The organism is Flavobacterium sp. (assembly GCF_044357305.1).
Lineage (GTDB): Bacteria > Bacteroidota > Bacteroidia > Flavobacteriales > Flavobacteriaceae > Flavobacterium.
The window spans coordinates 1-57671 of record NZ_JBIKPS010000009.1; the positions used below are offsets into that span (position 1 = coordinate 1).

Annotated in this window: 50 protein-coding genes and 2 tRNA genes; 21 read left to right on the plus strand and 31 right to left on the minus strand. The window is 33.4% G+C overall.

Annotated elements, in window-relative coordinates:
* Nucleotides 1-2 precede the first annotated feature (2 nt).
* The 3 genes from ACIQ2J_RS07670 to ACIQ2J_RS07680 form a co-directional block, all read right to left on the minus strand.
* On the minus strand, nucleotides 3-485 hold the full coding sequence (locus ACIQ2J_RS07670) for a JAB domain-containing protein (protein ID WP_396168220.1): 483 nt from the start codon (nucleotides 483-485) through the stop codon (nucleotides 3-5).
* The gene (locus ACIQ2J_RS07675; protein WP_396168223.1) at nucleotides 463-1323 is read right to left on the minus strand and encodes an AAA family ATPase; all 861 of its coding nucleotides are present in this window, start codon (nucleotides 1321-1323) and stop codon (nucleotides 463-465) included. The genes ACIQ2J_RS07670 and ACIQ2J_RS07675 overlap by 23 nt, the downstream gene beginning before the upstream one ends.
* Before the next feature lie 212 nt (nucleotides 1324-1535).
* Nucleotides 1536-2144, minus strand: coding sequence for a hypothetical protein (locus ACIQ2J_RS07680; protein WP_396168225.1), 609 nt, complete (start codon nucleotides 2142-2144; stop codon nucleotides 1536-1538).
* Nucleotides 2145-2266: 122 nt separating this feature from the next.
* Between ACIQ2J_RS07680 and ACIQ2J_RS07685 the strand changes: the two genes are divergently transcribed.
* Nucleotides 2267-2776, plus strand: a complete 510-nt coding sequence (locus tag ACIQ2J_RS07685) for a hypothetical protein (RefSeq protein WP_396168229.1) — start codon at nucleotides 2267-2269, stop codon at nucleotides 2774-2776.
* A 13-nt stretch (nucleotides 2777-2789) separates the two neighbouring features.
* Here the strand turns inward: ACIQ2J_RS07685 and ACIQ2J_RS07690 are convergent, their stop codons facing one another.
* Nucleotides 2790-3998, minus strand: a complete 1209-nt coding sequence (locus ACIQ2J_RS07690; RefSeq protein WP_396168231.1) for a phage integrase SAM-like domain-containing protein — start codon at nucleotides 3996-3998, stop codon at nucleotides 2790-2792.
* Nucleotides 3999-4259: 261 nt separating this feature from the next.
* Between ACIQ2J_RS07690 and ACIQ2J_RS07695 the strand changes: the two genes are divergently transcribed.
* Nucleotides 4260-4333: transfer RNA gene (locus ACIQ2J_RS07695), tRNA-Ile, on the plus strand.
* 265 nt (nucleotides 4334-4598) lie between these two features.
* Here the strand turns inward: ACIQ2J_RS07695 and ACIQ2J_RS07700 are convergent.
* Nucleotides 4599-6200: a family 16 glycosylhydrolase gene (locus ACIQ2J_RS07700; RefSeq protein WP_396168233.1), complete on the minus strand. Its 1602-nt coding sequence runs from the start codon at nucleotides 6198-6200 to the stop codon at nucleotides 4599-4601.
* A gap of 552 nt (nucleotides 6201-6752) precedes the next feature.
* On the opposite strand from ACIQ2J_RS07700, the gene ACIQ2J_RS07705 reads away from it, so the two are divergent.
* The 4 genes from ACIQ2J_RS07705 to ACIQ2J_RS07720 all read left to right on the plus strand — a co-directional run bounded on the left by ACIQ2J_RS07705 (nucleotide 6753) and on the right by ACIQ2J_RS07720 (nucleotide 13438).
* Nucleotides 6753-10541: an Eco57I restriction-modification methylase domain-containing protein gene (locus ACIQ2J_RS07705; RefSeq protein WP_396168236.1), complete on the plus strand. Its 3789-nt coding sequence runs from the start codon at nucleotides 6753-6755 to the stop codon at nucleotides 10539-10541.
* A 1-nt stretch (nucleotide 10542) separates the two neighbouring features.
* Nucleotides 10543-11016, plus strand: coding sequence for a hypothetical protein (locus tag ACIQ2J_RS07710; protein WP_396168238.1), 474 nt, complete (start codon nucleotides 10543-10545; stop codon nucleotides 11014-11016).
* 28 nt (nucleotides 11017-11044) lie between these two features.
* Nucleotides 11045-11926: an Abi family protein gene (locus tag ACIQ2J_RS07715; protein ID WP_396168240.1), complete on the plus strand. Its 882-nt coding sequence runs from the start codon at nucleotides 11045-11047 to the stop codon at nucleotides 11924-11926.
* A gap of 765 nt (nucleotides 11927-12691) precedes the next feature.
* Complete coding sequence (locus ACIQ2J_RS07720) at nucleotides 12692-13438, plus strand: DUF6261 family protein (protein WP_396168243.1); 747 nt, start codon at nucleotides 12692-12694, stop codon at nucleotides 13436-13438.
* 46 nt (nucleotides 13439-13484) lie between these two features.
* Here ACIQ2J_RS07720 and ACIQ2J_RS07725 read toward each other — a convergent pair whose 3' ends face one another.
* Complete coding sequence (locus tag ACIQ2J_RS07725; RefSeq protein ID WP_396168245.1) at nucleotides 13485-13907, minus strand: Rieske (2Fe-2S) protein; 423 nt, start codon at nucleotides 13905-13907, stop codon at nucleotides 13485-13487.
* A 243-nt stretch (nucleotides 13908-14150) separates the two neighbouring features.
* On the opposite strand from ACIQ2J_RS07725, the gene greA reads away from it, so the two are divergent.
* The 3 genes from greA to ACIQ2J_RS07740 all read left to right on the plus strand — a co-directional run bounded on the left by greA (nucleotide 14151) and on the right by ACIQ2J_RS07740 (nucleotide 16234).
* Nucleotides 14151-14627 carry a transcription elongation factor GreA gene (greA, locus tag ACIQ2J_RS07730; protein WP_396168247.1) on the plus strand — a complete coding sequence of 159 codons (477 nt, stop codon included), beginning with the start codon at nucleotides 14151-14153 and terminating at the stop codon, nucleotides 14625-14627.
* Between the two features lie 2 nt (nucleotides 14628-14629).
* Nucleotides 14630-15019: an HIT family protein gene (locus tag ACIQ2J_RS07735; RefSeq protein ID WP_396168249.1), complete on the plus strand. Its 390-nt coding sequence runs from the start codon at nucleotides 14630-14632 to the stop codon at nucleotides 15017-15019.
* 78 nt (nucleotides 15020-15097) lie between these two features.
* Entirely contained in the window at nucleotides 15098-16234 is a 1137-nt protein-coding gene (locus tag ACIQ2J_RS07740) for a transglutaminase domain-containing protein (protein WP_396168251.1), read from the plus strand.
* Between the two features lie 26 nt (nucleotides 16235-16260).
* On the opposite strand, the gene ACIQ2J_RS07745 is transcribed toward ACIQ2J_RS07740, so the two are convergent.
* The gene (locus ACIQ2J_RS07745) at nucleotides 16261-16413 is read right to left on the minus strand and encodes a hypothetical protein (protein WP_396168253.1); all 153 of its coding nucleotides are present in this window, start codon (nucleotides 16411-16413) and stop codon (nucleotides 16261-16263) included.
* A 216-nt stretch (nucleotides 16414-16629) separates the two neighbouring features.
* Nucleotides 16630-17772, minus strand: coding sequence for a sensor histidine kinase (locus ACIQ2J_RS07750; protein ID WP_396168255.1), 1143 nt, complete (start codon nucleotides 17770-17772; stop codon nucleotides 16630-16632).
* 310 nt (nucleotides 17773-18082) lie between these two features.
* Between ACIQ2J_RS07750 and ACIQ2J_RS07755 the strand changes: the two genes are divergently transcribed.
* From ACIQ2J_RS07755 to aat, 3 genes are all read left to right on the plus strand, one after another.
* Complete coding sequence (locus tag ACIQ2J_RS07755) at nucleotides 18083-18958, plus strand: flavin reductase family protein (RefSeq protein WP_396168257.1); 876 nt, start codon at nucleotides 18083-18085, stop codon at nucleotides 18956-18958.
* A 12-nt stretch (nucleotides 18959-18970) separates the two neighbouring features.
* Nucleotides 18971-19348: a DUF3127 domain-containing protein gene (locus ACIQ2J_RS07760; protein ID WP_396168259.1), complete on the plus strand. Its 378-nt coding sequence runs from the start codon at nucleotides 18971-18973 to the stop codon at nucleotides 19346-19348.
* Nucleotides 19349-19579: 231 nt separating this feature from the next.
* Nucleotides 19580-20221: a leucyl/phenylalanyl-tRNA--protein transferase gene (aat, locus tag ACIQ2J_RS07765; protein ID WP_396168261.1), complete on the plus strand. Its 642-nt coding sequence runs from the start codon at nucleotides 19580-19582 to the stop codon at nucleotides 20219-20221.
* Between the two features lie 10 nt (nucleotides 20222-20231).
* Here the strand turns inward: aat and ACIQ2J_RS07770 are convergent, their stop codons facing one another.
* Nucleotides 20232-20792, minus strand: a complete 561-nt coding sequence (locus tag ACIQ2J_RS07770; RefSeq protein WP_396168264.1) for a DNA-3-methyladenine glycosylase I — start codon at nucleotides 20790-20792, stop codon at nucleotides 20232-20234.
* Nucleotides 20793-21113: 321 nt separating this feature from the next.
* On the opposite strand from ACIQ2J_RS07770, the gene ACIQ2J_RS07775 reads away from it, so the two are divergent.
* Complete coding sequence (locus ACIQ2J_RS07775; RefSeq protein ID WP_396168266.1) at nucleotides 21114-23228, plus strand: M3 family metallopeptidase; 2115 nt, start codon at nucleotides 21114-21116, stop codon at nucleotides 23226-23228.
* 545 nt (nucleotides 23229-23773) lie between these two features.
* Here the strand turns inward: ACIQ2J_RS07775 and tsf are convergent.
* From tsf to rplM, 4 genes are all read right to left on the minus strand, one after another.
* The gene (gene tsf / locus ACIQ2J_RS07780) at nucleotides 23774-24598 is read right to left on the minus strand and encodes a translation elongation factor Ts (RefSeq protein WP_396168268.1); all 825 of its coding nucleotides are present in this window, start codon (nucleotides 24596-24598) and stop codon (nucleotides 23774-23776) included.
* Nucleotides 24599-24733: 135 nt separating this feature from the next.
* Nucleotides 24734-25606 (minus strand): 30S ribosomal protein S2, encoded by an 873-nt coding sequence (gene rpsB, locus ACIQ2J_RS07785; protein WP_396168271.1) that lies wholly within the window; start codon nucleotides 25604-25606, stop codon nucleotides 24734-24736.
* A 221-nt stretch (nucleotides 25607-25827) separates the two neighbouring features.
* Complete coding sequence (rpsI, locus tag ACIQ2J_RS07790; protein WP_396168273.1) at nucleotides 25828-26214, minus strand: 30S ribosomal protein S9; 387 nt, start codon at nucleotides 26212-26214, stop codon at nucleotides 25828-25830.
* Nucleotides 26214-26669, minus strand: coding sequence for a 50S ribosomal protein L13 (rplM, locus tag ACIQ2J_RS07795; RefSeq protein ID WP_395063557.1), 456 nt, complete (start codon nucleotides 26667-26669; stop codon nucleotides 26214-26216). Before rplM ends, rpsI begins: the two co-directional genes overlap by 1 nt.
* A 275-nt stretch (nucleotides 26670-26944) precedes the next feature.
* On the opposite strand from rplM, the gene ACIQ2J_RS07800 reads away from it, so the two are divergent.
* Nucleotides 26945-27967: a LacI family DNA-binding transcriptional regulator gene (locus ACIQ2J_RS07800; RefSeq protein WP_396168276.1), complete on the plus strand. Its 1023-nt coding sequence runs from the start codon at nucleotides 26945-26947 to the stop codon at nucleotides 27965-27967.
* Here ACIQ2J_RS07800 and ACIQ2J_RS07805 read toward each other — a convergent pair.
* The 4 genes from ACIQ2J_RS07805 to polA form a co-directional block, all read right to left on the minus strand.
* Nucleotides 27954-28691: a nicotinamide mononucleotide transporter family protein gene (locus tag ACIQ2J_RS07805; RefSeq protein ID WP_396168279.1), complete on the minus strand. Its 738-nt coding sequence runs from the start codon at nucleotides 28689-28691 to the stop codon at nucleotides 27954-27956. The two genes, ACIQ2J_RS07800 and ACIQ2J_RS07805, sit on opposite strands and share 14 nt — an antisense overlap.
* 204 nt (nucleotides 28692-28895) lie before the next feature.
* Complete coding sequence (locus ACIQ2J_RS07810) at nucleotides 28896-29159, minus strand: DUF2442 domain-containing protein (RefSeq protein ID WP_396168281.1); 264 nt, start codon at nucleotides 29157-29159, stop codon at nucleotides 28896-28898.
* Nucleotides 29160-29164: 5 nt separating this feature from the next.
* A complete protein-coding gene (locus ACIQ2J_RS07815) occupies nucleotides 29165-29434 on the minus strand; it encodes a DUF4160 domain-containing protein (protein ID WP_396168284.1) in 270 nt (89 codons plus the stop codon).
* Between the two features lie 60 nt (nucleotides 29435-29494).
* Nucleotides 29495-32365: a DNA polymerase I gene (polA, locus tag ACIQ2J_RS07820; protein ID WP_396168286.1), complete on the minus strand. Its 2871-nt coding sequence runs from the start codon at nucleotides 32363-32365 to the stop codon at nucleotides 29495-29497.
* Nucleotides 32366-32562: 197 nt separating this feature from the next.
* Here polA and ACIQ2J_RS07825 point away from each other — a divergent pair, with 197 nt between their 5' ends.
* Together ACIQ2J_RS07825 and ACIQ2J_RS07830 are read left to right on the plus strand one after the other, a co-directional pair.
* Nucleotides 32563-33798, plus strand: a complete 1236-nt coding sequence (locus tag ACIQ2J_RS07825) for a metallophosphoesterase (RefSeq protein WP_396168289.1) — start codon at nucleotides 32563-32565, stop codon at nucleotides 33796-33798.
* Between the two features lie 73 nt (nucleotides 33799-33871).
* Nucleotides 33872-34168, plus strand: coding sequence for a thioredoxin family protein (locus ACIQ2J_RS07830; protein ID WP_396168291.1), 297 nt, complete (start codon nucleotides 33872-33874; stop codon nucleotides 34166-34168).
* Nucleotides 34169-34195: 27 nt separating this feature from the next.
* Here ACIQ2J_RS07830 and ACIQ2J_RS07835 read toward each other — a convergent pair whose 3' ends face one another.
* Both ACIQ2J_RS07835 and ACIQ2J_RS07840 read right to left on the minus strand, forming a co-directional pair.
* Complete coding sequence (locus tag ACIQ2J_RS07835) at nucleotides 34196-34834, minus strand: polysaccharide deacetylase family protein (RefSeq protein ID WP_396168293.1); 639 nt, start codon at nucleotides 34832-34834, stop codon at nucleotides 34196-34198.
* Between the two features lie 71 nt (nucleotides 34835-34905).
* Nucleotides 34906-38106, minus strand: coding sequence for a protein O-mannosyl-transferase family (locus tag ACIQ2J_RS07840; RefSeq protein WP_396168295.1), 3201 nt, complete (start codon nucleotides 38104-38106; stop codon nucleotides 34906-34908).
* A gap of 270 nt (nucleotides 38107-38376) precedes the next feature.
* On the opposite strand from ACIQ2J_RS07840, the gene ACIQ2J_RS07845 reads away from it, so the two are divergent.
* Nucleotides 38377-38447 (plus strand) — tRNA-Gln (locus ACIQ2J_RS07845).
* Between the two features lie 112 nt (nucleotides 38448-38559).
* Here the strand turns inward: ACIQ2J_RS07845 and ACIQ2J_RS07850 are convergent.
* Nucleotides 38560-39384 (minus strand): universal stress protein, encoded by an 825-nt coding sequence (locus tag ACIQ2J_RS07850; protein ID WP_396168297.1) that lies wholly within the window; start codon nucleotides 39382-39384, stop codon nucleotides 38560-38562.
* 170 nt (nucleotides 39385-39554) lie between these two features.
* On the opposite strand from ACIQ2J_RS07850, the gene rimP reads away from it, so the two are divergent.
* The 3 genes from rimP to infB are packed head-to-tail and all read left to right on the plus strand — an operon-like array spanning nucleotide 39555 to nucleotide 44148.
* Nucleotides 39555-40022, plus strand: coding sequence for a ribosome assembly cofactor RimP (gene rimP / locus ACIQ2J_RS07855; protein WP_396168299.1), 468 nt, complete (start codon nucleotides 39555-39557; stop codon nucleotides 40020-40022).
* 11 nt (nucleotides 40023-40033) lie between these two features.
* Entirely contained in the window at nucleotides 40034-41275 is a 1242-nt protein-coding gene (gene nusA / locus ACIQ2J_RS07860; RefSeq protein WP_396168302.1) for a transcription termination factor NusA, read from the plus strand.
* A 38-nt stretch (nucleotides 41276-41313) separates the two neighbouring features.
* The gene (infB, locus tag ACIQ2J_RS07865; RefSeq protein WP_396168304.1) at nucleotides 41314-44148 is read left to right on the plus strand and encodes a translation initiation factor IF-2; all 2835 of its coding nucleotides are present in this window, start codon (nucleotides 41314-41316) and stop codon (nucleotides 44146-44148) included.
* A gap of 194 nt (nucleotides 44149-44342) precedes the next feature.
* Here the strand turns inward: infB and ACIQ2J_RS07870 are convergent, their stop codons facing one another.
* On the minus strand, nucleotides 44343-45218 hold the full coding sequence (locus tag ACIQ2J_RS07870) for a hypothetical protein (protein ID WP_396168306.1): 876 nt from the start codon (nucleotides 45216-45218) through the stop codon (nucleotides 44343-44345).
* A gap of 109 nt (nucleotides 45219-45327) precedes the next feature.
* Between ACIQ2J_RS07870 and ACIQ2J_RS07875 the strand changes: the two genes are divergently transcribed.
* The gene (locus tag ACIQ2J_RS07875) at nucleotides 45328-46305 is read left to right on the plus strand and encodes a polyprenyl synthetase family protein (protein ID WP_396168309.1); all 978 of its coding nucleotides are present in this window, start codon (nucleotides 45328-45330) and stop codon (nucleotides 46303-46305) included.
* Between the two features lie 447 nt (nucleotides 46306-46752).
* On the opposite strand, the gene ACIQ2J_RS07880 is transcribed toward ACIQ2J_RS07875, so the two are convergent.
* The 10 genes from ACIQ2J_RS07880 to ACIQ2J_RS07925 all read right to left on the minus strand — a co-directional run bounded on the left by ACIQ2J_RS07880 (nucleotide 46753) and on the right by ACIQ2J_RS07925 (nucleotide 57626).
* Nucleotides 46753-48141, minus strand: coding sequence for a TolC family protein (locus tag ACIQ2J_RS07880; protein ID WP_396168311.1), 1389 nt, complete (start codon nucleotides 48139-48141; stop codon nucleotides 46753-46755).
* Nucleotides 48141-49487 carry an HlyD family secretion protein gene (locus tag ACIQ2J_RS07885; RefSeq protein WP_396168312.1) on the minus strand — a complete coding sequence of 449 codons (1347 nt, stop codon included), beginning with the start codon at nucleotides 49485-49487 and terminating at the stop codon, nucleotides 48141-48143. Before ACIQ2J_RS07885 ends, ACIQ2J_RS07880 begins: the two co-directional genes overlap by 1 nt.
* A gap of 5 nt (nucleotides 49488-49492) precedes the next feature.
* Nucleotides 49493-51157, minus strand: coding sequence for a peptidase domain-containing ABC transporter (locus tag ACIQ2J_RS07890; protein ID WP_396168314.1), 1665 nt, complete (start codon nucleotides 51155-51157; stop codon nucleotides 49493-49495).
* Nucleotides 51158-51163: 6 nt separating this feature from the next.
* Nucleotides 51164-51835 (minus strand): TetR/AcrR family transcriptional regulator, encoded by a 672-nt coding sequence (locus ACIQ2J_RS07895; protein WP_396168317.1) that lies wholly within the window; start codon nucleotides 51833-51835, stop codon nucleotides 51164-51166.
* A 286-nt stretch (nucleotides 51836-52121) separates the two neighbouring features.
* Nucleotides 52122-52325 carry a hypothetical protein gene (locus tag ACIQ2J_RS07900; protein WP_396168319.1) on the minus strand — a complete coding sequence of 68 codons (204 nt, stop codon included), beginning with the start codon at nucleotides 52323-52325 and terminating at the stop codon, nucleotides 52122-52124.
* Nucleotides 52326-52533: 208 nt separating this feature from the next.
* Entirely contained in the window at nucleotides 52534-53142 is a 609-nt protein-coding gene (locus tag ACIQ2J_RS07905) for an N-acetyltransferase (RefSeq protein ID WP_396168321.1), read from the minus strand.
* A gap of 7 nt (nucleotides 53143-53149) precedes the next feature.
* On the minus strand, nucleotides 53150-53305 hold the full coding sequence (locus ACIQ2J_RS07910) for a hypothetical protein (protein WP_396168323.1): 156 nt from the start codon (nucleotides 53303-53305) through the stop codon (nucleotides 53150-53152).
* A gap of 902 nt (nucleotides 53306-54207) precedes the next feature.
* Nucleotides 54208-55893 (minus strand): T9SS type A sorting domain-containing protein, encoded by a 1686-nt coding sequence (locus ACIQ2J_RS07915; RefSeq protein WP_396168325.1) that lies wholly within the window; start codon nucleotides 55891-55893, stop codon nucleotides 54208-54210.
* 5 nt (nucleotides 55894-55898) lie between these two features.
* Nucleotides 55899-57239 (minus strand): hypothetical protein, encoded by a 1341-nt coding sequence (locus tag ACIQ2J_RS07920; RefSeq protein WP_396168328.1) that lies wholly within the window; start codon nucleotides 57237-57239, stop codon nucleotides 55899-55901.
* A gap of 66 nt (nucleotides 57240-57305) precedes the next feature.
* Complete coding sequence (locus ACIQ2J_RS07925) at nucleotides 57306-57626, minus strand: hypothetical protein (protein WP_396168331.1); 321 nt, start codon at nucleotides 57624-57626, stop codon at nucleotides 57306-57308.
* Nucleotides 57627-57671: the final 45 nt, after the last annotated feature.

A 57671-nucleotide genomic window follows, 5' to 3' on the forward strand; every position in this document is an offset into this window, starting at 1 on the left:
GTTTAGAAGATGCCTCCATCCTTTAGAGAGAGGTATTCATCAAATGGAGAGATAATAATATGATCAAGAAGCTTGATGTCTATTAAATTAAGCGCTTTGTCTAATTTCTTGGTTAATTCTTTATCCTTTTCAGATGCAATCATTATCCCAGTGGGATGATTATGAGATATTACAACTCCTGTAGCCATTAGCTTTAATGCTGATGCAAGTATGTAACGAATATCAATTATTGCGCTTGTCAATGATCCAGAAGACAAGTTACAGCTTCCTATGACTGTATTAGAGTTGTTAAGATACAAAACTACTACTTGCTCCTGTAATCCAATCTTTTTCATATCAAATACTTGTTTGACTACCTTATAAGTATCATAAGCACTTTTTACTTGAGGTCTGTTTTTAAGATTTGATAGATACTTATACCCTATTGTGAATTCACCAAGAGTTGATAAATTCATGGTATTACTAATATTGCTTGCCAACTCCATTGCTTGATGTATTAGATTTTCTTAAATAGGTTGCACGTTCCTGTAATTCTGTATCATACTTCCTTACTTCAGGATTAGTCTGATATAAAAGAGTAAGTTCTTCTATTGAGTTACAGGAATTTATTTGTTTTACAGCTTCAGATAATTCTTTTGTTTCAGAGTTTCCGTTACAGCACCAATCTAATATTTTACTGCCTGTTGAAGAATCAATCTTAAAGGGCATACGTGGATTGAACAGCTGAGTTCTATCCTTTGTACAAGTTGCGTTATTGTAAATGTCAAGTTCAAAGAAAAGAGTGAAGTCATATTCAAGACCATCGCGCTGAACGCCTTTCATACCTACCTTTTCAGGTACATTTTTACCATTCTTTTCTACAATAACATAGTCTTGCTTACTTCTTACCGTTGCAACAATATGACAATTAGAAGCAAGTATCTTTTGTACAAGAGCATTGTGTCTTGGTGTCAATTTTGCCCAGTTAGTAAAACTGTTACCTGCAAGTTGAGAATGCATATCTAGTATGCCGCCATCACCTTCCCATTCATGAGAGAGTGAATCAATAGCAATAACTTCCATCCCTGCTTTCTCACAAGTGTCAATTGCTTCAATGTATCTTTCAGGAGTATACGGTGCTGTGAGATTAAGCACATTATACTCTCCCAAATGAGAATACAGACTTGCAGATTGATGCTCAGAATCTATCACAGCAATCTTTTTCCAGTCTTTACAAAGACCATAAGCTAATAATAAGGAAGAGTAACTTTTGCCACTTCCACTTGTTCCTTGTAGTGCTACTCTTATGCGAGCACTACTTCTGTTTGTTTTTTTAAGTTCCATAAAACTAAAATTAAAGATTAATATTAGATTTTGTGGGGGAGGGAACGTGGTTTGTTTTGGAAGTGGGGTGGTTTATGTGGGGGGTTCTTGCACTTAAACTCTCAAAGTTTAAATCATAGCCATATAGTATGGTTTTTGTATTAAATTTTTGGAGTTTATAGTAAGGTTATAATTGTAATTGCTGTTTTATTAGACCTCACTTTCTTGCTCTCCTACTTTACACCTTTTAAGTTATATATTGTAGGGAAGAGCTCTTCATGTGTATCCTTTTTTTTCTTAAGCGCATATTTGCTATATTCATTAAGCAATTTATTTTTCTTTTCCACATTAATACCTGATACTAATATTGGATTTAGCATGTATAATCTTTTTTTTACATTAGTTATCACTTTTTTTGCTGCAAGTTTTTTTATAGTTTCTTTAATAACCCCTATAGTAGGAATTTCTAATTCTGTTGTTTCACAAAACTTCAGATACTGGTTTATTATACTACTATCCCAATTTATAAGTAAGTTTTCACTATTAGTTTGAAATGTCATTAAAAATAGCAATAGATTTTTATTATGACCATTTAAATGTACAAGGAAACATATTGACTCTAGAGATAATCTTATGCTTTTGCTAGATAAATTTAGACTGTCATATACGGGAATTATTACGCCTCCTACATCATTATAATTCTTAATGACTTTGTAGTTTAAATTTTTATTTGTGGTTTTAGTATCATATTTAGTATCATTAATACTATCATTAATTTCTTTTTGATAAGCATTAATTTTTTCAACCATATACTTAGATGTTTTCAATAAACTTACTTTCATGTGTACAACAATAAAAATTTAAACAATTATATTTACCTACAAATTTAAAATTTTTATTTAACAATAACAAGTGTTTGCACAGTTATTTAGCTATATTTGCATTAGCTTTAAAATGAAAAATAATGAAAAAAACTACCACTAAAAATAGAAAACTAACCTTAAAAGCAGAAGTTAAAATTGGAGGCAAATCTACCCTGCATCTTGTTTCATTTGTTGATGAAGGTTATGTATGTTTGTTTAATGCTCAACATATTTTTCTAGAATTAGAAAAATTTCAAAAGTGCTTTTTTGACTTTTTATGTGAAAAAATGAATATTGATAATACTATTCATATTGATGGGGATTTAAAAGCGGAGTTCTTAACATTTTTAAATAAAATAACTGGAGGTAAAAAAAAGATTACAACTAGAACAATTAGTAATTATGTAAATATTTTGATTGAAAAAAAGTTATTAATTGAATCACCAAGACTAACAATGTTATATATTGTAAATCCAAAATATGTATATAAGGGAACTAAAACAAACAGAATTAAAATATTGAGGACCTTGTTAAAGGATCCAAACAAATATGGATCTGATAATAATGCGCTTTTAGATCTTCCAAAAGCAATAATCATTTCCTCAAAATAAGGGAAAGTAATTTCTATATTCTCATGATTTTTTTTATCACATTTTCATTCAGATTATCCACAATTTCATTATCAAACATTTCAAGGTAAATTCCAGTAACCGCATTTCCATATTCATGACCTAGAGCTTCTGCTATTAGATCTTTGCTGTAACCTAGTTGCTTTGCAATGTTGGCATAAGAGTATCTAAATACATAAGTTGTTATTGGCGTTTCAATTTCAAGTATTTTACTAATCTTTTTTAGCTTCTTATTTAGTTTTTTTCTAAAATCCGCATACAGTTTTGCATCAGCAAGTGTTGGTTTTTCATAATGCACCATAAGATTACCAAATAGATACTCTGTATTGTCTGTAAATTCAGTAATGAGTTCCTGCATGTGAGGTAAAATCTTAATACTATACATTTTTCCAGTCTTTGCTCTTTTGTAAATAATCCTATCATTATGGATATTGCATTTTTTTAGTAAAAGCAAATCTGTTAAGTTGATACCACGTAACATAAATATCAATTTTCCAATACACCATGATTTGTAAAGTCTGTCCTCAGCATTAATTACATGGGCAAAGTAATTTTGCATTTCAGTTATAGAAATAGTTCTAGGAGTAGTTTTCTCTTTTTTGATTTTATACTTTCTGAAAGGATACCATTCAAGTGAAGCAACATTATACAATATTGCACGGTTGCAAATTGCTCTAAAAGTTCTCATATACACTGCAATTCCATTTACAGAAACACCTCTTTTTAATAGTGTAGTTTCTATAATAATTAAATCCTTGTAACTGACTTGAGTAAACATGCAATTGCAATCTATAATTTTAGATATTACAGATAGTGTTGTGATATATGATCTTGCAGTTCCAGTCTTGTTACTGTCTAAAAGTTGTTGTATTACTTCTTTCCAAAACTCCTCTATTGTGGTCAATTCTGCAGGTTTTTGTAATACATACCTTTTAAGTATATTAATGTCAAATGCTGTGTTACGGTTTTCTTGTAGAAACTCTCTAATCCTTTTGGAGTACTTTTCTTTTTGTTCCTCAATATTGAAATTTGCATCCAAATTACTAACTATTAGTTGTTTCTTTTCATCAAATAGATTTTTACAAACACAATAGTTGGTTTTGATGTCAAAGTATCTATCCTTGTGTCTTATTCTCAATACTACAGGAAAAGTTTCATCTTTCTTTGCTCTACGCTGGTCTAGTACAATTTTAATAGTTGCCATAATTAAAAATTTGTAGCAACAGAGATTAAAAAAGTGTACACGGTATTTGCACTATTTTTGCACTTTTTAGTCATTTTATAACTATTTGTACAACTTATGCAAATTTGATGAAAGTTGAAATGATGGTATTTTTACACATAAAAGAGTTAAATTTATCTGCTTTAAACCTCTATTAATCACTTGTAAACACAGTATGTGAAAGGAATTTTAAAAAACACTTGCAATAAATTAAAAATAGTAGTAATATTGCACCTCTTAACCGGTCCTATAGCTCAGTTGGTTAGAGCACCTGACTCATAATCAGGTGGTCCCTGGTTCGAGCCCAGGTGGGACCACTAGTAAAAGCAAAGGTTTCAAGATTTATTTCTTGGAACCTTTTTTAATTTGAAAGATTTCAGCAAGATTTTTATTCCAACTTTCGTTATAATTATATCAAATAGTATTCTTCTTTTCTTTATATATGTAATCCGGTTAACCTAATGATTTATACGAAATAAGAATTCTTTTTATCAACGTTTAAACCTCCTCTTCTTGAAGAAAGGTACCAATTGGATGGGTTAAAACAGCTGTAAAATATATTCAAATCAGTAAGGTAAAAGTTTATTTCTTCAGGAACTTATGCGTGTTTTTTTCCTTTCCGCTTGCTATTTGAATAAAGTACATACCTTGAGGAAAAGCGGAAACATCTACCATTGTTTGCTTCTTATTTAAAATTATAGAATTGAGTTCTTGACCCAAAATAGAGTAAATTGTGGCTCGATTTCCGATTTGATTCTCTGAAATTATTAGATTTAGTTGGTCAGTAACTGGATTTGGAAATACCACCAAATCAGTTTCATTAGTTATACTACTATTTCCTAAATTGGCTTGCTGGTACACCCTAACATAATCAATTTCCATAGTAGATTGCACAAAGTTTGCAGGTGCATTTGACAGCATTGCTATATTTAGTAAAATATATTGTTCAGCGTCAAAAGGCCAAGTAAATTGGTTTTTAATTAATGGTTGGTAGTTGAGATGGTTAATACCATCTACACTTAATGTTATTCTTTCATTATTCCATTCCAGCGCATAAGTATGAAAAGCACTAGTTACACCCTCTTTATTTTGGTAATTAGACGTGTATTCATCTACCGACAAATTGCCATTTATTGGATGGTGCACTGCGCTTGATATTACATTGGACCCCCAGTATTCCATAATGTCTATTTCGCCACAGGCAGGCCATGTAACAGCACCATATCCATTTAACTGCCAATAGGCTCCTAACTCGTTAATGTTTTTGCCCAACATCCAAATAGCAGGCAAAGTACCTTCCCCTTCCGATAATTTTGCACGTACTTCTACGCGACCATATTTGAAAGCAAATTTCGAATTCAATCGTGCAGAAGTAAATTGTTTGGTGACTCCTTGATTGGTATAGGCTTCCCTTTTTGCAACAATCTTTAAAGTACCATTACTAACATTCGAATTTTCAACACGGTTGGTATAATGTTGTTGTTCATTGCCAAACCAACTAGTACCCATTGGAAATTGAGTCTGTTGGAACCAGTTTAAATAATTGATGGACCCATTCCCATCAAATTCATCCGACCAAACTAAATTATCATAAATAGTATTATTTGTTACGATGTATTGAAAATCATCCATATAAGAAACTACTTGACTGGTATTGTTTTCTCCGTTTATTTGAAGTAGAACTCTATTGAAATCCGACCTTGTTAACGGATTTGGAGAAGCAGCACTAAAATTGACAAAATTATCAGAAGCAAAATTAAAAGTAATTGTTTGCCATTGGTTCAATACAATGGGTTTAATAATTTCGCATTGCGTTGACCAAGGTTCGGTCAACAAACTATTTTGAAGTTTCAATGAAATTTGATTGGTTTGGTTGCCAGTAAGTCCATTAGAAGGAACATATAGTTTTAAGGAAAAGGTACTATTGTTATTTAAATTAAAATTTCCCACCCCATTAAAAGCAACGTAGGCGTAAAGTGCCCCAGTATCGGAATATTTTAATACTGTTCCCGAATTATTTATAACCGATGGATACGGATTTGGAAAATGATTGTCCATTCCGCAATCACCGCCATACCAACTTAAAATGGTTCCATTCCCTTCAAAGTCATCCGTTAAAGTTTGAAGTTGCGAATAAAATAAAGTGGATGAAAACAAGAATATAAGGGCTAGAAATTTCTGCATAATAAATACTTTTCAAATAAATAAGGCACAAATATAATTATAGTGTTTCATTTAAAATAAAAATTGTAGGTTTCAATTTTTCGAATTTTCATTATTTGTAAAATACTACAAATTAGTCTAGCGTTGCTTGAAATACAGTTTGCGCATTCCTACTAGTAGAAACAAGCAAAAGAAATACGAATTCCTAAAGCAAGATAGTTTTTAACTTGACCTTAGTTGTCAACTTTTTTTTAGTAATTTGTTTCCCGAAGGAATGAAACATCATTTTAAAACATTGTTGTCCGATAAAACGAACTATTTGCTTTGTTAAGTCTTACAAATAGTACGAAATTTTAGACTCAACTTAATTTTTAATATATTCTCGCTAAGATACAAAGTCGCAAAGAACTCAGATATAAACTGCGACTTCGCGCCTTTGCGAGAAAAAACATATAATGTTTTTAGCAATAAATATTTTAATCGGACAATAATGATTTTAAAATGATAATAAAATGTAACAAGAAGATAAAATAGGTAGATAATTCCTATTTTTATCGTTTAATAAAACGTATTATGCCACTATTTCAAAAATCCGTTATTTCTAAGTATCTAAAAGCCCAAAATAAGGAACAACTTCTTTCTAAATGGAACAGTTATAGTAACCATTTTCTTAACCCAAGAGTGCAAGAAGAAATAAAAGCACTCAAAGAAGAGCAATACCAAGGAGAGTTTTTGGAAGATTTATTTGTAAAAATATTAGGGTACACTAAACCTGCTTCTTCTTCTCAAACCAAATTCAATCTTACCACCGAATATAAAAATGTAAAAGACAGCAAGAAAGCTGACGGAGCTATTATTTTTGACGATAAAGTAAAAGCAGTTATCGAACTTAAAGGAACCAATACTACCGATTTAGGCAAAATTGAAGTGCAAGCCTTTGGGTATAAAAACAACCAACCCGATTGTGTATATGTCATTACTTCTAACTTTGAAAAACTCCGTTTTTATATAGACAATGCTATTGAGCATATTGAATTCAACCTATTTACACTTACCGAAGAAGAGTTTCAACTGCTGTATTTGTGTTTAGGATACGACAATTTATCGCAAAATGTGGGTAAGAAAATTAAAGACGAATCCCTTAGTGAAGAAGATGTAATCACCAAAAAATTATACAGAGATTATTCTTTGTTCAAAAGAGAACTGCACCAAAATTTAGTGCTGTTAAATCCCGATTTTGAACCCTTAGAATTATTCAAAAAATCACAGAAACTATTAGATCGGTTTTTGTTTTTATTCTTTGGAGAAGACCGACATTTATTACCGCCAAACTCTGTGAGGTTGATTCTTACTCAATGGAATCAATTAAGAGAATTAGACGAATACAGCCCGCTTTATGACCGTTTCAAGAAATACTTTGGATATCTAAACACGGGTTACAAAGGTGTTCAACACAATGTTTTTGCTTATAATGGAGGACTTTTTAAGCCGGATGAGGTTTTAGATACCATTAAAATTGAGGATGATTTATTATACAAACACACGCTGAAACTTTCTGAATACGACTTTGCCAGTGAGGTAGATGTAAACATATTAGGACATATTTTTGAAAACTCTCTCAATGAGTTGGATGAAATAAAAGCCCAACTAGAAGGGCAGGAAATTGACAAATCGAAAACCAAAAGAAAAAAAGACGGTGTTTTTTATACCCCTAAATACATTACCAAATACATAGTAGAAAATACCGTTGGAAAATTATGTGAAGAGCAGAAAGTTGCCCTTGAAATTGTTGAAGAGGACTATTTTACCGATAAAAAAAGACAAAAGAAAACCATTCAAGGTTTAGTTGAAAAGCTGGATACCTATAGAAAATGGTTGTTGCAATTAACTATTTGCGACCCTGCCTGTGGCTCTGGTGCTTTCTTGAACCAAGCTCTTGATTTTTTAATTGAAGAACACCAATACATTGATGAATTGCAAGCCAAATTGTTTGGCGATGCTTTGGTGATGAGTGATATGGAAAATAGCATCTTAGAAAACAACCTCTTTGGTGTAGATTTAAATGAGGAAAGTGTAGAAATTGCCAAACTATCTTTGTGGTTACGAACAGCACAACCTAATAGAAAACTAAATGACCTTAACGGCAACATAAAATGTGGCAACTCTTTAATTGATGATGTTGCAGTAGCAGGAGATAAAGCCTTTAATTGGCAACAAGCTTTCCCGAAAGTATTTAAGGAAAAACAGAAAAAACCGTGGCATATTACCACTGCAATTCACGATAGTCGCACCTCACAGCGAATGATAGATTATAAAGTTCGAGAAAAGCGAGCCATGGGAACAATGCCAGAGCCACAAATAAATTATCTTACAGATACTGACGAAATGGTCATTGCAGAAACTGTTTTTGTTTTAGTAAAAGAGCAAAATTTAAACATTTTGGCATTCAATGTTTGTAAAGATCATATACATATTGTTTTGGTATGTGAAGAGGAGGATGTCAATGAAATAGTAAGAAAAATAAAAGGGCGAACAGCTCGCGAAGTCAATCTGAACAATGGGATTCATCCCCTTGTAAAAGAGAAAGGAGAAAAAAGTATTCCTTTATGGACCCAAAAATTTGGTTGTAAAGAAATTGTTGACGAAAACCAATTGGTAAACACCATTAATTACATTAAAACAAATCGAGCAAAACACCAATTGCCGGACAACAGTATCAAGGGGTTTAAACCCCTTGTCGAAAGCATAGCTTGTAGTTATGAACACGCTTTTCGAGAAGAATACAAAGGTGGCTTTGATGTAGTAATTGGAAATCCGCCTTATGTTCAAATTCAAAGTATGGGAACCATTTCCAATGATTTAGAAAAAAGAAAATTTCAATCATTTGAAAAAACTGGAGATTTATATTGTCTTTTTTATGAATTGGGAAATATTATATTAAAAGATAATGGGTTGCTAGGTTTTATCACTTCTAATAAATGGTTAAGAGCCAACTATGGTAAGTCACTAAGAAACTATTTAATTGAGAATACCCAACCTTCAGAACTTTTAGATTTGGGTTCTGGTATTTTTGATAGTGCAACGGTAGATTCAAATATCTTAATTTTCAAAAAAACTTTAAATAATAAAAAATCATTTATTGGTTTAGATATTTCAAAAGAAAAAACTTTTGTTGATTTTACTATTTTTGAAAATAAAAAAGTTGAAATATGCCCGAAGGAAAATGAAATTTGGACTATCTCAAATAAAATAGAATTTCAAATAAAAAGCAAAATAGAAACTGTTGGAACTCAACTAAAAGAATGGAATATTAAAATAAATTATGGAATTAAAACAGGTTTTAATGAGGCGTTTATTATTGATGAAGATATTAAGAGAAATATATTAAAACAGTGTCCCAAGTGTATTGAAATATTTAAACCAATATTGAAAGGAAGGGATATTTGTAGATATTATGCTAATTATAACAATTTATGGTTGATTTATATCCCTTGGAATTTTCCTAATACTTTTGAAAATATTAAAAAATCCTTCATAGAAAATGAAATTGACCTGAAAGAAAAATACCCCTCTGTGTACGAACATTTAAATAAACATAAGGAAGGTCTATTAAATAGGAATAAAGCGGAAACGAACATAAGATATGAATGGTATGCTTTACAAAGATGGGGTGCAAATTATTTTAATGAATTTGATAAAGAAAAAATAATTTATCAAGAAATGGTTCAGGAATCTTCATTTTCATATCATGAAAAAGGTACTATGTTTTGTCTTGACACAGGTAGAATTATTACAGGAGAAAATTTAAAATATATTCTATGTGTATTAAATACCAAACTATTCTTTTATTCAGTTAAGAATTTTTATGGTGGGGGTGGTTTGGGAGAAAGTGGAGTAAGAATGAAGCATACATTTTTTGAAAACTTTCCTTTGGTAAAAACAAATGATGAACCATTTATAGAAAAAGCAGATTTAATGCTTTCATTAAATACAGAACTACAAGAGCAATCCCAAAAATTCCAAAGAACCATCCAAAGAAAGTTTTTCACTGCAACTGTTTCTGTTTCAACAATGGGCTTAAGCCCATTGCCTGATGTAAAAGTAAATACAGACACTTTGCCCAAAAAACTACAAGATTGGTATAAACTGCCTTATGCAGAGTTCATCAAAGAGTTGGCTAAAAAGAAAGTAAAACTGTCCTTATCTCAAGAAGCTGAATGGGAAGATTACTTTATGCAGGAATCCAAAAAAGCATTGGAGCTTAAAGCAACTATTGATGCCACAGACAAAGCCATAGATGCTATGGTGTATGCGTTGTATGGGTTAAGTGAAGAAGAGATTGCAATTGTAGAGAATAGTTAATATGGATAATTTATTCACAATCAGTAACATTAGTTTAATTGAATTTCTTGCTTTATTGATTAGTGTTTTTGCACTAATTGCTACTTTAAGGAAAAAAGAATTTGGAAAGTTTGTTTATGTAGAAATAAACAATAAAAATGTTAGAAATGATGTTTGGGTAAAAATTATTAAATCTGACATTTATGACATTTCTTTTAAAATCAAATCAAACCTCCCAGTTAATTCAAGAGTGAAATTATTTTATCCTGACAAATCAGAAACTGTATTATATTTTTTATCTGATAATCAGTTTAATTTTAAAATATCGGAATTAAAAGCAAGCGAGAAAATAGAGTTTACAAATTTTAATTTTCAACAAATAAAGATTTCTTTCACGGATAAATACAATAATAAATATTCTCAGATTTTATTTGGTGATAAAATAAAGAAAAGATATCATTTAAATTTTTGGAATCTAACTTTTGTCGGCTCTTAAATGACACATTTGAAATAAATTGATTAATATGGGAAGTAAAGCAACAACAGTAGAGGAGCAAATTCAAAAACTATCAAATAGAGGGATGGTTTTTGAAGAGAGTGGTGGGATTGATAAAGCAAAAGAAATTTTGTTAGATGTTGGTTATTATAGATTGGGATTTTATTGGAATCCTTTTGAAATTGATAAAGACCATAATTTTGCTGCAGGAACAAAATTTTCTGATGTAGTTTGTTTGTATTATTTAGATGTTGATTTAAAGAATATTCTAAATAAAGCATTGAACAGAATAGAAATAAATTTGAGAACTCAACTTATTTATTATGTATCAAATACCTATCCTGATAATCCTACTTGGTTTGCAAGTAAAAAAGTTATGTACCCTCATTTTGTAGATAATTTTCCAAATTTAAGTTACACTGAAAAATTTAAGTTAAGTAACAAACCAATAAAAAAACACCATCTAAATTACCCCAATGATATTTTTGCACCAGCATGGAAAACTTTAGAATTTTTGACTTTTGGAACTATTTACACTATATTCTATTCTCTAAAAGATGAGAACTTAAAGAAGAAAATTGCAGGTTTATATGGAATAAAAAAGATATATATATTTCAAAATTTTTTGAAGACTGTTATTTTTATTAGGAATATATGTGCCCATAGTGGAATACTTTTTGATTCAAACACTCCTAAAGAGATTGAGACAACCCCTTTGATTCTCTTTAATGACAACAACAGACACTCATTAGATTCTTCTATTAAGGTTATTTTATACTTTCTAGAAACAATTTCAAAAAGCAGGAAAAATATTATTGAAAAGGAAATTATTTCGCTTTTTGAAAGTCATTCAGGTAATCCGGTTATCCAAAAAATTATAACTGAAAAAATAGGTTACATTAAAAAATAAGTTAAAAAGTTTTTTTTTATTACACAAATGATATAGTTTTGTACTTAGAAGTGCCCAACTAGTCATTTGCATTAGTGCTGCACTATAAAATAGTAAATATAACCCAGACTTGCTCTGGGTTTTTTTATTAAAGCACTTTAAGTGGGGATTTTTTATTTAACCCAATCCGATGCACTCCAGATAGAAGAACAACAACTAGAAAAGGCATTCGCTCCTTAATTTATCCTACTACTAGGCATTATTTTATAATCTAATACAGCGTTTCCAACCTCCCGACGATTGTTTTCTGGTCAGATTACTGAAATCCAACCTCCCGACAATTGATTTCTGGTCAGATTACTGAAATCCAACCTCCCGACAATTGATTTCTGGTCGGATGACTGAAATCCAACCTCCCGACAATTGATTTCTGGTCAGATTACTGAAATCCAACCTCCCGACAATTGATTTCTGGTCGGATGACTGAAATCCAAGCTCCCGACGATTGATTTCTGGTCGGATGACTGAAATCCAACCTCCCGACAATTGATTTCTAGTCGGATGACTGAAATCCAGGCTGCCGACAATTGATTTCTGGTCGGATGACCCATTTTCAAACTATAAAAAATGCAATTCGGTATCGAAATTGAATTTTTCCTTTCAAAACAATTTGCGGCAGATTAAAAACAGAATTTCTCTCTTGAAAAAAAATATTTTTAAATAAAAGGGTTTATTTTTTTAAAGTATTTTTTGTAACTTTAAGTAGTAACTTTAAAATTAATCACTATGTTATTACACAAATTAAAAATTACAAGATTAACCCATCTTGAAGCAGGTCAATTGATTAAGTCCTCTATTAAAGACCTGGAAACCGCAGCTATCAGCACGGTTACCGACACGCATGTAGACGCCTATGTGCAAAAAATGGCAGCCGACTCTATCTTGTTTGACAAGGGTTTGCTACAAATAAAAAAGAACCAAGAAACCGAAGACATTGCTAAACTAGATGCCGAAAGAGATGTTAGCCTTGCCGCTTTTAACCGACAATTAAAAGTATATGAATTGGATGTAAATCCCAATTTTATTGCTGCTTATAAAGCCATTACCATTGTAGTAAAGAAATATAAAAATTTGGCCAAACTAAATTACGAAGCCGAAAGTAATGGTATAGACAATTTGGTAGACGATTTAATTAGTCCTGCTTATGCACCCTATATTGCAACACTGGAGTTGGATAATTTTGTAAGTAGAATAAAAAATTCTAATACGGATTTTAAATTAAAGTTTTCGCAACGCAACACCGAAATTTCGTCTACTGAGCATTACGACATGAAAAGTATTCGAAAAAATGCCCTTGAAAACTATAACAACTATACGCAATACGTGCTTTCGTTAGCCAAAGTAAACTCGGCAGATCCCTATTATACTGCTATTTTAAATATCATCAACCAATCCCGAAAATACTATTCGGATATGCTTGCTAAACGCGATGGGGGAATTATTATTCTTCCGGCTAGCACAATAACAGGGTAATAACGAGTAGAACTAAAAAAAACGGCTTGAAAAAGCCGTTTTTTGTTTAATTATAAACCCGAATTATATCGCCGTTTACTTCCACTCGATACTGTTTTAAAGAATATTGTTTGCCAGCACTTTGTCCTGTAAATAAATTGTAATTTTCACTTCCGCAAGGGCAACTAGCATTAGAACCACTTATAGTCAAGGTAGAACATGTAGTTAAATCTTGGTTAGGGCAAGCGCCATCCCAAGCGTTATAGGTGCTTCCGGTATTAAAAATAATCACCCCTCTGGATGGTCCGTTAGACGGATAAGCCTTAACGGCATTCCCAGCAAAATTCAATCCGCTGAAACTGGGTAAGTTTTTATTCACATCCATAGAGAAGCTATAGTTGGGCAAAAAAGGATTTTCATTGCTAAACTTGTCTTTGCTGCATCCAAAAATAAATGCCGAAAGAAGAATAAGGAAAAGTATTTTTTTCATTTTAAAAAATGTATCAAAAGATTCGTTTAAAAAATTAATTTAATTAACTTTGTATGGTATTATAATACAAAAGTAGGAATTTAATATACAAAATATTTATCTTTGAAAAAAGAATCCCGTCTTGATGGGATTTTTTCTATTTTTAGGATAACGTTTGAAAATTAGTTTAGTATACGAATTACAAAATAATAACTTCCTTTTAACACCGTTGTTACCATTGGAAGTAACTAAAGAAATAAAATTATGAGCACTGTATCTTATTACACCGCAGAAGGGCTGAAAAAATTAAAAGAAGAATTAGATTACTTAAAAAGCGTGATGCGCCCTAAAGCATCTGCTGATATTGCAGAAGCAAGAGACAAAGGCGATTTGTCTGAAAATGCCGAATACGACGCTGCCAAAGAAGCACAAGGTATGCTGGAAATGCGTATTGCCAAGCTAGAAGAAGTACACTCTAATGCTAGATTAATTGACGAAAGTCATTTGGATACCTCTAAAGTTTTGGTGTTATCTAATGTAAAAATTAAAAACCAAACCAACGGAATGGAAATGACCTACACCTTGGTTGCCGAAAGTGAAGCCGATTTAAAAACTGGAAAGATATCCGTAACTTCTCCTATAGGGAAAGGGTTACTAGGAAAATCAGTAGGTGAATTTGCTGAAATTACGGTTCCAAATGGCGTATTGAAATTTGAAGTTTTAGAAATTTCTAGAGACTAAGCATGTCTAGTATTTTTACCAAAATAGTAAACGGTGAAATTCCGTGTTATAAAATAGCCGAAGACGACAAGTTTTTGGCTTTTTTAGATGTAAATCCCAATGCTAAAGGACATACTTTATGTATTCCGAAGCAAGAAGTCGACAAGATTTTTGATCTAGAAGACGAATTGTATCTTGGATTGCTGCAGTTTTCTAAAAAAATTGCAGTAGCACTAGAAAAAACCATTCCGTGCAAACGAATTGGCATGTCGGTAATTGGTCTTGAAGTGCCTCATGCGCACGTGCATTTAATTCCGTTAAACGAAATGGACGAAATGCGGTTTCAAAATAAAGTTTCGCTTACCAAAGAAGAATTTGAAAGTATTGTAAAAGCGGTGCAAGCCAATTTATAATTCGATAAATATCGAACCAATTCCATTAATTTACTTTAAATTAGTGGAATTTCTTTTTGTACCTAAAGTCTATTATTCATGAAAAATTATTGCTTACTTTTTCTGTTTCTTTCCTACTTCAGTTATGGACAATACGAAGCTGTGGACAAAACAATGGCTCAAATTCCGGATAGTCTTACCACTTCTACCACTAAAATTGCCGATTATATTGCCAGTAATTTTAAAACGCCTAACGATAAAATTAGAGCCGTTTTCTTTTGGACGGCTTCCACTATTAGTTATGATGTAGTGAACATGCTCAACCAGGACGCCAACCAAACGGAGGAGATAAAAATCAAGAGAGCACTAGATACCAAAAAGGGAGTTTGCATGCACTATGCAGCGGTTTTTAATGCTTTAGCCAATAAAGTTGGAGTGCGAACTTATGTTGTAGAAGGTTATACCAAACAATATGGTAAAATTGCAACGCTTGGTCATTCTTGGTGCGCCTCGCAACTGGATGGTAATTGGTTCTTGTTTGATCCTACTTGGGGATCGGGATACGTTTCAAACCAAAAGTATGTTAAGAAACTAGACAACTCTTTTTTTAAAGCAACGCCTAGCAATTTTATTATTTCCCATATGCCCTTCGATTATTTGTGGCAATTTCTGGAAACTCCCATTAGCAATGCCGAGTTTTATGGTGGTAAAAAAGACCCGAAAAAAGCTGCAATTGTTATAGATTACCAAGCCCAAATAGATCGGTTCGATAGCTTATCGCAAGCCGATAAAGCCTTTGAAGCAGCAGAACGAATTGAGAAAAATGGCTTGCTGAACAAGTTGATTATTGACCAGTATAATTTCAAAAAGAAAGATTTTACGATTATAAAGGCAAACAACAACATAGAAAAATTAAACGTAGTGGTAACCAATTATAACGAAGCCATTGGTTTGTTGAATGATTTTTCTCGATTTCGATTTAAAAAATTCAAACCCGAACAATCGGATGAAGTACTGCGAAAAAACATGCAAGATTTGTCGGATAAAATGAATAAGTGCAAAGTAGATGTTTACAACATTGGTTCTGTGGGTGCCGAAAACAGTTCGAATTTATCGAGTTTAAAGAGAATGATTTTAGATGCTGTGGAGCAAACTGAAAAGCAAAAAACTTTTTTAGAAACTTATTTAAGCAAAGGTTTAGTGGGTAGAAAATTGATGATGAGTAAGTACCGTTGATTTTCTAGTTTAATAATAGACATGTTTTATTTAGTACGTTTTGGCAAACCAATTCTTTTCAAAACATCGTTTGCTTTTGCTAATTTCTCAGGAAACAAAACTATGTTTTTATATTTTTCCAACGATTGGTCAATTACTACAATCGGTGTTTTTCTTTTATTTAATTCTTCTATTGTCATCCTATTTTAATTCATTGTTGTCCGATAAAACTAACTATTTGCTTTGTTAAGACTTAGGAATATTGAGAAATCTTAGACTCAACTTAATTTTTTAATATATTCTCGCTAAGACACAAAGTCGCAAAGAACTTAAAGGTAACTGCGACTTTGTGTCTTTGCGAGATTTTTTTTATCCATAAATATTTAATCGGACACTAAGGATTTTTAAATTATATTTCACCCCAACTTATACGAAATCTGCATCGTAGTTCCCACTCCAATTTCAGAGTGCGCTACTTTTATTTTTCCTTTGTGGTATTCTTCTACAATGCGTTTGGTTAAAGACAATCCCAATCCCCAGCCACGTTTTTTGGTGGTAAATCCAGGTTCAAAAACTCGTTTGTATTGGTTCTTCGGAATCCCTTTTCCAGAGTCGGTAATGTTTATTCTAACGTGTTGCCCTTCTTTTTCAATAGCAACCGTTAGAGCACCTCTGCCTTTCATGGCATCAATGGCATTTTTCATTAAATTCTCTATGGTCCAACTCTGCAATTCCGGATTTAAGGAAATATAAATTGGTTCTTTGGGAGCAACAAAAGTAAAGGTAACTTGGTGAGAAAATCGGGACTTTAAATAATCAAAAGAATTGTGGGTTTCTTCAATAATGTCCTTTTTTTCTAAAATAGGTTCCGAGCCAATTTTAGAAAAACGATCGGTAATGGTTTGCAGTCGGTTGATGTCTTTTTCAATTTCTACAAGTATAGTTTCCGATACATTATTGGCTTTCATAATTTCGAGCCAACCAATTAAGGAGGATAAAGGAGTGCCAATTTGGTGCGCAGTTTCCTTTGCCATACCAGCCCAAAGTTTGTTTTGGGTTGCCATTTTGGTGCTTTTGTAAAAGTTATATACTAAGGCTCCAAAAAGAAAAATAATAAGCAATAAAGCAATTGGATAGTATTTCAATTTATTCAATAAAGAAGAATCCCCGTAGTATAAATATTGAAATTTCCCAGGAGAATATTCCATCGGAATAGCATCGTTTTCCGATTTTAATTTTTCTAAAAATTGAGCAAGTTTATCTTTGTCTTTAGCAATATCTTCTTCAATATTTTTATCATTAATGATTTTACCCTCTTGGGTAACAATGATAGGGATACTTGCATTTTGAATAATTTTCAACGGCAATTCGGTATCCGCATTAACATCGGCATTGTTAAGTGTTTTCAATGCCAAGGCCCATTGTTCCATTTTTACCCGTTCTTCATTTTTAAATATTTGAAAGAAAGAATAAGTATTCCACAAAATAAGGATAACGATTAAAAAGGATGCGAAAATAATAAACCAACGTGTACTATTTCTTTTATCGGAAAACTGCATGGATAAATTTTTGTTTAAAAGTAAGAAAAAAATAATTGCTGAGGGAAAATGGCATAAGGAAACCTATTTTTTCGCCACAGATTGCACGGATTATACCGATTTTATATTGTTACGAGATTAAATAATCCATTCGAATCCGTTCGAATCTGTGCAATCTGTGGCAAAAAAACTAGAGCATTGTACAGCATTTAGATATTGAATTTGATTTTTGAAATTGCTATTGAAATTGCTATTGAAATTGCCATTGAATTTTGCCATTGATTTTTGAAATTGCCATTGCCATTGCATATCTTTGTAAAAACTAAAAGCCATGCTAACCATTAATCCTAAGGAAATTTCTACAGCCAAATTGCAAGGGTATTTGCAAAGTGCCATTGCGCCTAGGCCTATTGCATTTGCAAGTACGATAGATAAAAATGGGAAACCCAATTTATCGCCGTTTAGTTTTTTCAATATTTTTAGTGCCAATCCGCCAATTTTGGTGTTTTCACCTGCCCGACGCGTTCGCGATAATTCCATCAAACATACTTTGGTAAATTGCCAAGACACTAAGCAAGTCGTGATTAATGTGGTGAATTACGATATGGTACAACAAATGTCGTTGTCCAGCACCGAATATGCCGATGGCGTAAACGAATTTGAAAAAGCCGGATTAACTGCAATTCCTTCCGAGTTAGTAAAACCCTATCGTGTTGCCGAAAGCCCAGTGCAATTGGAATGCGTGGTGAACCAAATAATTCCCCTCGGAAGCGAAGGTGGCGCCGGAAATATGATTATTTGCGAAGTAGTAAAAATTCACATTAACGAAGCCGTTTTGGATGCCAATGGAATAATTGACCCTGTGAAAATTGATTTGGTTTCTCGTTTGGGAGGTAATTGGTATTCTAGAGCCAACCAAGGCCTTTTTGAAGTCGAAAAACCACTGGCAACTTTAGGAATTGGAGTAGATGTTATACCAGATTTTATCAAGGAAAGCCCTATATTTAAAGGAAATGATTTGGGAAAATTAGGAAATGTGGAAGCATTGCCTACAGAAGAAGAAATTACTATATTTGTAAAACAAAATTTTGAAGTAAAAGGAGTTTTGAGTGCCGATGATGAGGTGAAAAAACACCAATTGGCCAAAGAATATTTAGATAAAAACGAAGCGCTAACTGCTTGGAAAGTGCTTTTAGCAAAACAATAAATTAGAATAATTATGGAAGTATCAGGAAAAGTAAAAGTAGTTGGAGGAGAACAACAAGTAAGTCCAACCTTTAAAAAAAGAGAATTAGTAGTTACTACCGATGAGCAGTATCCACAAAGCATCATGATTGAATTTGTTCAAGACAAATGCGATTTATTAAATAATGTTACCGTTGGTGAAGACGTAAAAGTTTCCATCAATTTAGGAGGAAGAGAATGGGTTAATCCCCAAGGAGAAACGAAATATTTCAATTCTATCAAAGGTTGGAGAATCGAAAAAAACCAAGCAGCAGCTCCTGCAGCACAAGCGATGCCTCCAATGCCAGCAGCTGAAGCATTTGCTCCAGCAACGGATTTCAAAGAAGAAGAACACGACGATTTACCTTTCTAATAAGTTAGAAGTCAGAAGATGGAAGTCAGAAGATGGAAGTCAGAAGATGGAAGTCAGAAGATGGAAGTCAGAAGATGGAAGTCAGAAGATGGAAGTCAGAAGTCAGAAGTTTAAGTAGTACTTGAATTTCTGGCTTTTTTATTGATTTTTTTATTTTTGAAATTGAAATTGATTTTTGCCATTGATTTTTGCAATTGTTATTGCCATTGATTTTTGCCATTGCTATTGAATATGTATTTCCTAACCAAAGAACTATTTTTCCCGCCAGTAGATGAAGCCAATTACGAAGGTGTTTTGGCTGTAGGCGGTGATTTGTCGGTAGAGCGATTGTTGTTGGCTTACGACAACGGCATTTTCCCGTGGTTTGATGCGGAGGACCCTATACTTTGGTGGGCACCGCCAGAACGAATGGTGGTGAATCCGATGGATTATAAAGTTTCGAAAAGCATGCGGAACATCCTCAACAGAAATAGTTTTGAAGTAACCATAAACCAAGATTTTGCTGCTGTAATTTCTAATTGCCAAAAGATTGAACGTAAAGAGCAACAAGGCACTTGGATTTCTGCAGAAATAATAAAATCCTATACCCAATTGCACCAATTAGGGAAAGTTATGTCCTTTGAAGTTTGGCAAAATAACGAATTAGTAGGCGGATTGTATGGCGTAGATTTAGGACATGTTTTCTGTGGCGAAAGCATGTTTTCTAAAGTGCCAAATGCCAGTAAAGTTGCCTTTGTAAAGTTGATTGAATATTTAAAAGCAAACAATTACAAACTTTTAGATTGCCAAGTACACAACGACCATTTAGAAAAATTAGGTGCTTTTGAAATCTCCAGAGAACTATTCATGAAGATTTTAAAAACTGCAAACTGATCACTGACCACTAATCCCTCGTCCAGCAACCCTCTACATGATCGTTCACCATTCCGGTGGCTTGCATGTGTGCATAAACTACGGTAGTGCCTACAAATTTGAATCCGCGTTTCTTTAAATCTTTACTTATAGCATCCGAAAGTGGGGTAGAAGCAGGAACCTCCTTAAGTGTTTTCGGATTGTTATCTATGGGTTTTCCGTCGGTAAATTTCCAAATATAATTAGAGAAACTCCCGAACTCCTTTTGCACTTCTATAAATGCAATCGCATTAGCAACGGCGGCTCTTACTTTAAGTTTGTTTCTTATAATTCCGGCATCCAATAGCAATTCCTGAATTTTATCTTCCTCGTATTGCGCTACTTTTTGGTAATCAAAATCGGCAAAAGCCTTACGGAAATTATCTCGTTTTTTCAAAACCATATACCAACTTAGCCCTGCCTGAAAGGTTTCCAATATTAAAAACTCAAAAAGTTGTTGGTCGTCATAAATAGGTTTCCCCCATTCTTCATCGTGATACTTCCGGTATAAATCATCTTTTTCGCACCAAGCACAACGGTTTTTTGTTTGCATTTTTAAATTAATTAGATATGGAATTACTTTGATTTTACTACAGTTCAAATATATTATTTTAAATAGTTACTAAATAAAAAAATATCCATTAAGATATTAAGTTGCATTAAGGCTTAATGAAACTTAATATCTTAATGGTTTAAAAAAAATTCTCCCGCAGATTTCACAGACTACGCAGATTACCATTGATTTTTATAACCTTGAAATTAATAATCGGTGAAATCCGTGTAAATAGAACACTACGACCTACAACCCAAAACCTAGAGCCCAGAACCCAAAACCCAAATCTTTTCCTTATATTTGTTTTCAAATGAACAACCTATGAAAAAAATAATAACTTCCATTTTGATTACTACTACAGTACTAACTATGAATGCACAAAACAGTAAAGACAATGTCCTTTTAAAAGATTGGGCGGGCAATTATGGTGGCGTTCCTGCTTTTAACCAATACAAAGTTTCCGATTTAAAACCCGCTTTAGAGTTTGCAATGCAAGAAAAGTTGGATGAGGTAAACGCTATTGCCAATAACACCAAGCCTGCAACTTTTCTAAACACTATTGCTGCTTTGGAAAAAACCGGAAAAAAATTAAATAACGTTTATGCTGTTTACGGGATTTACAGTTCCAATATGAACAGCCCCGAATTTGAGCCCATAGAAGCCGAAATGGAACCAAAACTGGCCGAAATATCTGATAAAATCAACCAAAACACGAAATTATTTAAACGCATTCAAGCCGTTTATAATTCGAAAGACAAAGCCAAATTAACCAAAGAACAACAACGATTGGTTAAAGTAGTTTACGATAATTTTGTTTATGCGGGAGCCAAATTAGACGCTGCGACTAAGGCTAAAGTAAGTCTGTTAAACCAAGAACTAGCAGGATTATTCACCAAGTTCAGTCAGAATTTACTTTCCGAAGAAAACAACCAATACGTCGAAATAACTTCCGATGCCGACCTTGCAGGTTTAACACCCGAATTAAAAAGTGCTGCCGCTGCAAGTGCAACCGAACACAAACTTTCTAGTTTGGGAGCCGTTGCCAACACCCGTTCTTCGGTAGAGCCGTTTCTTACATATTCCAGCAACAGAGAATTGCGCGAAAAAGTATGGCGCATGTTTGTGAATCGTGGCGATAATGGCAACGCACAAGACAACAATGCACTAATTACGCAAATTCTTACCCTTCGTGCACAACGCTCTAAACTAATGGGATTTGCTTCCCATGCCCATTGGAAATTGTCCAATACTATGGCGAAAGATCCTGCCAATGCCATGAAATTAATGATGGACATCTGGAAACCTGCCGTAGCACAAGTGAAAGTTGAAGTTGCCGACATGCAAAAAATTGTAGATGCCGAAGGTGGTACCTTTAAAATCCAACCTTGGGATTACCGCTATTATGCTGAAAAAGTTCGAAAAGACAAATACGATCTAGACCAAAACCAAGTAAAACAATACCTGCAATTAGACAAATTGCGCGAAGGAATGTTTTGGGTTGCTGGAGAATTATTCGACCTAAAATTTGTAAAAGTTACCGATGTTCCGGTGTACCAAGAAGACGTTACCGTATACCATGTGATTAATAAAACCAACGGAAAAAATGTAGGTCTTTGGTATTTTGATCCTTATGCACGCAAAGGAAAACGCTCTGGTGCTTGGATGAACGAATACCGTACCCAAGAAAAATTCAATGGCGAAGTACCAACAATTGTTTCTAATAATGCTAATTTTATCAAGGCTGCCCCAGGCGAACCCGTACTTATTTCATGGGACGATGCCAGCACTTTATTCCACGAATTTGGTCATGCCCTTCACGGTTTGTGTTCCAACGTAAACTATCCAACCCTTGCAGGAACTAATGTTGCCAGAGATTACGTAGAATTCCCATCCCAAATACTAGAAAACTGGCTATCCACACCCGAAGTCTTAAAAAACTATGCACTGCACTACAAAACCAACCAGCCAATGCCGCAAGCCTTGTTGGATAAAATTGAAAAAGCATCCCATTTCAATGCAGGTTTCAATACGGTTGAGTTAATTTCAAGTGCCTTAATCGATATGAAATTACACATGGAAGGAACCAAAACCATTAATCCAGATGCTTTTGAAACCACCATTTTAGCCGAGTTAAACATGCCGTCCGAAATCGTAATGCGCCATCGCACCCCACAATTTGGGCATATTTTTTCTGGCGACGGATATTCCGCGGGATACTACAGTTACCTGTGGGCCGACGTAATTTGTACCGACGCCTACGAAGCTTTCACTGAAGCCAAAGGGCCTTACGACAAAGAAGTAGCCAAACGCCTTTTAAAATTCGTTTTCAGCTCCGGAAACACCACCGATCAAGGCGATGCCTTCCGTACTTTCCGAGGTAGAGATGCCAAAGTAGACGCCCTTATGCGTTCCAAAGGATTTCCAATGGTTAAGTAATGTCATTGCGAGGAACGAAGCATTCTCATCATTATCCACACTATTTATTAGAAGCGAATGGCTTGCGCATTTTAGTAAACGTCATTCCCGCTATCCATTACAATAAAATAGGTCCCGAAAAAAATCGGGACCTATTTTATTTTCATTTCTATCGGGGCTATTTAGTAGTGGTATTGAATAGAGGCAAAATTTCTAAGAAACTTCCCCACCAAGTTGTCCTTGCTAGGCACGAAGCAATCCCCAGACATAATAAACCCACCAAAATCACTTTTGTTGTTTTCTATTGTTTTAATAAGTAAAACCTCAAAAACTTTTGTGCCTTTTGTGGTAAAAAATCCGTGCTAATCCGCGTTGCAAAAGCATCCGTTTCATCCGCGTTCCATCCAAAGCAAAGTATCTAAATAATCTCAAAGGTTAAACCCACGGAAACTCCATTATAATAAACCATACCAAAAAAAAGGAAAAACAAAAAACCTCGTTTCCATTAAGAAACGAGGTTCAATATTTATTTCAGTACTTCGTACTTTGTATTTCGTACTTTGGAATTATCCTAAAGCAACTCTACTAAATCCAGTAACAGTTAAACCTCCATCAACCGATTTAACATAAGCAGCAACGCTCATAGAACCGTCTTTAATGTAATCTTGGTTAACTAAGGTATTGTCTTTGTAAAAACGTTGGATTTTACCTTTGGCGATATTGTCTAACATAGCTTCTGGTTTTCCTTCTTGACGCAATTGGTCTTTAGCGATTTCAATTTCTTTTTCAATGATAGATGCATCAACACCAGCTTCGTTTAAAGCAATTGGGTTCATTGCAGCAGCTTGCATTGCAACGTTTCTTGAAGCTTCTTCAGCACCTTCAACAGTAGCAGAAAGAGCAACTAAAGTAGCAATTTTGTTTCCAGCGTGAATGTAAGATCCAATAAAAGCACCATTCAATCTTGCGAAAGAAGCTACTTCAATTTTTTCTCCAATTACACCAGTTTGTTCGATTAATTTTTCAGCAACTGTGATTCCGTTGAAATCAGAAGCTAAAAATTCTTCTTTAGTAGCATAGTTTAATGCTTGGTTAGCTAATTCAGTAGCCAATTTTACGAAACCTTCGTTTTTTCCAACGAAGTCAGTTTCACAATTTAATGTGATAGCAACACCAGAGGTTTTGTCAGCACTTACAATAGCTATAGCAGCACCTTCAGTAGATTCTCTGTCGGATCTGTTAGCAGCAACTTTTTGACCTTTTTTTCTAAGGTTTTCAATTGCTAAATCAAAATCTCCGTCCGATTCTACCAATGCTTTTTTGCAGTCCATCATACCTGCACCTGTGATAGTTCTTAATTTATTTACGTCTGCAGCAGTAATTGTTGCCATTTTGTTTTTATTTTAAGATTAAAAATTTAAAAGTAAAAATTCCAATTAATAAATCCCAAATTCCAATTTTAATAAATCATCAAATTTTGATGATTATTTGGAACTTGGAATTTACCTTTTGGAATTTTAATTTATTTATTCTTCTGTTTTAGTTTCTTCAGTAGCTTCTGCTTCTGTAGCCACTTCTACTTCTGCAACTGGTGCCTCAGCAACAGCAACTTCTTCAGTAGCAACAACAGCAACTTCTTCTACAACTGCAGCAACTTCTGGAGCAGCAACAACTTCCGCTTCTGGAGATTCTTCTCCGTCTTTTTCAGATGTTCTGTTAGCCAATCCGTCTTTTACAGCATCAGTAACTAAAGTTAAAATTTTATCAATTGATTTAGAAGCATCATCATTGGATGGAATAACGTAATCTACTTCACGTGGATCAGAGTTAGTATCAACCATTGCGAAAACTGGAATGTTTAATTTTTGTGCTTCTTTTATTGCGATGTGTTCAGCTTTGATATCTACTACAAATAATGCAGCAGGTAATCTAGACATGTCAGAGATAGAACCTAAGTTTTTCTCAAGCTTAGCACGAAGACGATCTACTTGAAGTCTTTCTTTTTTAGAAAGCGTCATGAAAGTACCATCTTTTTTCATTCTATCAATAGTAGCCATTTTTTTAACGGCTTTACGGATAGTAACGAAGTTTGTTAACATACCTCCAGGCCATCTTTCAGTGATGTAAGGCATGTTACAAGCTAATGCTTTTTCTGAAACAATATCTTTTGCTTGTTTTTTGGTAGCTACGAAAAGTATTTTTCTACCAGATGCTGCAATTTTTTTCATAGCTTCTCCAGCTTCTTCAATTTTTGCAGCAGTTTTATATAGATTAATGATATGAATACCATTACGTTCCATATAAATGTAAGGAGCCATGTTTGGGTCCCATTTGCGAGTCATGTGTCCAAAGTGAACACCTGCTTCTAATAATTCTTTAACGTCAATTTTGTTTGCCATTGTGTAATAGTTTACGTTCCGTTGATTAGCAATGTGTTTTTTTAGTTTAGATGTTTATTCGTTTAGAAGTTTATTTTAAACTCTTAAACTTTTCTGAAACCTTTAACCCATTTAGATGCTAAACTAATTCCCTTTTGAAAAGGAATATCGACAACTTTGTTTTAAATTCAATTTTAATTGTAAAAAGGTATTTGAAAAAATATTCGGATAAATTTTGAATATTAACGTTTCGAGAATTGGAATCTCTTACGTGCTTTTTTCTGACCGAATTTTTTACGTTCTACCATTCTTGGATCTCTTGTTAGTAATCCTTCTGGTTTTAAGATAGCTCTGTTTCCTTCGCCAACTTCACACATTACTCTTGCTAAAGCCATTCTTACAGCTTCTGCTTGTCCTGTTGAACCACCACCGTAAACGTTTACTTTTACATCATAGTTGTTTACATTTTCTGTCATAGACATTGGTTGTAAAACTTTGTACTGTAAAGTAGCAGTTGGGAAGTAAGTTGCAAATTCTTTTTTGTTTACGGTAATAATACCTGTTCCTTCTTGAACATAAACACGTGCAACTGCACATTTTCTTCTACCGATTTTGTGAATAACTCCCATTACTTTAAGTCGTTAAGGTTAACGGTTTTTGGTTGTTGAGCGCCATGTTTGTGCTCAGTACCAACATTTACATCTAAATTACGGAATAATTGCGCACCTAATTTATTTTTAGGTAACATTCCTTTTACAGCTTTTTCTACTAGTAATGCAGGGTTTTTTTGTTGCATTACTTTGGCAGTCAAACTTCTTTGCCCTCCTGGATAACCTGTGTGACGAATGTAAGTTTTTTCGTCAAGTTTGTTTCCAGTTAAATTAATTTTCTCTGAGTTGATAACAATTACGTTATCTCCACAGTCAACGTGTGGTGAATAACTTGGCTTGTATTTACCTCTTAAAAGCATCGCGACTTTAGAAGCAAAACGACCTAAGTTATGACCTTCAGCGTCTACAACAATCCACTCTTTAGTAACGGTGGCTTTGTTGGCAGAAACTGTTTTGTAGCTTAATGCGTCCATAATATTATTTTAATTAAACATTCCATTCCCAATTACGGGAGTGCAAAAGTACAATTATTTATTATATATACAAATAGGTTTCTGTTTTTCTTTTTGGTTGAATTATAGATATATACAAAAGTTATGTAATTTTCTGTTTAGCCCTGATTGAACGGTTAGCTCTGTAACGAAGTGGAAGACTAAAAGTGAAAGCAGGAAAATGGATGGTAAATAATGCCTAATGCTTACGCTTCTTATTATTTTTTTCTTATTTTTACATCTTATTTATTTTTCAAATGAAAACGAAAGCTACATTAAAACAGATTGCAAAGGAGTTAGGCGTTTCTGTCTCTACCGTTTCAAAGGCGTTGAACGACAGTCCGGAAATAAGTGATCCTACTAAAATTAGGGTGCAGGAGTATGCCAAACTTAAAAATTATAAACCAAATATTATTGGTTTGAATTTAAAAAATAGATCTACTAAAACTATTGGGGTTATTATTCCTAATATTTTGAATTCTTTTTTTGCTAAGGTTTTTACCGGAATTGAGAAAGTAGCGGATGAAAAAGGATATAAAGTGATTACGTGCATTAGCAACGAATCTTTAGAAAAAGAAATTGGTGTTTTGGAAATGTTGAGTAACGGAACGATTGATGGTTTTCTTTTGTCGATTTCTAAAGAAGCTCAGAAAGCTCAAAAATTTGACCATTTTAAATCAATTATTAATGAAGGGACTCCAATTGTAATGTTTGATAGAATTGCAGATGAAGTTAATTGTGATAAAGTAATTGTAGATGATTTTGATAGTGCTATTAATGCCACTAATCATTTAATTGATACGGGTTGTAAAAATATTGCTTTGTTTTCGACTATTAAGCAATTGAGTGTGTCGAATTTAAGATCTCAAGGGTTTTATAAGGCATTTGAACAAAAAGGATTAAAGGTTAATGAAGATTTAATCATTCTTACGGATAATATAGAGGAATTTGACGAGAAAATTCAAGGTTTTTTTGATGCCAATTTGGTGGACGGTGTTTTTGCTTTAGACGAGCATACCTCAGTTAGTACGATGAAGATTGCTCTAAAGAAGGGGATGAAAATTCCAGAAGACCTTTCGATAATTGGTTTTGCCGATGGAGTTTGGTCTAGACGAATGACGCCAAGTTTATCTACCGTAAGTCAACATGGACCAGAGATAGGGGAGGAAGCTGTTAAAATGCTTATCGAAAAGTTAGAAAGTAAAGAAGAAAATTATACGCATAGGACTGTAGTCATTAAGACCGAGTTGCGACAAAGAGACTCAACTAGGAAATTATAACATTCTTTTCTTTGTCATCGTTCCAAGTGATGTAGCCAATTATTGCATTAAAGAAGTAAAAAACATATTTAATGGTGTTGGCAATGTTCAAAATCATAACGCTTTGTACAATTTTAGATAGGTTGTACAATTGCCACATGAACCAGTTGTCTGGGTACATTCGGCTATTGTTAAATGTGCCTCCAAAACTGATTCCTGCAGGAATTGCTATAGCAAAAAACAATTTCCAATCGATGGGTTTGTCACTAAAACAGGTAAATCCGAGGTAGTTTAGGATAAGCGAAAGTACCATTCCTAAGAATAAATTTCTGTAAAAAATTCCATCAATACTGTTGAGGACTCTTTTCTTTTTCCAGAATCGATACGCAACATAATTCCCTACAAACGATATTGGATAGGTTAAAATTGCTGCGGCATTTCCTAAAAGATAATCGATAGCGCCACTCAAGGCGGTGTTTAAAGCTCCGATAAAATTCCCGACATTATTTTTTTTGGTTACTAATCGAGTGGATATCATAGAAAATCCAACATTCACTATGGAGAAAATACCTAATGGAAAGGTATAGGTAATGCTATTAATGAGTATTGGAATTTCTGTTTTGTGGTATCCTAAAGTTATCGATCCTACCAAAACGATTACCAATCCTATAATATCTAGATATTGACTATTAGTAATTGCCTTAATAGTTTGGATAGATTTTTGGGATAAAGAAAATAAAGCCATTGAGAAATATTTCGGCAAATATATGTAAAATTAAAACAGTGCTTTATTTTTCTTGACAACTTACACACCATAAACCGATTAGTCCAAAACATTCTTGTGAGAAGCCTATTAATAAGCCTTTTTCATTTTAATTTAATGAGATTCCTACGGAATGACAAATTGCGTAAACTGCTGTTTGAAAAGGTAATACTTTATTAAATGTTTTCAACTGACTAGGTTGCTTTTCGATATTTCGACACTCTCTGTCCAAAGGGTATAGGGATCGAAATCTATAATTTCTTCTTTTCCCCAAACAATTGTTCCATGTTTTACGACAACTTGGTTGAAAAAGGAAACATCTTTCAAAGGTTGAAATACTGGGTAATTGAGATAAGGTAGAACTGAGAATTCTTTCCAGATTTTAGTATCAAATTCTAACTCTAATTTATATCCAGATTTTGGTATTGCAGTTATTATTTTTGGAAACATATCTTTTATCGTAAAGGTTCAATTTTAAAAATGGGTTCTCCTTTGATAGCCAGACTCCAGTCGGCCATTAGATCTTCTTGTCGAATTTCAATCCAAGCTTTTACAAGTTTGGTTTTGTTAGCAGGTAGTTTCCCTTCTAATAAATCTCCATCAGGTATTGAAAAAACGGCCTCAAATTCATTATATTTCACATGAATATGAGGAAAATTATGTTGCTTATTATCCAAATAATACATGGAAATTATTAAACCATAAAACAGACTTATTACAGGCATAATTTTACATTTAAAACAAAGTTACAAAATCTATAATTTAAAATCTATAAAAAATACTTCCTAATGCGCTTCTAACCAGTTTTTTCCAGAACCAATTTCAACTACCAAAGGGACATCTAGTTTAAAAGCATTTTCCATTTCGTGTTTGATCATGGGTTGGATTTTCTCCAATTCGGAATTGTGTACATCAAACACAAGTTCATCATGTACTTGCAATAGCATTTTGGATTTCCAGTTTTCGGAAGTCAATTTGTTGTAAATATTAATCATGGCAATCTTGATGATATCGGCAGCAGAACCCTGAATTGGTGCGTTGACTGCATTTCGTTCGGCACCACTTTTCACCATTTGATTCGCCGAATTTATGTCTTTTAAATAACGTCGTCTTCCTAAAACCGTTTGCACATAACCATTTTCTCTGGCAAAATCGACTTGGTCTTGCATATAGGATTTCAGTTTTGGATAACTTGCATAATAGGCATCAATTAACTCGGCACTTTCTTTTCTTGAAAGCGAAGTTTGATTGGAAAGTCCAAAGGCAGAAACCCCATAGATGATTCCGAAATTTACTGTTTTGGCATTGCTACGTTGTTCTTTAGTAACTTCTTCCAACGGAATATTAAACACTTTAGCAGCAGTACTTCGGTGAATGTCTTCGTTGTGTTGGAACGCTTTAATCATGTTTTCTTCTCCCGATAATGCAGCAATAATTCGCAATTCTATCTGAGAATAATCGGCAGAAACTAAGGTGTAATTTTCATCGCGCGCTATAAATGCTTTTCTAATTAATCGTCCTCGTTCGGTTCGAATTGGAATGTTTTGTAAGTTCGGATTATTAGAACTCAAACGTCCTGTAGCAGCAACAGTTTGCATATAATCGGTATGCACGCGACCCGTATTTTTGTCTACTTGGTTGGGCAAAGCGTCAATGTAAGTGCTTTGTAATTTCACCATTTGACGCCAGTCGAGAATATCTTTTACAATTGGATTGTCGTTGGCTAAATAGGATAAAATCTCTTCGCCAGTGGCATATTGACCTGTTTTGGTTTTCTTTTGTTTGGCACCACCAATTTTCATTTTATCAAATAAAACGTCGCCCAATTGTTTTGGAGAAGCCAAATTGAATTTTTCGCCAGCAGTTTCGTATATTTTTTGTTCCAAGGCATTACTTTCTGCAGCCATTTCAACCGACATCGATTGTAAGAACGGAACATCCAAATTAATTCCTTCCAATTCCATGGCGGCCAAAACGGGAATTAACGGAATTTCGATCTCTTCAAATAACTTTTTGGTTTCGGCTTTGTCGAGAATCGGACTGAAATTTTGTTTCAATTGAAAGGTTACATCGGCATCTTCTGCAGCATATTCTTTGATTTCTTCTAAAGAAATATCGCGCATCGATTTTTGGTTTTTGCCTTTTTTTCCAATTAAATCTTCAATGGATTTTGGAGCATATTTCAAATAGGTTTCCGATAAAACATTCATATTATGACGCATATCGGGGTTGATTAAATAATGCGCAATCATGGTGTCGAACAATTTTCCTTTGATGTAAACGCCATAATGTGAAAGAATTTTTAAATCGTATTTTATATTCTGACCTACCTTTTCAATGCTTTCGCTTTCAAAAAACGGCTTGAATTTATCTACTAAAACTTGTGCTTCTTCTCTGTTCTCTGGAAACGGAACGTAAAATGCTTTTCCTTTTTCATAAGAAAAGGATATTCCAACTAATTCTGCATTCAAAGCGTCAATCCCAGTAGTTTCGGTGTCAAAACATACGGAAGTTTGATTCATTAAATTTTGCAAGAGCAATTTTACTGGTAAATCTCCTTGGATAATTTGGTAAAAATGTTCGGTAGTTTCTAATGTTGCGTAAAACGAATTTGGTTTTGCATCATCACTTTCCTCATCAGTAAATCCAAATAAATCAAATTGGTCTTCGTTTGATTTTTTTACGGGTGCTTTTTTTATCGTTTTGCTATTGTCATTGCCAGTGCTTTTTTCATTGCCATTTCCATTCGTGTCAATTTCATCATAATCATTTCCTGTTCCAAATAATTTATCAAACTGGGCTTTCATTTGACGAAATTCCAATTCTTGAAACAACACATCGGTTTTTTCAACATCGGGTTTGGATAATTCGTAGTCGGTTGCATCAAAAGTAACTGGACAATCGAGTAGGATGGTGGCCAATTTTTTAGACAATATTCCTAGTGCTGCATTGGCTTCAATCTTGTCTTTTATGGCGCCTTTTAATTGGTGTGTATTGGCTAAAAGATTTTCCATAGAGCCATATTCGGCTAAGAATTTCTTTGCTGTTTTTTCTCCCACTCCTGGAAGTCCCGGAATATTATCGGCGGCATCACCCATCATCCCAAGAAAATCAATCACTTGCTCAGGTCTTTCAATTTCAAATTTGGCCAAGACTTCTGGAATTCCCCAAATTTCAATACCATTTCCCATACGGGCAGGTTTGTACATAAAAATATTTTCGGAAACCAATTGTGCAAAATCCTTATCTGGTGTAACCATAAAGACTTTAAAATCTTCTTTTTCGGCTTGTTTGGCTAAAGTTCCAATTAAATCATCGGCTTCAAATCCTGCTTTTTCAATGATTGGAATGTGCATTGCCTTTAACAATTCTTGAATATAAGGCACCGCAATTTTTATGGCTTCGGGAGTTTCGTCGCGATGTGCTTTGTATTCTTGGTACATTTCATAGCGGTAATCGCTGCCACCTTTATCAAAAGCCACGGCTAAATGATCGGGTTTCTCCCGTTTGATAACATCCATTAAGGCATTCATAAATCCCATAATGGCCGAAGTATCCATTCCTTTGGAGTTGATTCTCGGGTTTTTTATAAAGGCAAAATAACCGCGAAATATAAGTGCGTAGGCGTCTAGAAGATAAAGTCGTTTTTGTGACATTTTTTTTATTTAAAAAGTAATTGAATTCCAAAACTATTAGAAATGGAGATAAAAAGTGATGCATTAATTATTTTCAACCAATTTTATGCAACGGAAACAAAAATAGTTTTTAATAAATTAATATAATAATAAAGATTAACTAAAATTTATGTTTTGTAAGAATAATCATTTTTTACTTTTGCTTAAAATTTCTTTATATGGTTCTTCGCTTGTCGCTCTTTTTTTTAATTATTGCAATAATAGAGATTTATGCTTTTCAAGCAGTGAAAACATTTACCAAAGTTAGATGGGTTTTATTAGCATATAGTACAATTTCATTAACAGTTATTCTTTTTATAGCTTATCAATTCACCCAATTTGACCGAAGCATAGGGCAAACTAAAATGTCCATGATTACTATGGGCTTGTTGTTGTTGGTGTTGATTCCGAAAGTAATAATTACTTTCATTTTACTATTAGAAGATATTTTCAGAGTTTTTGCAGGTTCTATGAATCATTTTTCAGGTCCGGCAATTGGTGTTTCTTTCTTGCCAGACCGAAGAAAATTCATCAGTCAAATTGCTTTAGGATTGGCCGCTATCCCGTTTACTTCTTTAATCTACGGAATGACTTTTGGTAGATACAATTATAAAGTGATTACCCAACAAATATTTTTTCCGGATCTTCCAGATGCTTTTGATGGTTTCAAAATAACGCACATATCCGATGTGCACAGCGGTAGTTTTGACAATCCCGAAAAAATAAATTACGCTATCGATTTGGTGAACGAACAAAACTCGGATATGATTTTGTTTACTGGCGATATCGTAAATACCCATGCCAAAGAAATGCACCCTTGGATTGCTACTTTCAATAGAATTAAGCCTCATAAATACGGGAAGTTTTCGGTTTTAGGAAACCATGATTATGGCGAATACGTAGATTGGAAATCGGAAAAAGAGAAAGAAGAAAATTTTCATGCAATAAAAGATTTGTATGGTAAAATAGGTTTTAATTTGATGTTGAACGCGCATGCCTTTGTTTCTAAAGGAGACGATAAAATTGCTATAGTAGGAGTAGAAAATTGGGGAAAACACTTTAAGAAAGCCGGCGATTTGAATAAAGCATCCGATGGATTGGTAAAAGAAGATTTTAAAATCGTTATGAGTCACGATCCAAGTCATTGGGATGCCGAAGTGAATACACATCCACAAAATTTTCATTTGATGCTTTCTGGGCATACGCACGGTTTGCAATTTGGAATTGAAATTCCAGGTTATTTAAAATGGAGTCCTGCGCAATATGTTTACGACCAATGGGCAGGTTTGTACGAAAAAGCTGGCAAATACATTTATGTAAATAGAGGCTTTGGCTACCATGCCTACCCTGGAAGAGTAGGAATTATGCCAGAAATTACTGTAATTGAACTAAAAAAAGGCAAAAGTTTAGTATAATTACATAAAAATGCTACATTTGTATTATAATATTTCTTTTTTTAGCTAAAGAAAATAAAAATATTTTGGTTTTATGTCAAAATTTGGAGAACTTATCAATGCCCAAGTCCCTGTGTTAATTGACTTTTACACCGAGTGGAATGAATCTTCTGTTTCAATGCATCCTGTTATTAGAGATGTGGCTGCAGCCCTTGGAGACAAAGCAAAAGTAATTAAAATTGATGTGGATAAAAATCAAGAATTGGCCGAGGCACTTCGCATAAAAGGCCTTCCTACCTTGATGATTTACAAAGACGGTCAAATGATTTGGCGCCAATCTGGTGAGCTGGATGCTAATACCATTATTGGTTTAGTTCAGGAGCAAGTTTAATTCAACTACTTCTTAAAGTAGTTTGTGTTAGGTTAATTCTGCACAAACGAATCCTTTTTGTTGCAGAAATTCTAAAGTTTTTGGCAAAGCATATTCCAAGTTTGCAAATGCTTTTACACTATCGTGAAAAACGATAATACTCCCGGATTTTACATTTTGCAATACATTTTCTAAACATTGTTCGGGTGTTATTGTTATATCAAAATCTACGCTTAAAACATCCCACATAATTATTTTATAGCCCATCTTTCTCAATATTTTCGATTGTGAAGGTTTTATTTTTCCAAAAGGAGGACGAAATAATTGGCAATTCTCATTACTTCTTTTGTAGTATTCTTTTTCAAATAATTTTGCGTTTTCAATATAGTCTTGCGTATTGGTTTTCCATCCATTTAAATGGTTGAAAGTGTGGTTGCCAATAGAATGTCCTTCCTTTACAACTTCTTTAAAAACTTCCGGATATTTCCGGATATTATCTCCTATGCAAAAGAAAGTTGCTTTGGCATTGTAATTTTTCAGTTGGTTTAAAGTCCATTGGGTGATTTCTGGTGTTGGGCCATCATCGAAAGTTAAGTAGACTTTATTCTCCATATTAGGAACATCCCAAACATAATTTGAAAATAATTTTTTAATAGTCCAATGTGTTTTTACCCAGTGTAACTTCATGCTTCAAAAATAAATAAAAAAAGTGCCAATAAATAAAATCATTGGCACTTTTAAAATAGTTTTAATTCTTGTTATTCATTATCTCTTTGGAAGCGAGAAAATCTATTGTTATAGGAATTAAATTCGCCTCTGCTTTTATTGTAAAAGTCAATGTCTCCTTGTTTTTTCATGACTTCTAATAAACTTCTGTAACGTTCAATTGCTGTAACAATATCGGTTGCCATAAAACTTTGATCGGAAGATTTAAACGTGCTGAAATACAACAATTCTTCTTTGTATTTGGTCATTAACTTACTAATTAATTCTCGAGCTTTTTCTTTTTCTCCAATTTCATAATAACCCGTTGCAAATGGCTCTAAGGTTAAGTAATAACCATAATAGTCAATTGGCGTTTTGGTTACCGCCAAATCAATAATATTTCTGGCTTTATCCATTTTACCTTCGGCAATTAATTGTTTCATTAATCGGGACAAGTTGGTTCGATACGAAATAGCATTTCTTCTAGTTTCAGGATCGTGGTAAATTTTAGTGCTTTCACCATTGCCCCATTGCCATTTCATAGAGATAGTATAGGTTTTATCGGTATCCATTCTTCCCATGTCTGGATAATCGTCTTCGTTTACTTTGGTTTTAATTGGAACCAATTTATAAACCATACCATCCATTTGAAGGTAATCTTTCATCCATAAATAATCATCATCCCCAAAACTTCCAGGGCTGAAATAAATAGGACGTTTCCAGTTGTTATTGTTTAATATATCAAACATTATTAAACGGTTTTTGTACAATGCACCGCCTTTAATGTCAATATCAATAAACGGAACAATAGAATCGTTAAGTGCTGGATTTACTATTTTATTAGCAATCACACTATTTTTATCTACTTGAAAACGAACTTTATTAGTAGGGAAAAAATGAAGTCGGTGACCACTTTCCATTTCTACTTGCGATAAAGTGTCTTCTCTTTTTCCAAAGGCAATAAAGTCTTTAAGATTCCAACGGCTGTCTACTTTTTTGTTGAAAACAATAGCATCTCTATTGTCAGCAACATACTGTTGGTGGGTGAATGAAATTGGCAAGCCTTCTGCATTATAAGTTTTCATCTTCATTTGATCAATGTACCAATCGGTCATTAATAAACTAGTATTTACAATTTTCACATCGGTTCTATAGCCTTCAATTTCTTGTGCATACCACAGCGGGAAGGTATCATTATCTCCAATGGTAAATAATATTCCGTTTGGATCGCAAGAAGCAAGGTAGTTTTTGGCCATTGCAATTGCAGTATATCTTCCAGAACGATCGTGGTCGTTCCAGTTTTGAGAAGCCATTAATACTGGAGCTGCTAACAAGCATGCGCCAATAACAATTGGACCTACTAATTTAGACGCTATTTTTTCTTTTAGCATTTCATAAATGGCATACACTCCAAATCCTATCCAAATGGAGAAGACATAAAAAGATCCAACTAAGGCATAATCTCTCTCGCGGGGTTCAAAGGGTCTTTCGTTAAGGTATATTTTCAAGGCTAAACCAGTGAATAAAAACAAAGCAAGTAAAACATAGAAGCTTTTTAAATCTCTTTGCGCATGGTACATCAATCCTAGTAAACCAAGGAAGAACGGAATGAAGAAGTATAAATTTCTACCTTTATTGTTTAGTACATCTGGACTAACGTTGTCTTGTGAGCCCAAGTGAATTTCATCAATAAATTTAATGCCACTCATCCAATTTCCATCTAAATTGTCGTATCTACCTTGGTTGTCGTTTTGTCTTCCAACAAAATTCCAAAGTAAATAGCGTCCGTACATATAACCAAATTGGTATTCAAACATAAAACTTAAATTGCTCCAAGCAGATGGTTTTTGAACATCTAGATAATCGCCATAGGCTTTTAAGAATGAAACATAACCTTCGTCGTCTATTTTTTGAGAAGCATACGCTTGTCGGAATTCGGCAACCACATCTACCAATTCTTTTTCTTCGGCATATTCTGGTTTAATAGTAAATTTAGGAACTCCAGTAAAGTTAATGTACCCTGGAATATTATCGGTGCTCCACATCCTTGGTAATAATGCTTTGTGGGCATCATCGGTATTTTGTTCGGCGTTTTTAAATTCATTTACAATTTCATATTTCCCAGTTTGGTCATTTCTTTCGTAGTTGGGAGCTTTATCTAAGTAAGGATTGTTAGGGTCTAATCCGGCAAATGCATCGGTGTATTGCGGTCCGTAAAATAGTGGATTTGAACCATATTGTTCTCTGTTATAATAAGCCAAAACCTCGGCTGCATCCGATGGTTTGTTTTCGTTGATAGGAGTATTGGCATTGGCACGAATAGGCAACATCATCCAGGTGGAGAATCCGATTAATACAAATAAAACACATAAAATAATTGTGTTGAATGTTGGATGCCCTTTTGCTTTGGTGTATTTTAATCCGAAATAGAAAAAAGCAACTATTATTAATAATGCAACAATAGAACCCGAGTTAAAAGGCAAGCCCATTTTGTTTACCAGGAAAATTTCTGTATCTCCAAAGAACGCTAGCGTATATGGCAATAAGAGTTTGAATATAAAAAGTAAAACGGCTACAATAATAATGTTAGCTAAGATGAAATTGGTAACGGTAACTTTTTTATAGTTTTTAAAGAAATATAAGAATCCTATAGAAGGAATAGTTAACAATGCCATAAAGTGCACTCCAAAGGATAAACCGACTACAAGGCTTATTAATAAAAGCCATCTATTGCCTCTAGGTTGGTGCATTTCTTGTTCCCAACGCAATCCTAGCCAAAACAAAAGGGCTATAAATAAGGTTGCCATGGCATAAACTTCGGCTTCTACAGCATTAAACCAAAAACTATCCGAAAAGGTAAAGGCCAAAGCGCCTACAAAAGAACTTCCTAAAATTGCTATGCTGTTTTCTTTGTTGATTTCGGAATAAGCTGAAATTAACTTTCTTAATAAAATAGAAGAAGACCAGAATAAAAACAAAATAGTAAACGCACTAGAAAATACTGACATCATGTTCACCATCAAAGCAACAGTTTCTTTGCTAGCTGCAAACATTGCAAAGAACGCTCCAAGCATTTGAAACAATGGTGCGCCAGGAGGGTGACCAACTTCCAATTTCGCTGCAGTGGCTATATATTCACCACAATCCCAAAAACTCATGGTAGGTTCTACCGTTAAGGAATAGGTTATTAATGCTATGGTAAAAGCTGCCCAACCAGTAATGTTGTTCCACTTTTTAAAGTCAAATGTTGTCATATATAAATGAAGTTAATTTAAGTACAAAGAAACTATTTTTTTGCGTAAACCAGCATGGGTTAACAAAATTTTCTAAAATGATTTTAGCTAAAATTTTGAAGAACACCAAAATAGCAAACGCAAAAAGTTTATTTGCAGTATATTTCAATATTTTTTAAATAATATTCCATTAAATATTTGCTTTAAATGAAATTTATATTAAATTTGCACCCGCATTCAGGCATTAATAAGGTTCTCTGAGCTTTAAAGAAAATGAATGTTGAGTTAAATTGGTCTATGGTGTAATGGTAACACAACTGTTTTTGGTGCAGTCTTTCAAGGTTCGAGTCCTTGTAGACCAACAAGAAGTCCTTCAAATTTTGAAGGACTTTTTTGTTTAATATAATTTCTTAAAATTCGTACAAAAAAAGCTCCCAATTTCTTGAGAGCTTCCTTAATATAAGTGGTGTATTTTTAGATTTTAAAAGTCACTACTGGTCGTTTAGCATGGTTTACTAAATCTTCGCTGATACTTCCATTAAAGAAGTGCGAAAGACCTTTTCTTCCGTGAGTGCTCATTCCAATTAAATCGGCGTCAATGCTGTTTGCAAAATTTAATATTCCTTTTTCAACATTGGTTTCATTATATATATGAGTAGCTACTTTTTTAATTTCAAATCCTTTAATGAAATTACTCATAATATCTTCTGCAGCCGAAGTTGATTTAAAATTATTTGGAGTATTTACAGTTACTAAGTGTAAGGTTGCGTCAAATTTGTTAGCGAATTCAACCGCTTTCTGGAATGGTTTTTTCACTTCTTCAGAAAAATCAGAAGCAAAAACAAAATTGTCTACTTGAAAGTCACCTTCTTCTTTTTTAATAATAAGTACAGGAACATCCGAATTACGAACTACTTTTTCGGCATTGGATCCAATAAACATTTCTTTGTAGCCACTTGCACCATGGGAACCCATTACAATTAAATCCACATTATTTAATTGACTAATTTTTAAAATTCCGTCAAAAGCCATTTCAAATTGGATAATATCCGATACTTTAAGGCCATCTAAATAATCTTCCTCCATTAATTCTTCGAGCCTTCTAATTGCCGCGTCTTTAAAAAACATAATTTCTGGAATATCTTTACCACTACCTATAGCATCACTACCTTGGTGAGGCAATTCAAGCATGTGTAATAAAATGATTTCACCATTGTTTTTTTTGGCAATTTGTGCAGCTACTTTTAAAGCATATTCAGCGTTTTGTGAAAAGTCGGTTGGAATTAAAATTTTTTTCATGATTGCGAAAAGATAATATTTTGTTGTTTGTCATTTAATAAAGCATAAAGGTATGAAAAAAATATAGAAGCCGATGGGTTTTAATATAAAATATTTTTTCTATATTTGCACCATTATTAAACAGAAATGGTATAATGAGGGAAGCAATGCTTCCCTCTTTTTATAAAAATATGACATTTAAAGAACAAGTAGCGCAGCTTTTAAACGATAGTTTGTCAGAAAAACCAAGCGTTTTTTTGATAGATATTTCAATTTCAGATGCTTATAAAATTGTTGTAACTTTGGATGGGGATAATGGAGTAAATCTTCAAGATTGCATTGATATTGCTAGAGCGATAGAAAATAATCTGGATCGAGAAGAACAAGATTTTGCTTTAGAAGTTGCCTCGGTTGGGGTTGGTAGTCCTTTAAAATTGACTAGACAATATATAAAAAATATTGGCAGAAATCTTATTGTTAAAACCAATACAACTACTATTGAAGCAGAATTAATAGCGGCAGATGAAACTAAAATTGTTCTTTCTTGGAAAGCAAGAGAGCCCAAAAAAATAGGAAAAGGGAAAGAGACGGTTCAAAAAACTGAGGAAATACCTTACACAGAGATAAAACAAGCAATTGTTACAGTAAATTTTAATTAATTATAGAATAGATGGAGAATATTGCATTAATCGACTCGTTCTCAGAGTTTAAAGACGATAAACTTATTGATAGAGTAACGCTTATGGCGATTTTAGAAGATGTTTTTAGAAATGCTTTAAAAAAGAAGTACGGTTCTGATGACAACTTTGATATTATCATTAACCCCGATAAAGGGGATATGGAAATTTGGAGACGAAGAGTTATCGTTGCAGATGATGATTTAGATCTAGAAAATGAAGAAATTACCTTAACGGACGCTCGAAAAATAGAATCTGATTTTGAAATTGGAGAAGAAGTTTCGGAAGAAGTTAAATTAATAGATTTAGGTAGAAGAGCTATTCTAGCGTTACGTCAAAATCTTATTTCTAAAATTCACGAACACGATAATACCAATCTTTACAAACAATTTAAAGATATTATTGGCGAAATTTATACTGCCGAAGTACACCACGTACGTCCAAGAGTTGTAATTTTAGTGGATGATGACGGAAACGAAATTGTATTGCCTAAAGAAAAACAAATTCCATCCGATTTCTTCCGCAAAGGAGATAACGTAAAAGGTATTATAGAAAGCGTTGAATTAAAAGGAAATAAACCTCAAATTATTATGTCTAGAACTTCTGAAAAGTTCTTAGAAAAATTATTTGAACAAGAAATTCCAGAAGTATTCGATGGTTTAATTATGATTAAAAAAGTAGTTCGAATTCCTGGTGAAAAAGCAAAAGTAGCTGTAGATTCTTATGACGATAGAATTGATCCAGTTGGTGCTTGTGTTGGTATGAAAGGATCTCGTATTCACGGAATTGTTCGTGAATTAGGAAACGAAAATATTGACGTTATCAACTACACCACTAATGCTTCTTTATTAATTACAAGAGCCTTGAGCCCAGCTAAAGTTTCTTCAGTTAAAATTAACGAAGAGACCATGCACGCTGAAGTGTTTTTGAAACTAGAAGAAGTTTCTAAAGCTATTGGTCGTGGCGGTCAAAACATCAAATTAGCTGGTTTATTAACTGGTTACGAATTAGATGTTATTAGAGAAGGAAGCACAGTTGAAGATGATGATGTTGAATTAACCGAATTTTCTGATGAAATTGATGGATGGATTATTGACGAATTTGCTAAAATTGGCTTAGATACTGCAAGAAGTATCTTGAAACAAGACGTAGCCGATTTAGCGAGAAGAACCGATTTAGAAGAAGAAACAATACAAGAAGTAATGCGCATATTGAAAGAGGAGTTTGAAAACTAATTTTTCACCAAAATAAAAAAGAATTTATAAAAGATTTTATGTCTGAAGAAAGAAATATTAGAATAAACAAAGTTTTAAGGGAATTAAACATTTCGTTAGAAAGAGCTATCGATTATCTTAAAGATAAGGGTATTGCTATTGATGCAAACCCAAATGCTAAGATATCCGATAAAGAGTTTGATATTCTACAAAATCAATTTGCCGGTGATAAGGGCAATAAAGAAGCGTCTAAAGGGGTTAGCGAAGAAATAAAGAAAGAAAAAGAGGCACTTCGTCTAGAAAGAGAAAAAGAAATTGAAGACAAGAAAAAACTAGAAGAAGAGCGTCAACGTCTGGAAGTTATTAAAGCTAAAGCTGTAGTTTCTAGCCCAAAACAAGTTGGAAAAATTGATTTAAATCCAAAAGCTTCTGTTTCTCCAAAGACTGAATCTGTAAAAATTCCGGAAGTTAAAACTCCAGAGGTTGCTGCTCCTATAGCAGAACCTGTGGCAGTCAAAACTCCAGAAGTTAAAGTTGCTCCTAAAGCACCTTCCGAAGAAAAGAAAGCGGCTCCAGTTGTAACTGAAAAACCAACACCAAAAGCGGAAGTTGCTGCGCCTAAGAAAGAAGTAGCAAAAGAAGAAAAAACAATTGCGGTTGAACCAGTTGTTGATGAAACTCATACTACGCAATACCAAAGCCTTACAGGACCAATATTAACTGGTCAAAAAATTGATTTAACTCAATTCAACAAACCTAAAAAGAAAGTTGAAACCCCAAAAATTAACAGCGGAAGTAAGTTAGATCCAAATAAAAACAAACGTAAAAGAATCCCACCAAAACCAGGGGAAGCAAGACCAGGAACTCCTGGAGGAGCTGCTGGAGGTCCAAGACCACCGGGAACTGGAGGAAAATTTACTGCAAATAAACCAGGCGGTGGCGGTTTTGTTAAAGGAAACCGACCTGCTATTGTTCAAAAGGTAGAGCCTACAGAAGAAGAGGTTAAAAATCAAATTAAAGAAACGCTAGAAAGACTGCAAGGAAAAGGTTCTAAATCCAAAGCAGCTAAGTACAGAAGAGATAAAAGAGATACCCACCGTCAGCGTTCTGACGATGAGCAAAGAGCTATCGATGAAGGAAGCAAAACGATCAAAGTAACAGAATTTGTTACTGTTGGTGAAGTTGCTACCATGATGGATGTGCCAATTACTAAAGTTATTGGAACGTGTATGTCACTTGGAATCATGGTTACCATGAACCAACGTTTGGATGCAGAAACCTTAACTATTGTTGCAGATGAATTTGGATATGAAGTAGAATTTATTACTACAGATCTAGAAGATTCTATGGAAGTGGTTGAAGAAAGAGAAGAAGATTTAGTTACTAGAGCGCCTATCGTAACCGTAATGGGTCACGTCGATCACGGTAAAACTTCGTTATTAGATAACATCCGTAAAGAAAATGTAATTGCAGGAGAATCAGGAGGGATCACCCAACATATTGGTGCTTATGCAGTACAATTAGACAACGGACAAAAAATTACCTTCTTAGATACCCCTGGTCACGAGGCGTTTACCGCAATGCGTGCCCGTGGAGCGCAGGTTACCGATATTGCAATTATTGTGATTGCGGCGGATGATGACATCATGCCACAAACTAAAGAGGCTATCTCCCATGCTCAAGCAGCTGGAGTACCTATGATATTTGCTATCAATAAGGTAGATAAACCGCATGCAAATCCGGAGAAAATTAAAGAGAAATTAGCAGGAATGAACCTTCTTGTAGAGGACTGGGGTGGTAAATACCAATCGCATGATATTTCTGCAAAAACGGGATTGGGAGTTAAAGAACTTTTAGAAAAAGTTTTATTAGAAGCAGAAATATTAGATTTAAAAGCAAATCCAAATAAACCTGCCGTTGGAACTGTTGTGGAAGCACAATTAGATAAAGGTAGAGGATATGTTTCTACTATATTAGTACAATCTGGAACTTTAAAAGTTGGAGATTATGTATTAGCTGGTAAAAACCACGGTAAGGTAAAAGCAATGTACGATGAAAGAGGAAACAGCGTGAAAGAAGCTGGTCCTTCTACACCAATGTCTATTTTAGGATTGGACGGAGCGCCTACCGCTGGAGATAAATTCAACGTATTTGAAGATGAAAGAGAAGCGAAGTTAATTGCTGCCAAACGTACGCAATTAATGAGAGAGCAATCGGTAAGAACCCAACGTCATATTACTTTGGCAGAAATTGGTCGTCGTATTGCACTTGGACAATTTAAAGAATTGAACATTATCCTTAAAGGGGATGTGGATGGTTCTGTAGAAGCATTGTCTAACTCGTTCACTAAATTATCTACGGAAGAAATTCAAATCAATATTATCCACAAAGGAGTTGGAGCAATTACCGAAACCGACGTTATGTTGGCTTCTGCTTCCGATGCGATCATTATCGGATTTAACGTTCGTCCTGCAGGAAATGCAAGACAACTTGCCGATAAAGAAGAAATTGATATCCGTAATTACTCCATTATCTACGATGCAATTGATGACTTGAAGGATGCAATGGAAGGAATGTTGTCACCAATAATGAAAGAAGAAGTAACCGGTACTGCCGAAATTAGAGAAACATTCAAGATCTCTAAAATTGGAACCATTGCAGGTTGTATGGTTACTGATGGTAAAATATTCAGAAACTCTAAAATACGTATTATTCGTGAGGGAGTGGTGGTGTTTACAGGTGAGCTTACCGCATTAAAACGATTCAAAGACGACGTAAAAGACGTTTCTAAAGGATACGATTGTGGTATTCAAATAAAAAATTACAACGACATAGAGCAGTTGGATATTATTGAAGCTTTCCAGGAAGTAGAAGTAAAGAGAAAACAAAAATAGTCTATAAGTATAAAGTTAAAAATCCCGAGCAATCGGGATTTTTTTTGGACCTATTTTATAGAAGTAAATAATGCAAGATAGGTGATTTGAATTAGGTACTGTCTTTCGATGAAAGATATAGGAAGCCTTATTTATCCATAAAAAAAGCCCCATTAAGGGACTTTTTTCTTTTATAAATCAGACGGGAATGAATTTTAGTTTCCGATAACTATGTTATAAGAATTACCGTTCACTGTGTATACAGCCAAGTTATCGCAGTCTCCGTTACCATAATCTAAAGTAGCAGAATGATTGTTTTTTGTAAATGTAATAACTCCTTCAACAAGTAGTGGTTTTTGTGTATTCATGCAACTCATTTTTGCTTTAAGTGGAGTTGTGATAGTACTAGTAACAATTCCAGATGGATGAGTGGTTGTCCAATTTCCGGTTATGCTGTAAATATTATCAGAAAAAACATTTGGTGTACCATAACCTTCAATAATTTCTCTAGTTCTTGTACCAACTCTATGGTGGATTTCACCATTAATAGTTGTAGCTGTTAAATCCATGTTCATAACCACAATTGGATGACTTGGTGATGTTGCGGTAGCAACACTCATTGTTCTAGTAAATGATTTATCTCCTTCAATTTTAATAGTGTTATGATAGAAATTAACAAAACTATAATTTACAGTTTGACTTGCAGCAGTTGGATGATAGGTAAATGTTATAACAATTTTACCACTTACAAAATTATTGTTTGATAAAGTACATCCTGCGCCAAAATCAATTGTTTTAGTCACTTGGTCTCCATCAACTAAAGCAGTTCCAAAACTTGGTATTCTTGTAATTGTAGCACAAGCTGACAAAGCTACATCACCATTCTTATTTGAAAAAGAATTAGAATTTATATTGTTATATTGGTCTTCAACAATAGAACTTACATCATCACTTGCTAGATCAATTTTAGAACTAGATTGCGCCTCTTCTTTAGTCATAAAGGAATTGTCTGAAGAATCATTTTTGCTACAACTAGCAAAGAAAAAAACAGCACTTAAAGCAGCCATTTTAATAAAAGATTTTGTTTTCATAGATATAAATTTAGAATGTTATTTAAATAAGACTAGGTCAAATATAAATGGTTTAATCTTAAGATAAAAATTTATTTCAGATACTTTGATTATCGTATCTTTGAACGCAATGAATATTATTTCACAAATAAAACAACCCATTCAACTAGAAATGGAACTTTTTGAAAAAAAGTTCTACGAATCGATGTCTTCTAAGGTAGCGTTGCTTAATAGAATTACCTATTATATTGTGAACCGAAAAGGGAAACAAATGCGACCAATGTTTGTTTTCTTGACTGCCAAAATGATTTCTGGCGGGATGGTTAATGAACGAACTTACAGAGGCGCTTGTGTTATTGAACTTATTCACACTGCAACATTGGTGCACGATGATGTGGTAGATGACAGTAACAGAAGAAGAGGATTTTTCTCTATCAATGCCCTTTGGAAAAATAAAATTGCCGTTTTAGTTGGTGATTATTTACTTTCCAAAGGATTATTACTTTCTATAGATCATGGCGATTTTGATTTACTCCGAATTATCTCGGTTGCTGTGCGAGAAATGAGTGAAGGCGAATTACTTCAAATAGAAAAAGCACGACGATTAGATATTACGGAGGACATTTACTACGAAATCATCCGCCAAAAAACAGCAACACTTATTGCTGCTTGTTGCGCCTTAGGAGCCAAATCCGTTTCGGAAGATGAATTTCAGGTGGAAACAATGCGTAAATTTGGAGAACTCATAGGAATGGCTTTTCAAATAAAAGACGATTTATTCGATTATACCGATGAAGCCATAGGGAAACCAACTGGAATTGACATCAAAGAACAAAAAATGACTTTGCCGTTAATTCATGCTTTGAATAATTGTACCGATAAAGAAAAAAGCTGGTGCATCAATTCCATAAAAAACCACAACAAGGATAAAAAACGAGTAAAAGAGGTAATCCAATTTGTGAAAGACCAAAACGGATTACACTATGCCGAACAAAAAATGGAGGAATTCCAGCACGAAGCACTCGCTTTAATTCAAAGCTTCCCCAATTCTATTTATAAAGATAGTTTGATTCTGATGGTGAACTATGTGATTGAAAGGAAAAAATAGTGTTCTGTATTCATTTTAAAGTGTTTTTTCAAAACCTGACAGGTTTTAAGTTACTTAATTGAAACAGTTTTTTTCTTATATTACCGAGCTTTTGCCTACTATTATTTAGTTTCCGAGATTTTATGACTTTAGATGGAACGCGGATTGAACAGATGCTTTGCAACGCGGATCCAATAGCGGATTTGCAATCTGTGCCCACTATCAAAATCAAAAAAAAGAGTAACATAAAAAAGTTTTTTTGTCTGAAGCGAAAGGCATGCGCATTTTAGTAAAGGCAATTCCCGCTTTTCGTTGCAATCTGTCATTGCGAGGAACGAAGCAATCTCATAACAAAAATTGATATACGCAATGCCAGGATTTCCACTGCAAATAAAATTCATCGAACTCCGCTAAAAAAAATAGCAAAGTGAGATAATCGGGGCTAGATTGGTTTTGTCTTTTGTGAAATTAGTTGTCCAAATTAGCCATGATTTTAAACATTTCAACATTAGAAGTAAAATACCTATTCTCCATGCTTAATTCCGATAATTGGGAACCCACCAAATTGTTTTCTCTTGAATTTATCAAAAACAGAGAGCTTTCTCCAAATGTAAACAATCGCTCTTCGGAGGTTAACATAGCATCGTAATCTTTAACCAAAGCCGAAATTAATTTGCGCTGTTTTACCAAAGAGTTGATTTCAATTTGTTGGGAAACAATTTTATTTTTTAATTGTACCCGTTCTAAATCTAATGCAAATTGTGCATCTTGAATTTTAAATTTAGCCATTTGCAATCCGCCACGCTCTTTTCTTAAAAATAATGGATAACTAAAGTTTACGCCAATTTTAAAATTATCAAAGTTCGTAGAATTCCAATAACTAGGTTCCGATAAATAATGGTATCCCAAGTCTATTTTTGGCAATAAATTATTTCTTTTAAGATTGCGCTCCACTTCCAGTAGGGCAATTTTACTTTGTAAGGCATTTATTTTAGGATGATTTTCAATAGAAGTACTGGGCACTAGTAAATCATTAGTTTTTAAAGTTTCCTGAATAGTCAGTTCTAGTTTTTCTTCTGGAGTAATTCCATCTTGAATTTCCAAGGGCACATTGTTTTCTAACCATAAATAATTAGACAATTCAAGTTTGGATTTAGCTAATTTTAATTGGGAATCTTCTAAATTTAATTTTCTATTTCGTACTGTAATTCCAGCTTCAATGCTGTCTATTGCCGACTTGTCGCCATTTTCAATTAAACTCGATACGGCATTATAGCGAACCTCGGCATTTTTTAAATAATTTTCATAAAGCTGCACTTGACTATAATTTAGTTTCCAATTAAAATAGGCTATCGAAGCAGCATACAAAACCTCAATAGATTGTAATTTTCGTTCTGCTTGACTCCATTGCAATTGAATTTTAGCCTTTTGCAAATCAGCCATTCGTTGATTGATTAATAATCCTTGTCCCAACGGAATGTTAATACCTAAAGAGCTTAAGCCTTTGTTTGGCAAAGTGTTTTCTGGGTTTAAATAAATCCCTTCGCTATTGTCAAAACCTGCTTTAACTTCAATTCCATACCAAGTTGGGATTTTGAAACTACTATTTAAAATTGAATAATAGGTTTTATCTTTAAATTGTTTTTTGTCAAAATCTACTTCTATTTTAGGGTCAAATCCTCCGCGGGCCATCATCAAATTAGCTTGCGCAGTATTGATTTGTAGATTTGCGCTTTTTACCATAGGGTGGTATTTTTTTACAAAACCTAAAAATTCATTGTAAGTAAGTTCATTGTCCTTTTTTTCTTGTCCAATCAAGGAAATGCTTATCAATAGAAAAACTAAAATTTTCTTCATTACTTTTTTTCTTTAGTTATTTCCCCTTTTGGTTGGTAATAATTAGGCGGAAAACCATTAAGGGTTCTCCATAATTCATACCAAATTGGTACATTTTCAAGTAAAGCTAATGTTTGAGCACCCGACCCCATACTAATTTGCTTTGGCCAAGAATCTTCATTTTTGTCTGGGGCAATTAAAACTCTAAATTTTCCATTCGGGCTTATGTAATTTTCAATAGCTACAATTTTTCCTCCAAAAGTTCCATAACTCATATTTGGCCAACCTGAAAAAACCACGGTAGGCCATCCATCAAACCAAATTCTAACTTTTTCTCCTTTGTGAATTAAGGGTAAATCATTCGGCATTACATAGGTTTCTACTGCAATGTCATATTTGGAAGGCATGATACTTACCAGTTGCGTTCCTTCTTTAATGGTTTCGCCAATTCCAGATTGTAAAGTGCGGTTTATATAACCATCTTGCGGCGCTTTTATATAATACATGCCATTTCGAATTTGGTAATTTACATACTGATTTTGTAGTTTATTTACTTGCGCTTCGGTATCGTATTGGCTACTCATTGCGGTGTATTGATCACTTTGAGCTTTGGAACTTTTTTCGGCGTATTCTGCATTAATTCTATTTACTTCTACTTTGGTATTTATTAGTTCATTTTTACTGGTTAGAAATTTATTTTCTTGAGTAATAATCTTAGCTTCCACCTCCTGTAATTTCAATCTTTTTTCTTCAACATCGGTTAAGGGCTTCAATCCTTCTTTGTTTAAGGTTACCGATCGATTGAACTGTGTAGTTGCAATTTTGAATTGGGTTTTTACAGCAACCAAATCCATACTGTCGCTTTTTACTTTCAAAACGGATTGTCTAATTTTATTTTGTGCTTGTTGTTGTTTTAATACTTTTTCATTTTCAATTGCATTAATTTGTTCGGATAGGGTGTTTACTTTACTGCCATACGATTTTGCTGCCATTTTTTTTGCATCCACTTGGCTTTTTGTATTTTGAACTAAATTAGGATCAAAATAGTCTTCTTTTACTTCAGAAATAAAAATGATGGTATCTCCTTTTTTCACGTAGTCTCCTTCTTGTACATACCATTTTTCAATTCGGCCTGCAATTGCAGAATGTATGGTCTGTGGACGTTGATCTGGCTTTAAAGTTGTAACAGCTCCTGAACCAGAGATATTTTGTGTCCATGGAAGAAATAAAATTGCTATCCCAAAAAGAGAGACATAGAGGATTATTTTATTTAAAATTCTGTAATGAGGTCGATTACTTAAATTTTTGACAGAAGTATATTGATCAATATTTTCTGTTATCGGATTTTTTTCAGATATATTTAGCATGGCAATTATTTATTGTTGTCGGTAATTACTTTCCCATCTTTCATAGCTATTACTCGGGTACATTTTTGTTTCCAATAGTTATTTTTGGAAGAGACAATAACAGTCCATTTATTTTTTGCATCCGTTATAAAGTCGATTATTTCCATAGCTGCTTTTTCATCCATTTTGTCCAGAGGATCTTCATAGAATAATACTTTTGGTTTATTTATAATACTTCGAGCCAAAATTATTTTTTGTGCATTAGAAGAAGATAATTGTCTGCCATCGGGGAAGATTTTTGTGCTTAAACCTTCGGGTAATGATTTGATAAACGAACTTAATTGTGCATTTTCAATCGCCCATTTTAGGTCTTCATGAGAAAGGTTAGGACTATTAAACGTTATGTTTTCTAGTATTGTTCCTTCAAATGGCATTTCACCTTGAATAATTGTTCCAATTTGCGATCGATAATTATTAAAATCTATTTTTCTATAAGTGTCATCATTTATAAAAAACGATCCTGAAATTGGTTGTAAAAACCCAGATAGAATTCGTATTAAAGTCGTTTTTCCTGATCCATTAGGGCCTTCGAGAAATATTTTTTCCGATTGATCTATTTTTAAATTTATAGTATTCAATATATCATTGCTGGAATCTGGAAATTTGAAACTTAAGTTTTCTGCTTCAATGCAAATATTGGTGAAACAATAATCTTGCTCTTTTGTTGTTGGTTTTTCAATGTTTAAATCTACAATTTGTCCAATTTTTTCAACCGAAGTAAGCACATCGTACAAGCTTTCTAATCCAACAATAATTTTTTCAACAGAATTTATTACCAGTAAAATAATTATTTCAGCAGCTACAAATTGCCCAATATTCATTTCTTGATTTAGTACTAAATAGCCACCAATTAAAAGCAAACTAGCCGTAATAATAACTTTAAATCCTATTAGTTGAACAAATTGCCTTTTGATGATTTTAAAATGTTTTTCTCTATGCGATAAATATTCTTCTACAAGAGAGTCATTTTTTTGAAGAGCAAATTCAAAGTTTTCTTTTTTTCGAAAACTAAAATTATTTCGAGCTATTTCTTGAAGCCAACCCGCAACTTTATATTTGTACTTAGATTCTTTTAAACTGGTTGAGAGTCCAGAATTGTAAGAAAATTTAAAAATAGAGTAAAGCAATAGTAACAGAAATATTCCAAAAAACACAAAAAAGGAATGGTATAAAGAAAGTAAAATTATTCCGAAAATAATTTGCAATATTGCGGTAGAAAAATCAATTAATAGTTTTGAAGTTCCTTTTTGAATCGTTAAAGTATCAAAAAAACGATTGGCTAATTCGGGTGGATATTTATCGTATAATTCTTCAAAAGTGATTTTAGGCAAACGATATCCAAATTCAAACGAGGAACGAACAAATATTTTTTGTTGAAGGTTTTCGGTAATTCGTAGTTGCATTAAAGACAAAATTCCAACTAAGGCTACACCAATTACAACTACAAAAATAAGCACAAACCAAGAAATACTTGTTCGTCCTGCCTGAATTAAATTGATTATAGCTTGAATCCCTAAAGGTAAAGAAAGACTTACCAATCCGGAAAAAATGGCATAGAAAAAAATCTGTGAGATGTCTCTTTTATCTAATTTTAATAAATTAAAATAACGTTTTAATGGCGATGGATTCATAATGCTTTATCTTAAAGTAGTTTCAATTAAATTGAGGTAAAAGGCGGTTGGAGAATTATCTTTATCACAATCTGTTATTGTTTTTAAATGATCTTTTAAAAAATGTTGGTGTAATGCTCCTTCAATTATTGACGAGGCTAATGTTTTTGCAAAAATATAATTTGGGTTTACCTCATGTATCATTTCTATTATTCTATTTATTACTCTTTTGTAAATTAGGAAGAAACCTTCTTTATTTTCCTCATCTATTTCTTTGGTAATAATGGTTTTAGTAAATTCCTGAATGATTATTTTATTCAAAATAGACTCGTTAATATGCAACGTGGTGCTGTCATCTTCCACCTTTTCAGTCACTATGGTAATAGCCTTTTTCAATCGCTCCATAGGATTTGAAACATTATTTGTAGCAAAAACCATTTTGTATTCTATCCAACCCCAATACCAAGACGATAGGTATAGCATTAGTTTGTGTTTGTTTTCAAAATAGCGATAGATAGAGCTTTCGTTAGATTGAATTCGTTCTCCCAATTTTTTGAAGGTAAAATTTTCAAAGCCTATTTCATCAATTAAAAGAATACTTTGTTCGATAATTTTTTTTCCTAATTCAGAGGTCTCCGGATTTTTAACATATAGTTTTGAATTCACCGAAATTATAATATTAGAAAGCATGTTTTGCATAAAATGATATATTTATACGCAAAGATAATAGTAATACTATTAAAAAAGAAATTTTAACTTTTAATTATAACAAAAGAGATTCAAATTAATGAACCTCTTTTGTTTTTCTATATCCTAATCGGTTTTTAAACCTCTTAGTTATTTTTTTTAACTGAAGCGAATGGCTTGCGCATTTTAGAAAATGCAATTCCCGCTTTTCGTTGCAATCTGTCATTGCGAGGGACGAAGCAATCTCATAACAAATTGATATACGCAATGCCAGGATTTCCACTTTAATCGGGGCTATTTAGCAATGGTATTGAATAGAGGCACTATTTCTAAGAAACTTCTGCTTCAAGTTGTCATTCTGACCAAGGAAGAATCCCAAACAAAACATAAAAAAACCACCAAAATCACTTTTGATGGTTTCTGTTATTTCAATAAGTAAAACCGTTGTGTTACTTCGTGCAACCTTTGTGGCTCTTTGTGTTACAGTATAAAGTACTTTCACAAAGTTTCACTAAGAATTAAACTGTAATAGCTTGAGTTTATTTGCAAATCCGCCTATCGTTTTATTGATCCGAAGTCAGGAGACTTCGGATAGCGGGGGAGCTAGACAGGTTTTGTCTTTTGTAAAATCATTAGTTTACAACAACGAATGTTTTGTCATTACTTCTGGTATTTTTAAACACAAATTTAATTAGAAGAAGTAGGATAGATTATGCCTTCAATAGAATTAAATCATAATACATTAAACGAGTTTCTAATTTGGAATTAGTAGCTATTCCTGTAAACTCTTTTTCTTGTTCTTCACTACTAAATAAAGGAATAAATTCGTTGTCAGAATAATATTTTAAAGGTCCAGATTCGTTATAAGAATCCACAACAATAAAACGGCAGCCAGTTTTATTTGAACCATCAATGAACCAAGATTTAATAAAATCCATCAATTGTTTGCCTATTCTTTCCGTTTCCTCTTTTAGGAATCGGTAGTTTTTATTTACCCCAAGTCTTCCAATTAAAACAGCAGGATAGGATTTCATTTGTTTCTGTCTCGGAATGTTTTGAATTATTTTTTTCTTTCGTGCATTAGGTAAAAGAAATGTTTTTATACTATCGTTGGAAATAGTGAAAGCACACACAATAATTTCTGGAGTTGCATCTAAAGTAAAACAATAGGTTTTGCCCAATAATTCAGAGGAATAATTTAAGGCGTCATTACAGAAAAAATCATTTAAATCGGTATTGTCACAATCAAAAGGTAGACATGAATTAATGACTTCGCTGTTATAGATTTTCAGCGTGCATTTATCGAGAAGAAAGCCCAATGTATAATTATATTTTCGCTTTCGCTAAAATTTTAGACGCAACAACCGATTGCTTAGAAAAATCTACAGAAGATTTTTTTGCAGTATTTAAAGCAACTGCCGAAGTAAAAACTTGTGCAGGTTTGTCTCTTAAAACAGGTATTGATTTGATTGCAATAGCCATAATTAAATTAGTTTAATAATGCAAAAGTAAATTAATCATTAAAAATAACAATACAATGAACTAAAATTTAACAATATCTCCCCGCCAGTGTCATCCAACATAGGAGAAATCTCATAATAGTGACAGTATATCTGATAGCCTTGCGGGTGCCTATCCTCGAGATTTATTGATCCGAAGTCTGGAGACTTCGGATAGCGGGAGCTAGTTAGCAATGGTATTGAATAGAGGCACTATTTCTAAGAAACTTCTGCTTCAAGTTGTCATTCTGACGAAGCAAGAATCCCAAACAAAACATAAAAAAACCACCAAAATCACTTTTGATGGTTTCTGTTATTTCAATAAGTAAAACCTTTGTGTTACTTCGTGCAACCTTTGTGGCTCTTTGTGTTACAGTATAAAGTTCTTTCACAAAGTTTCACTAAGATTTAAACTGCAATAGCTTGAGTTTATTTACAAATCTGCCTATCGTTTTATTGATCCGAAGTCAGGAGACTTCAGATAGCGGGAGGTCAGTATAGAGTTTCGGTAAGACCTTATTGAGCTTCGGTAGGTCAGTATAGAGTTTCGGTAAGACCTTATAGAGCTACGGTAGGTCAATATAGGTTTTCGGTAGGTCAGTATAGAGTTTCGGTAGGTCAGTATAGAGCTTCGGTAGGTCAATATAGGTTTTCGGTAAGACCTTATAGAGCTTCGGTAAGTCAATATAGAGTTTCGGTAAGGCTTAATGCTTTTTACATAAGGCTTAATGCTTTTTACATAAGGCTTAATGCCTTATAATTTTGTTTTTTTTGCCACAGATTCTCACGGATGCCACGGATTTTTTAGAATGCCACCGTTTTGACATTTAAACGTAAAAGCCACAAACGAATTTGTGGCCTTTAAAAAAATACTAACTGAAACTTTTATTGTTTTACAATTTTAAAAACCTGTTCTTTATTTTCAGTTTCTGCCTTAATAATATAATTGCCAGAAGGCAAAATAGTTAAATCCATATTGAACTCACTACTGTTCTTAAACTGATTAATTAACAATTGCCCAAGCACATTATAAACAGAAATTTGTTTTAGTATCTCATTAGATTTTATCGTTATAAAATCCTTAACTGGATTCGGGTTGAAATCAATCGTTAGTAATTGATTTTGATTAACTCCTAAACCTAGTGTTACAGTTATTGCTAATCTTGGACCTTCGCAACCATTAACTGTTTGACTAACATAATAAGTTGTACCAGAAACTAAGGGAGTTGTATTTGAAATGGCACTATTTCCAGCGGAAGTGCTATACCATTGAATATTCGTCCCGGTCACAATAAGATTAGCTAGTGTGTTACCAGTACTAAATGTTTGACTTGAAGTTCCAGTCGGAGCACTCGTTGTATTTAGTATTGTAGCGCTTGTAGTTGAAGAACAGGAACCATTAGTAATTACACAAGTATAACTTCCAGAAGCAGTAGCAGAATAAGTAGCTGACGTTGCTCCTGAAATAGTCACTCCGTCCTTTTTCCACTGATAACTGTTAGATGAGCCTGCAGGCACTGTTAATAGTTGAGACCCACAAAAAGAATTTGTTCCGTTAGGACTCATTACAAAAGAACTTGATAATACCGTTACATCCGATGTTTTTGTACAACCTGATGAACTGTCTGTAACTTTAACGGCATAACTACCCGTAGCAGTAGGTAAATAATTGATATTTATTCCACTTACAATAGTATTTCCATTTAAAGTCCACTGATAGGTTAAATTAGTTCCTGAATTAGCAACCAAATTAAAATTACTTGAAGCACATACCAAAACCTGCCCAGAAGGAGTCATTGTTGCAATTGGTAATGGTTTAAATGTAATATTTATTGCGTCTGTATAAGTTGTGTTATCTAATGTCGCAGAAACACCATAATCGCCCGCTAATGTTGGAGTAAAGGTAACAGATTGTCCGTGAGTGCCATCAAACCAAGTAGGAGTAAATCCATTTGGCCCTGCATAATTTAGGGTTACAGGTGTATCAGGACAAATTTGTAACGCATCACCTTCTTGAACTAAATTGGCATTAGGGTTCGCTCCATATGGAAAAACCACTTTTTTAAATAAAGGTCCCCAATTATTATTTACATCTTTTGCACGAATGTTAAATAATATTGGTCCTGAAGCAATATCCCAAGTGGCTTGAGTTCTAAAAATGGTTTCTACAGCCTCGTCAAGTGCACCGTCAAAAGCTACAATAGTAGTTCCGCTGCCTTCTCCTGGATCAAAATTACCAAAGAAATATTCAAACTTAGTAAGTTTTATTTGTCTTGAATTAGAAGTATTTGGCATAACAAACATAACTTTTTTGAAAATGGGACCCCATAAGTTACTTCCATCTTTTACCCTAATATTAAATAATACAGGTCCAATATTTGTTTGAGTATTAACATAATTTGCAATTATACTTTCCACCCTTTCATTAAACACTCCATCTTCTGCAATTAATATTGTACCGTTACCATTTCCAGGGTCAATAGTTCCCCAAAAATATTCTGCTGCAGTAATTTTTTGCTGTGCATTAATACAACTGCCTACTAATAAAAATAATAGTATTAACTTTTTCATACTACTTAATTTTTATGGTATCCTTTAGCTTTAATATCTATACTTTGACCAGGAAACAAATCCGTTGGCATATCTAAATCAAAAATAAACGCTTTGCTATTATTCGAGTTTGATGTCGGATTGTAATTTAATAGTGAATATGGACCTCCATTTCTTCCCCTATCATTAATTGTTAAATCAATGTCGTAAAATTGGTGATTAGGATTTCCTCCATCAATTTCGTTAGCTGGTCCTTGAATATTTGTTAAATTTAAAGGAGAACCAGATGTAGGGTTAATGAATGCTGTTTGAAGTCCATTATATGAAAAATCAAAAAATCCTGGAACGTTAATATTGGGAAAATTATTAGACCCTAAAGAAACCCAGCCATAACACATGAAATTAGGAGGCATGGTTGGATTGTTTTGCCCATTTATATAATACCATCCACTAGGTCCATTACAACACCAGTTCCATGAAGGCATCCATTCATTGTAGCTCATAGGTGAGTTTGGCAAAGTAGTATAACTTTGTTGATAAAATAAACCACAATTACCACTAGATGCTGTCACAAACCCATTAATAAATTTATTACTAGAAAAAATAATATTGTATCTTGGCACACTTGAAATGGAAAAATTTAACACACAATTATCTGTAAATTCATTATTTGTTATGTAGTTTTTTATATTTTCATTTGCATTCCATCTTCTAAAAGATAAATCCCGCATAGAATTATTTGCTACTACCACAGGATAATCATTATTGAAAACCCCAATCAAAAACTGTACTTGATTTGCTATTATTAAATTACGTTCAGTTATGTTAGGATTATCTTGAGGCTCATCCATTAGAGAAATTTGTTTTGTTATATTCTTTATTACATTACCATTTCTAAAAATAATCCCGTTTGTAATTTGATTTTCAATAAAATTCACTTGATAATAATCATTATCAAACGATAAATATTCCGAACTACAATTTATAATACTTATTTTACTTCTGTTTGAAGCTATGCCTCCTATTATTGGACTAGCATTAAATGAATAAATACCTAAATTAAATCCTATTATTTCTAATTTCATTCCTGCAAAACCACTAATAATAATATTTGCATTGAAATTAATTGTTGTGCCAGGAGTTTGGGGCATTATCTGTAGTGATTTTGAAATTGTTAACTCTGGTTCATTATAGGTTGTAGAAGCAATAATTATTCTATCCCCGTTTACTGCAGCATTTACAGCGGAAGTAATTGAAGTGAATAAAGTAGTTCCATTACCTGCGGAAAGGTTGGGGTCAACAAAACGGTCTGTAGCAAAAATGCTGGTAGCCGTAAGAAAAGTTAAAATTGTAAAGATTTTTTTCATGGTTATTTTATGTAAAATTGATTTTTTTTATTCGTGTATAATTTTGGAAAGCTTAAATAGACAACATTAATTATTACGGTCACAGAAAACTAAAGATTTACATATTCGTTTACTTTTTGGACATTTTCTTAAACCTAAAGAAAAGGATTTGTTTTTTATAAGTTGACTAACTACATTATTTACTGACTGACAAGTGTTTGCATGACCTATTACATTTTTATGAGTTCTTATCCAAACATCGAGTGATTTTGGTTTTGGATGTAGACTTAAGATTACTTTATTTGATCCTATAATCATATATTCAATTTTGCTTTCTTTGAAGTGTGCTATTAAATCCTGAATAGGAATTGTTTTATTATTAGCATGTGGTAATATTATTTGTTCCATTTTCCATTTTTTATTAATTAGCCCGCCTAATGAGTTTCGTATAAA

Excerpts from the sequence above, each read along its gene's own strand:
- ACIQ2J_RS07925 (WP_396168331.1), bottom strand. The coding sequence starts at position 57,626 with ATGGAACAAATAATATTACCACATGCTAATAATAAAACAATTCCTATT.
- ACIQ2J_RS07920 (WP_396168328.1), bottom strand. The coding sequence starts at position 57,239 with ATGAAAAAAATCTTTACAATTTTAACTTTTCTTACGGCTACCAGCATT.
- ACIQ2J_RS07815 (WP_396168284.1), bottom strand. The coding sequence starts at position 29,434 with ATGCCTGTAATAAGTCTGTTTTATGGTTTAATAATTTCCATGTATTAT.
- ACIQ2J_RS07910 (WP_396168323.1), bottom strand. The coding sequence starts at position 53,305 with ATGGCTATTGCAATCAAATCAATACCTGTTTTAAGAGACAAACCTGCA.
- tsf (WP_396168268.1), bottom strand. The coding sequence starts at position 24,598 with ATGGCAACAATTACTGCTGCAGACGTAAATAAATTAAGAACTATCACA.
- ACIQ2J_RS07805 (WP_396168279.1), bottom strand. The coding sequence starts at position 28,691 with ATGGCTTTATTTTCTTTATCCCAAAAATCTATCCAAACTATTAAGGCA.
- nusA (WP_396168302.1), top strand. The coding sequence starts at position 40,034 with ATGGAGAATATTGCATTAATCGACTCGTTCTCAGAGTTTAAAGACGAT.
- ACIQ2J_RS07840 (WP_396168295.1), bottom strand. The coding sequence starts at position 38,106 with ATGACAACATTTGACTTTAAAAAGTGGAACAACATTACTGGTTGGGCA.
- rpsI (WP_396168273.1), bottom strand. The coding sequence starts at position 26,214 with ATGGGAGTTATTCACAAAATCGGTAGAAGAAAATGTGCAGTTGCACGT.
- ACIQ2J_RS07885 (WP_396168312.1), bottom strand. The coding sequence starts at position 49,487 with ATGCTAAATATATCTGAAAAAAATCCGATAACAGAAAATATTGATCAA.
- ACIQ2J_RS07735 (WP_396168249.1), top strand. The coding sequence starts at position 14,630 with ATGTCTAGTATTTTTACCAAAATAGTAAACGGTGAAATTCCGTGTTAT.
- ACIQ2J_RS07750 (WP_396168255.1), bottom strand. The coding sequence starts at position 17,772 with ATGCAGTTTTCCGATAAAAGAAATAGTACACGTTGGTTTATTATTTTC.
- ACIQ2J_RS07715 (WP_396168240.1), top strand. The coding sequence starts at position 11,045 with ATGGGAAGTAAAGCAACAACAGTAGAGGAGCAAATTCAAAAACTATCA.
- ACIQ2J_RS07670 (WP_396168220.1), bottom strand. The coding sequence starts at position 485 with ATGGAGTTGGCAAGCAATATTAGTAATACCATGAATTTATCAACTCTT.
- ACIQ2J_RS07770 (WP_396168264.1), bottom strand. The coding sequence starts at position 20,792 with ATGCAAACAAAAAACCGTTGTGCTTGGTGCGAAAAAGATGATTTATAC.
- ACIQ2J_RS07810 (WP_396168281.1), bottom strand. The coding sequence starts at position 29,159 with ATGTTTCCAAAAATAATAACTGCAATACCAAAATCTGGATATAAATTA.
- ACIQ2J_RS07850 (WP_396168297.1), bottom strand. The coding sequence starts at position 39,384 with ATGAAAAAAATTTTAATTCCAACCGACTTTTCACAAAACGCTGAATAT.
- ACIQ2J_RS07875 (WP_396168309.1), top strand. The coding sequence starts at position 45,328 with ATGAATATTATTTCACAAATAAAACAACCCATTCAACTAGAAATGGAA.
- ACIQ2J_RS07705 (WP_396168236.1), top strand. The coding sequence starts at position 6,753 with ATGCCACTATTTCAAAAATCCGTTATTTCTAAGTATCTAAAAGCCCAA.
- ACIQ2J_RS07800 (WP_396168276.1), top strand. The coding sequence starts at position 26,945 with ATGAAAACGAAAGCTACATTAAAACAGATTGCAAAGGAGTTAGGCGTT.
- ACIQ2J_RS07710 (WP_396168238.1), top strand. The coding sequence starts at position 10,543 with ATGGATAATTTATTCACAATCAGTAACATTAGTTTAATTGAATTTCTT.
- rpsB (WP_396168271.1), bottom strand. The coding sequence starts at position 25,606 with ATGGCAAACAAAATTGACGTTAAAGAATTATTAGAAGCAGGTGTTCAC.
- ACIQ2J_RS07915 (WP_396168325.1), bottom strand. The coding sequence starts at position 55,893 with ATGAAAAAGTTAATACTATTATTTTTATTAGTAGGCAGTTGTATTAAT.
- ACIQ2J_RS07755 (WP_396168257.1), top strand. The coding sequence starts at position 18,083 with ATGCTAACCATTAATCCTAAGGAAATTTCTACAGCCAAATTGCAAGGG.
- aat (WP_396168261.1), top strand. The coding sequence starts at position 19,580 with ATGTATTTCCTAACCAAAGAACTATTTTTCCCGCCAGTAGATGAAGCC.
- ACIQ2J_RS07680 (WP_396168225.1), bottom strand. The coding sequence starts at position 2,144 with ATGAAAGTAAGTTTATTGAAAACATCTAAGTATATGGTTGAAAAAATT.
- ACIQ2J_RS07725 (WP_396168245.1), bottom strand. The coding sequence starts at position 13,907 with ATGAAAAAAATACTTTTCCTTATTCTTCTTTCGGCATTTATTTTTGGA.
- ACIQ2J_RS07830 (WP_396168291.1), top strand. The coding sequence starts at position 33,872 with ATGTCAAAATTTGGAGAACTTATCAATGCCCAAGTCCCTGTGTTAATT.
- rplM (WP_395063557.1), bottom strand. The coding sequence starts at position 26,669 with ATGGACGCATTAAGCTACAAAACAGTTTCTGCCAACAAAGCCACCGTT.
- ACIQ2J_RS07700 (WP_396168233.1), bottom strand. The coding sequence starts at position 6,200 with ATGCAGAAATTTCTAGCCCTTATATTCTTGTTTTCATCCACTTTATTT.
- greA (WP_396168247.1), top strand. The coding sequence starts at position 14,151 with ATGAGCACTGTATCTTATTACACCGCAGAAGGGCTGAAAAAATTAAAA.
- ACIQ2J_RS07685 (WP_396168229.1), top strand. The coding sequence starts at position 2,267 with ATGAAAAAAACTACCACTAAAAATAGAAAACTAACCTTAAAAGCAGAA.
- ACIQ2J_RS07675 (WP_396168223.1), bottom strand. The coding sequence starts at position 1,323 with ATGGAACTTAAAAAAACAAACAGAAGTAGTGCTCGCATAAGAGTAGCA.
- ACIQ2J_RS07760 (WP_396168259.1), top strand. The coding sequence starts at position 18,971 with ATGGAAGTATCAGGAAAAGTAAAAGTAGTTGGAGGAGAACAACAAGTA.
- ACIQ2J_RS07835 (WP_396168293.1), bottom strand. The coding sequence starts at position 34,834 with ATGAAGTTACACTGGGTAAAAACACATTGGACTATTAAAAAATTATTT.
- infB (WP_396168304.1), top strand. The coding sequence starts at position 41,314 with ATGTCTGAAGAAAGAAATATTAGAATAAACAAAGTTTTAAGGGAATTA.
- ACIQ2J_RS07690 (WP_396168231.1), bottom strand. The coding sequence starts at position 3,998 with ATGGCAACTATTAAAATTGTACTAGACCAGCGTAGAGCAAAGAAAGAT.
- ACIQ2J_RS07880 (WP_396168311.1), bottom strand. The coding sequence starts at position 48,141 with ATGAAGAAAATTTTAGTTTTTCTATTGATAAGCATTTCCTTGATTGGA.
- ACIQ2J_RS07720 (WP_396168243.1), top strand. The coding sequence starts at position 12,692 with ATGTTATTACACAAATTAAAAATTACAAGATTAACCCATCTTGAAGCA.
- ACIQ2J_RS07890 (WP_396168314.1), bottom strand. The coding sequence starts at position 51,157 with ATGAATCCATCGCCATTAAAACGTTATTTTAATTTATTAAAATTAGAT.
- ACIQ2J_RS07745 (WP_396168253.1), bottom strand. The coding sequence starts at position 16,413 with ATGACAATAGAAGAATTAAATAAAAGAAAAACACCGATTGTAGTAATT.
- ACIQ2J_RS07775 (WP_396168266.1), top strand. The coding sequence starts at position 21,114 with ATGAAAAAAATAATAACTTCCATTTTGATTACTACTACAGTACTAACT.
- ACIQ2J_RS07895 (WP_396168317.1), bottom strand. The coding sequence starts at position 51,835 with ATGCAAAACATGCTTTCTAATATTATAATTTCGGTGAATTCAAAACTA.
- ACIQ2J_RS07740 (WP_396168251.1), top strand. The coding sequence starts at position 15,098 with ATGAAAAATTATTGCTTACTTTTTCTGTTTCTTTCCTACTTCAGTTAT.
- ACIQ2J_RS07870 (WP_396168306.1), bottom strand. The coding sequence starts at position 45,218 with ATGAAAACAAAATCTTTTATTAAAATGGCTGCTTTAAGTGCTGTTTTT.
- polA (WP_396168286.1), bottom strand. The coding sequence starts at position 32,365 with ATGTCACAAAAACGACTTTATCTTCTAGACGCCTACGCACTTATATTT.
- rimP (WP_396168299.1), top strand. The coding sequence starts at position 39,555 with ATGACATTTAAAGAACAAGTAGCGCAGCTTTTAAACGATAGTTTGTCA.
- ACIQ2J_RS07825 (WP_396168289.1), top strand. The coding sequence starts at position 32,563 with ATGGTTCTTCGCTTGTCGCTCTTTTTTTTAATTATTGCAATAATAGAG.